This is a genomic window from Aquipuribacter nitratireducens (genome assembly GCF_037860835.1).
GTDB lineage: Bacteria > Actinomycetota > Actinomycetes > Actinomycetales > JBBAYJ01 > Aquipuribacter > Aquipuribacter nitratireducens.
Genome location: NZ_JBBEOG010000002.1, coordinates 228,999 through 286,669, shown reverse-complemented (window position 1 = coordinate 286,669; position 57,671 = coordinate 228,999). Strand labels below are relative to the sequence as shown.

The following is a 57,671-nucleotide window of genomic DNA, read 5'->3' as shown; positions in this document are numbered from 1 at the left end:
AGCCGGGTGCCTCACGGGTGCTCGACCTGTCGGCGACCGTCGGAGGGATCGACGTGTCGTACGAGGGGCAGGACCGCGGGACCGCGCACGAGCGGACCTGGCGGAGGGATCAGTAGGACGGCTTGTCCGGCTCCACCTGGTCGACCCACGCGAGCACCCCCCCGCCGACGTGGACGGCGTCGGCGAAGCCGGCGCCCTTCACGACGGCGAGCGCCTCCGCGGAACGGGTCCCTGCCTTGCAGTGGAGCACCACCTGGCGGTCGCCGGGGAGCTTCTCCAGCGCTGCCCCGGACAGGAACTCGCCCTTGGGGATGAGGACGGAGCCGGGGATCTCGACGATGTCGCGCTCGTCGGGCTCCCGGACGTCGACGAGGAGGAAGTCCCGCTCGCCCCGCTCGCGCTCGGCGAGCATGTCGCGCAGCTCGAGGACGGAGATCGTCGAGCCGGCGACGGCGTCGGACGCCTCCTGGGACACGACCCCGCAGAACGCCTCGTAGTCGATGAGCCCCGTCACCGGGGTGCCGTTCGGGTCCTTGCGCACCCGCACCTCGCGCCAGCTCATCTCGAGGGCGTCGAAGACGAGCAGGCGCCCGAGCAGCGGGTCACCGATCCCCGTGAGGAGCTTGATGGCCTCGTTCACCATGACGGAGCCGATGGACGCGCACAGCACGCCGAGCACCCCGCCCTCCGCGCAGCTCGGCACCATGCCGGGCGGCGGCGGCTCGGGGTAGAGGTCGCGGTACTGCACGCCCTCGACCTGCGCGCCGTCCGGCCCCGCGGGCGGGTCGGCCCAGAAGACGCTGACCTGGCCCTCGAAGCGGTAGATCGACCCCCACACGTACGGCTTGCCGAGGAGCACGCACGCGTCGTTCACGAGGTAGCGGGTGGCGAAGTTGTCCGTGCCGTCGACGACGAGGTCGTAGTCGCGGAACACGTCGAGGACGTTAGAGGAGTCGAGGCGGGTCTCGTGCAGCCGCACGTCGACGTGCGGGTTGATCTCGAGGACGGACTCGCGCGCCGACCGGGCCTTGGGTCGGCCCACGTCGGACTGCCCGTGGATGACCTGCCGCTGGAGGTTCGACTCGTCGACGACGTCGAACTCGACGATCCCGAGGGTGCCGACCCCCGCAGCCGCGAGGTAGAGCAGCGCCGGGCTGCCGAGCCCGCCTGCGCCGACCACGAGCACCTTCGCGTTCTTCAGCCGCTTCTGCCCCGCCATGCCGACGTCGGGGATGATGATGTGCCGGCTGAAGCGCCGGACCTCCTCGACGGACAGCTCCGCGGCGGGTTCGACGAGCGGGGGCAGGGACACGGGGGCGCTCCTCGTGGTGGGTCGCAGGGACGGGTCGGTGGGCGACTCGTGCAACCCGCCCGGGCGGCCCGGTGTTCCGTCGGCGACGCCCCGGTAGCCTCCCCGCCATGACGAGCGCCGCCGCCGCCGACCCGCCGGGCACCCCGGACGCGGTGCGCGGCACGCGGTTGTCGCGACCGGCCCGCCGCCGGCAGCTGCTCGGGGCCGCGCAGGCGGTCTTCGTCGCCAACGGCTACCACGCGACGGCGATGGACGAGATCGCCGACCGCGCGCAGGTGTCGAAGCCCGTCCTCTACCAGCACTTCCCGAGCAAGCTCGAGCTGTACCTCGCGGTGCTCGACGGCCTCGTCGAACACCTCGTCGAGGCGGTGAGCGCCGCCCTGGAGGCCACGCACGACAACAAGCAGCGGGTGGCCGGTGTGACGGCGGCGTTCTTCTCCTTCGTCGACACCGAGGGCGAGGCGTTCCGGCTCGTCTTCGAGTCCGACCTCACGAGCGAGCCGCTCGTGCAGCAGCGGGTGGCGCGGATGACCGCCGCGTGCGCGGCCCCCATCAGCACCGTCATCGCCGAGGACACCGGCCTGCCGCGTGAGGAGGCCCGGATGCTCGGCATCGCGCTCGTGGGGCAGGCGCAGGTGACGGCGCGGTGGTGGCTGAGCAACGGCCGACCGATTCCCCGCGAGGACGCGGCCCGGCTCGTGTCGTCGTTGTCGTGGCGCGGCATCCGCGGCTTCCCCAAGTCCGTCGCCTGACGACGGGCGCCCGGCACGGCCGGTCTACGCTGGCCCCTCGCGGGCGGCCGCCCGCACCCCCCACGCGCAGGAGGTCCTGGTGCAGGTCAAGATCGGCGTCCGCAACGCCCCCCGCGAGATCGTCCTGGAGACCGAGAAGTCGCCGGAGGAGATCTCGAAGGCCGTGGCCGCCGCCCTGTCCGGGCCGGTGCTCGAGCTCGTCGACGACAAGGGCCGTCGCGTCATCGTCCCGACGGAGGCCCTCGCCTACGTCGAGACCGGCGCCACCGAGGTCCGCAGCGTCGGGTTCGGCACCACCGGCGCCTGAGCGAGCGCGTCCCTCAGGGGGCCAGGCCCAGGCGGGCCATGCGCTCGCCGTGCCGCTCCATGATGCGGGCGAACATGCGACCGATCTCCGCGAGGTCGGCCCCGGGTGCGGTCTCGGTGCCGACGAGCAGCCCCGCGAGACCGTCCCGGTCCACCGCGACGCGCTGCGCCTGGCTCAGGGCCTCCCCGACCAGGCGGCGGGCCCACAGCGCGAGGCGGCCGGCGAGACGTGCGTCGCGCTCGACGGCACCGCGCACGGCCGCGGCGACGACGTCGGTGTGCCCCTGGTCGGCGAGCACCGTCTCGACCAGCGCGCGGGTGTCGGTGTCCACGTACGCGGCGACCTCGCGGTAGAAGTCCATCGCGACCCCGTCGCCGACGTACGCCTTGACGAGCCCCTCGAGCCAGTCGTTCGGGGCGGTCCGGTCGTGGAAGGCGTCGACCGGCGCGACGAAGGGCGCCATCGCGTCGTGCGGGTCGCCGCCGAGCTCGCCGATGCGCTCCGCCAGCTGCTCGTAGTGCCGCAGCTCGACCGCCGCGACCTGCGCGAGCGCGACCTTGTCGCGCAGGCTCGGGGCGAGCTCGGCGTCCCCCGCGAGGCGGCTGAACGCGGTGAGCTCGCCGTAGGCCAGCGCCCCCAGCAGGTCGACGACCGCGTCCCGGGACCCGGGCTCCGCTGCCGGCGTGGACTCGTCGTCGGGCGCCATGGGCGAACCCTAGTCCCGCCACCCGGCTACGCTGGGGGGCATAGTGACTGACACGACCTCCCTCCCGACCGGCACCCCTGTCGTCGAGGCGCCTCCCGTCCCCGCCGGCCAGACGTTCGCCGACTTCGGTGTCCAGCCCGAGATCTGCGACGCGCTCGCCGCCGCCGGCATCACCCACCCCTTCCCGATCCAGGCGATGACCCTCCCGGTCGCCCTCGACGGCGCCGACATCATCGGGCAGGCCAAGACCGGCACGGGAAAGACCCTCGGCTTCGGCGTCCCCCTCGTGCAGCGGGTCGTGGGGCCGGGCGAGGCGGGCTTCGACGACCTGCCCACCCCCGGCGCGCCGCAGGCGCTCGTCGTCGCCCCCACGCGCGAGCTCGCGCTGCAGGTCGCGGGCGACCTCACGACCGCCGCGAGCCGCCGCCCCGTGCGGGTCACCGTCATCTTCGGCGGGCGCGCGTACGAGCCGCAGATCGAGGCGCTGCGCCGCGGCGTCGAGATCGTCGTCGGCACACCCGGCCGGCTCATCGACCTCGCGAACCAGGGTCACCTCGACCTCGGCTCCGCGCGCCACGTCGTCCTCGACGAGGCCGACGAGATGCTCGACCTCGGCTTCCTGCCGGACGTCGAGCGCATCCTCTCCCGCACCCCCGCGGGCCGGCAGACCATGCTGTTCAGCGCGACCATGCCGTCCGCGGTCGTCTCGCTCGCGCGGCAGTACATGACGCAGCCGACGCACATCCGCGCCCACGACCCCGACGACGACGGCGCGACCGTCAAGCTCGTGAAGCAGCACGCGTACCGCACGCACCCGATGGACCGCATCGAGTGCCTCGCGCGGCTGCTGCAGGCCGACGGCCGGGGCCTCACCATCGTCTTCACCCGGACCCGTCGCAACGCCTCGAAGGTCGCCGACGAGCTCGTCACGCGCGGCTTCGCCGCGGCCGCGATCCACGGCGACCTCGGCCAGGGCGCCCGCGAGCAGGCGCTGCGCGCGTTCCGCCACGGCAAGGTCGACGTCCTCATCGCGACCGACGTCGCCGCCCGCGGCATCGACGTCGAGGACGTCACCCACGTCGTCAACTACGAGTGCCCCGACGACGCCCGCACGTACGTCCACCGCATCGGCCGGACCGGACGCGCCGGCAACGCCGGCACCGCCGTCACGTTCGTCGAGTGGGCGGACGTGGTCCGCTGGCAGGTCATCGCCCGCGAGGTCGGCATCCCCGCCGACGAGCCCGCCGAGACGTACAGCACCTCCCCCCACCTCTTCACCGACCTCGGCATCCCCGAGGGCACGAAGGGTCGGCTCCCCCGCGCGGCGCGCACCCGGGCCGGGCTCGAGGCGGAGGAGCTGGAGGACGTCGAGGGCCCTCGCTCGGGCGGACGCGGCCGAGGCGGCCGCGACGGCGCGCCCCGCGGTGGTGCGCCCCGCGGCGGTGCGTCCCGGGGCGGGTCGGGAGACGGCAGGCGCGAGTCGTCCCGCGAGGGTGCCGCCGGTGACGGCGCACCGCAGCCGCGTCGTCGCCGACGCCGCAGCTCGGAGACGGTGGTCGTCGAGGTGCCGGAGACCGGCAGCGGCCCCGAGGGGTCCGAGGCGGTCCCTGCCCGACGCAAGCGGCGTCGTCGCCGTGGGGGCGGCGGTTCCGCGGCGGACGGTCGGGCACCGCAGCAGGACGTCACGACACCGGCCTGAGCGCCCGGGTCCGCGTCCAGCCCGTCAGCGGCCGTGCAGCAGCTCGGTCGCGACCTCGCGGTAGGCGAGGGAGGCGCGCGAGCGGGGTGACGTCGTGAGGACGGACCGGCCGCGGACCGGGGCCTCCGCCACGCGCACCGAGCGCGGGACGGGACCGAGCACGGGCAGCCCGTAGCGGCCCGACAGGTCCTCGACGACCTCACGGGCGTGCGAGGTCCGCAGGTCGACCATGGTGGGCAGGAGCCCGACGACGACGAGACCGGGGTTGACGCCCCGCCGCACGTCCTCGGCCGTGTCGAGGAGCTGTCCGACGGCGCGGTGCCCGAGCATCTCGGCGGCCAGCGGGACGAGCACCTCGTCCGCGGCCGCGAGCGCCGCGAGCGTGAGCACGCCCAGGGTGGGCGAGCAGTCGACAACGACGTCGTCGTAGCGGTCGGCGACCGGGGCCAGCGCGTCCCGCAGCGCCGCCTCGCGGTCGGGGCGCGCGACGAGGGCGGCGTCGGTCGCGGCCAGCTCGAGCGTGGCGGGCAGCAGGTCGACGTCCTCGGCCGTGCGGACGACGGCGTCCTCCAGCGGAGCACCGAGGAGGACCTCGGCGCTGCTCGTCACGACCTCGTCGGCGTCGACACCGAGGGCGAAGGTGAGACACGCCTGCGGGTCGAGGTCGACGAGGAGCACCCGGCGACCGGCCTGCGCGAACGCCGTCGACAACGCCGCAGCGGTCGTGGTCTTCGCCACGCCGCCCTTCTGGTTCGCCACCGCCAGCACCCTCGGCACGGCGTCATCCTCGCAGCCCCCTGCGGGTCGACGAGCCGTCCGGGCGTCCGGTAGGACAGACTCCAGCCGTGGTGGACGGTCGCCTCGCCGTCGTCGCCCCGGCACCCGGTGCCCAGGGCGCGGTCCCGGCCGACCCCGGCCTGTTCGGCCCGACGAGCGTGACGTGGCGCGTGCACGCGGACCCGCTCATGGCCGTCGGTGGCCTGCGGGCGCTCCTCCTGCAGTCGCTGCACCCGGAGGCGGCCGAGGGCTTCGCTGCGCACTCCCGCTACCGCGACGAGCCGTGGTCGCGGCTGGTACGCACCGCCGACTTCGTCGCCCTCACGACGTTCGGCAGCACCGAGCAGGTGCTGCGCGCCGCGGCGCACGTCCGTCGCGCGCACGACCGGGCGGCCTCGCGCGACGGCGGACGGCGCCTCGACGACCCCCGGCTGCTGCTGTGGGTGCACTGCTGCCTCGTCGACTCGATGCTCCACGTGGTGCGCCGCGGCGGGCTCCGGCTCGACGCGGCGGAGGCCGACCGCTACGTCGCCGAGCAGGTGCGGGTCGCGGCGCTGCTCGGGGTCGACCCCGCCCACGTGCCCGACGACGTGGCGGGCCTGCGCGGGTACCTGCTCGACAGCCGCGCCTCGCTCCGTCTCTGCCCGGCGGCCCGTGAGGCGGTCGCCGTCGTGCTCGCACCGCCCCTTCCCGCGCTCCTCGAGTACGCCACCCCCGCACGGGCGGGCTGGTCGTCGCTCGTCGGCACGGCCTTCGCCAGCCTCCCGGGCTGGGCCCGGGCGCTGTTCCCGGCGCCGTGGCGGGCGGCGGCCGCCGTCGCCCCACCGGCCGCCGTGACGTCGTCCCTGCGGGCGCTGCGCCTCGCCGGCCACGGCGTCCAGGCCCTCGTCCCGGCGCTGCGCGGCAGCCCGCACGAGCGCGAGGCCAGGCGCCGGCTCGGCCTTGCGGGCTAGGCGGCAGCGCCGCGCCCTCGGGGCGCACCACACCCTCCGGAATCCGGACGCCCGGGCCAGCAGGAGACCCGGCCACCCACCACGCCCTCCGGAATCCGGACGCCCGGGCCAGCAGGAGACCCGGCCACCCACCACACCCTCCGGAATCCGGACGCCCGGGCCAGCAGGAGACCCGTCACGCAGCGAGCTCGGCGGGGGCGGCTGCCGCTAGTCGGTCGCCCGCACCCGTGCGAGCAGCGCGTGGACGACGTCGTCCGGTGTCGTGTGCTCCGCGATCCGGTTCTGCTTGCCCTCGCCGTGGTAGTCGCTGGCCCCGGTGACGAGCAGCCCGAGGGCGCCGGCCAGCGAGCGCAGCCGCGCGCGGGTCGCCGGGTCGTGGTCGCGGTGGTCGACCTCGAGACCGGCGAGCCCGACGGCCGTCAGCCGCTCCAGCGTCGCCTCGTCGACGACGTCGGCCGCCGACCGGGAGCCGGGGTGCGCGAGGACCGCGACACCGCCGGCGGCCACGACGTCCGCGACGGTCCGCTCGAGGTCCGGCGCGCGGTACGGCACGTAGTACGGCCCGTCCTCCGCGAGCAGCTCGCGGAACGCCTCGTCCCGCGTGGGCACCGCGCCGAGCGCGACGAGCGCGTCGGCGACGTGCGGGCGACCGGGCGTCACACCGGCGGGGACGCGGTCGAGCACGGCCTCGACCGTGAGCGCCGGCACCGCGCGGCGCACCCCGTCGACGATCCGCCGCAGCCGGTGCCGCCGGCTGTCGACCGTCCCGGCCAGGACGCCGGCGAGGTGCGGGTCCCCGGCGACGTCCCCGTAGGCGAGCAGGTGGACCGAGCGGCCGCGGTGGCTCGTCGACACCTCGATGCCCGGGACGAGGTCGACACCGTGCACCTTCGCGGCCGCGGCGGCCTCCGCGAGCCCGGCGCCGGTGTCGTGGTCGGTGAGCGCGAGACCCGTGACCCCTGCGGCCGCGGCGGCCGCCACGACCTCCGCCGGCGACGTGGTCCCGTCGCTCACCGCGGAGTGCGTGTGCAGGTCGTAGGGCACGAGCACCGATCGTAGGGCGGCGGTAGCGTCGGGGCCCGTGCCACCAGCGACGGTGCCCGCCCCCGACCTGCCCGCCCCCGACCTCGTGACGCTCGCCGGCCTGCTGCCGGGCCCCGCGGCGGTGAGGGTCGGTCACGCGCACGCGGTCGGTGGCGGGTGGCGGACCGGCACGACGGTCGTCGTGCCCCCACCGGGGACCGCCGGGTCCGTCGTGGTCGGCGGCGGCGCCCCGGGCACCCGGGAGACGGACGCCCTCGCACCGGGCACGCTCGTCGACGCCGTGGACGCCCTCGTCCTCAGCGGCGGCAGTGCCTTCGGCCTCGCCGCCGCCGACGGGGTCGTGCGGTGGTGCGAGGACGACGAGCGGGGCTTCGCCGTGCCCACCCCGGCAGGTCCGGCTCGGGTGCCGGTGGTGCCTGCTGCGATCCTCTTCGACCTCGGGCGCGGCGGCGACGTCCGCGCCCGACCGACCGCGGACTTCGGGTTCGCCGCGGCCGCCGCCGCGGGTGCCGTCCCGGACGACGGACCGCCCGCACCGGAGGGTCACGTCGGTGCAGGGACCGGGGCGCGGGTGGACGCCGGTTCCCGCCCCGGCGGGCTCGGGGTCGCGGGTGGCGAGGTCGAGGGGACCGGCTGGCGCGTCGGGGCCCTCGTCGCGGCCAACGCGGCGGGGGTCCCCGCCGGCTGGGCCCCCGGGGACGCACCCGCGCCGGACACCGGCCGGGCCCGCGCCAGCACGACGCTCGTCGTCGTCGTCACCGACGCACCCCTCGACACCGCCGGGTGCCACCGGCTCGCCGGCGCGTCGCACGCGGGGCTCGCGCGAGCGGTGGAGCCGAGCCACACCCTCGTCGACGGCGACGTCGTGTTCGCCCTCGCGACCGGACGCGCACCGGCGGACGAGGACCCGCGTCGCCGTGTGGCGCTGGAGACCGCCGCGGCGCGCGCCGTCACCGGGGCGTTCGCCCGGGCCGTCGACACGGAGGTCGGCGCCCGCCTGGAGCGGTGACACGATGGGCGCCATGACGGGCGACGCCACGAGCACGACGGACCTGGACGGCACGGACGGGACGGACGGCACGGACGGCACGAGCGGCACCGAGCAGTCGGGTGCCCGCAGCCAGCGACCGACCTCGGAGGCGTTCCGTCGCTTCGTCGCCTCCGGCTGGGGGCCGCGCCCGGAGGTCGACGCGACGCCCGGCGACGGGCCGCGGCGTGCCGTCCGGCGTCGGGAACGGCTGTCGGCGCAGTTCCCCGGCGACCGGCTCGTCGTGCCCGCGGGCGGCCTCCAGGTCCGCAGCAACGACACCGACCACCGGTTCCGCCCCCACACCGCCTTCGCCTACCTCACGGGCCTCGGCGGGGACACCGAGCCCGACTGCGTCCTCGTGCTCGAGCCGCGCGACGACGGCGCCGGCAGCGGCGAGGGAGGCGGGCACGACGCCGTCCTCTACTTCCGGCCGCGCGCCGGCCGCGACACCGAGGAGTTCTACGCCGACGCCCGCTACGGCGAGCTGTGGGTGGGCGTCCGCCCGTCGCTGGCGGAGGTGGCGCAGGTGACGGGGATCGAGGCGCGGCACCTCGACGAGCTCCACGACGCCGTCGCGAAGGACCTCGGGCACCTCGTCGTGCGCGTCGTGCGGGACGCCGACCCGTCGGTCACCGACGCCCTCGACACGGCGCGCCACACCGCCGACGTCGACGACGAGGAGGCGCGCCGTCTCGACGACGCGCTCGCCGACGCGGTCTCCGCGCAGCGCTGCGTGAAGGACGACTGGGAGGTCGAGCAGCTCCGCGAGGCGGTCGCCGCGACGGTCCGCGGGTTCGAGGACGTCGCCCGGGCGCTGCCGCGCGCCGTAGGGCACGCCCGCGGCGAGCGCGTCGTCGAGGGCGTGTTCACCGCCCGCGCCCGCGAGGAGGGCAACGGCGTCGGCTACGACGTCATCGCGGCGGCCGGGGCGCACGCCTGCACGCTGCACTGGATCCGCAACGACGGCGCCGTCGCCGCCGACGACCTCGTCCTCGTCGACGCCGGGGTGGAGGCCGACAGCCTCTACACCGCCGACGTCACCCGCACCCTGCCCGTCTCCGGCCGCTTCAGCGAGCCCCAGCGCCGCGTCTACCAGGCGGTCCTCGACGCGGCCGACGCCGCGTTCGCGGTCGTCCGCCCCGGCGCGACGATCCGCGACGTCCACGCGGCGGCCATGGGCGTCCTCGCGGACCGTCTCGCCGACTGGGGCCTGCTGCCCGTCACGGCGGAGGAGTCGCTCGACCCCGAACGGGGCGGGCAGCACCGCCGGTGGATGGTGCACGGCACGAGCCACCACCTGGGTCTCGACGTCCACGACTGCGCGCGGCTGCGCCGCGAGACCTACCAGGGCCAGGCGCTCGAGCCGGGCATGGTCTTCACGATCGAGCCGGGCCTGTACTTCCGGCCCGACGACCTGCTCGTGCCGGAGGAGCTGCGCGGCATCGGCGTGCGGATCGAGGACGACGTCCTCGTGACGGCCGACGGGTACGAGAACCTGTCCGCGGCGCTGCCCCGGGACCCGGACGCCGTCGAGGCGTGGCTCGAGGCCGTGCGGTCCTGAACGGGCTCCGGGCTCAGTCGCGGGGGCCCGGCGGCCGGTAGGGGTCCTCGGGCACGCCCGGGGCCCCGGGGGTGCTGGGACCCGGGTCGACGCCGGAGTTCGGCAGGCCGCGCAGGACGTTGCGGGCCTGGTTCGCCACCTCGGCGACGGCGACGACCTGGTACTGCTGCGCGACGATCTGGCTCGCCGACGTGAAGTCGCGACGGCCGCCGGTGAAGCTGAACGAGATGACGCCGAACAGCATGCCGAAGCCCGCGCCGATGAGGGCGGCGGCGAGCCACACGTCGATGCCACCGGTGCCGAACAGCGTGAGCAGCAGGCCGACGAACAGCCCGAAGTACGCCCCGCTCGCGGCCCCTGCGCCGGCGACGCGCGGGTAGTTGAGTCGGCCCGTCACCCGCTCGACCATCCGCAGGTCCGTGCCGATGATCGCGACCTTCTGCACGGGGAACTTCTCGTCCGACAGGTAGTCGACGGCGCGCTGCGCCTGCTCGTACGTGTCGTACGTCGCGATCGGCTCCCCGTGGAACGGGGTGGGCAGGCGGGGCACGCCCCGTGGGGTGCCGCTACCGGAGAACGCCATGGCGCCATCCTGGCAGGCCCCGGTGTCCGGGGCCTGCCAGCGGCGGGACGGGCGGGCGCGCCGATGCCGCCCGCGTGTCAGTCCTCGTCGTGCTCGAGGGTCCCGGCGGCGCTCGCGGCGCCCTTCTCGGTCGTCTCCCCGCCGGTGACGAGCTCGCCGGCGGAGTTCTCCAGGTGGGCGCGGACGAACCAGTGGAAGAGCTCGAGCTTGCCGGCCTGCGCGATGAGCATGTCCTCGCTCACCGGGTCGAGGTCACCCGCGGACTCGATGGCCTTCCGGTGGTCGCCGATGACGCCCTGGTACACGACGTCGAGTGCGCCGAGGTGCTCCGCGGTGCCGGCGCGACGCAGCGAGTAGTCGTCCCACGAGCGGGCCTTCACCATCGCCCCCATCGTCCCGACCGGGCTGCCGCCGAGCGTCGCGATGCGCTCGGCGATCTCGTCGGTCATCGCACGGACGTCGTCGACCTGCGGGTCGATCATCTCGTGGACCGCGATGAAGTGCGGGCCCACCACGTTCCAGTGCACGTGCTTGAGCACGAGGTGGAGGTCGGTGAGCGCGGTGAGCCGGTCCTGCAGCAGGTCGACGAGCGTCGAGGCCTGCGACTCGTCGAGGCCGGGGATCGTGTAGCCGCCGCGCTGGGCCGAGGAGGTCGCCACTGGAAGTCCTTCCGATCGGGGTGGTGTGTCCGGTACGTCCGCGTCCGGTGTACCCGGACGGCGCAGCGGGGAAACGACGTCGAGGGTTTCCGCAAGGTCCCGCTGCCACGGTCCCGCCACCCGGGCGACCGTCCGGGTGTGCGACGACGACGTCGCGCTCGCTCGCTCCAGGACAGGCGATCGGGAGAGATCATGGGGACATCCAGGGCCAGGAAGGGCCTCGCGGCGGTCACCGCCGCGGTGACGATCGGGGCAGGCCTCGTCGTCACCGCGCCGACGGCCACCGCGGACCACGTCGCGGGGCACGAGCCCCCGGCGCTCAACATCGTGAAGTCGGACCTCGAGTTCGTGCTCCGGCAGATCAAGATCGCCGAGGCGCACGCCGCCGGCGGCGACCTCCTCGGACCCGGCGAGAACCAGGTGGGCAGCCCGCTGCTCCCCTTCGGTCTCCGCACGGTGACCGGCGACTTCAACAACCTCATGTCCGGCGCCCTCGACGGCAAGGACCGCAGGTACTTCGGGGCCGCCGACCAGCCGTTCCCCCGGCTGCTCGCGCCGCAGTTCCGCACCGCGGACGTCATCCCTCCGTCGCCGGCCGGGAGGCCAGGCCCGGGTCAGGGCTTCGGCGACACGACCTCGTACGCGCAGGTGGAGGCCGACCAGGTCGTCTACGACGCGGAGCCCCGCCGCATCAGCAACCTCATCGTCGACCAGACCACCGACAACCCTGCGGCGGTCGCGTCGGCCGAGCGACTCGGCACGCTCCCGCTCGTGGACGACGACGGCGACCCCGGCACCCCCGAGGTCGTGCCGCCCCACACCCCGCTCGAGATCCCGGCGACCGCACCGGACGAGGGTCTCTCGGCGCCCTTCAACTCGATGATGACGTTCTTCGGCCAGTTCTTCGACCACGGCCTCGACCTCGTGAGCAAGGGCGGGAACGGCACGGTCATCATCCCGCTCGACGCCGACGACCCGCTGCGCGTCGGGGGCATCGACGGCGACCCGAGCACCCCCGACACCGTGCCGCCGAACCTCGCCTTCATGACCCTCACCCGCGCGACGAACGACCCCGGCCCCGACGGGCTGCAGGGCACCGCGGACGACGTGCAGGAGCACACGAACACGACGACGCCGTACGTCGACCAGAACCAGACCTACACGTCGCACCCGAGCCACCAGGTGTTCCTCCGCGAGCACGAGCGGGTGGGCGACGACACCCGGGCCACCGGCTTCCTCCTCGACGGCACGCTCGAGGACGGCACCCGGGGTGGCCTCGCCACGTGGGCCGACGTCAGGACGCAGGCGCGTGACCTGCTCGGCATCGACCTCACCGACGCCGACGTCCACGAGGTCCCGCTCCTCCTCACGGACCCGTACGGCCGGATGATCCCGGACGCGAACGGCTACGCCCAGGTCGTCTTCGCCGGCGGCGAGCTCCGCAGCGGCACCGCGGCGGCACCGCTCGACATCACGGACGCGCTCGGCACCGGCCACGCGTTCCTCGACGACATCGCCCACTCGGCGGTCCCGACGGGCGACAACGACCCGGCGCCCGGCCCGCAGGTGGGGCCGCTGGCCCCCGACGCCGACGACGTCGTCACCCCGGGCCGACCCGCCTTCGGCACCTACGACGACGAGATGCTCGAGGAGCACTTCGTCACCGGCGACGGCCGCGGGAACGAGAACATCGCCCTCAGCGCGGTGCACCACGTCTTCCACGCGGAGCACAACCGCGTCACCCACCAGGTGCAGGACCTCGTCCTCGAGCAGACCGACGACCCCGAGTTCCAGGCGGAGTGGCGCCTGGGCGACGGGGCGTGGAACGGCGAGCGCCTCTTCCAGGCCGGCCGGCTGTTCACCGAGATGCAGTACCAGCACCTCGTCTTCGAGGAGTTCGGGCGCACCATCTCCCCGAACATCGACGTGGTCCCGGCGAACGAGAGCGGGTACCACCCCGAGCTCGACGCGGCCATCAAGGCGGAGTTCGCACACGTCGTCTACCGCTTCGGGCACTCCATGCTGACCGAGCGGGTGATGCGCGAGGCCTCCGACGGCACGACCGAGCAGATGACGCTGCTCGAGGCCTTCCTCGACCCGACCGCCTACGACGCCGGGGGCCTCAGCCCCGAGGAGGCGGCGGGGTCGCTCATCAAGGGCGCGACCCTCGAGCAGGGCAACGAGATCGACGAGTTCGTGACGCCGGTCCTGCGCAACAACCTGCTGGGCCTGCCTCTCGACCTGCCGACCATCAACATGACCCGCGCCCGTGACGCGGGCGTCCCGGGCCTGCAGGAGGCCCGGCGCACCTTCTACGCGGAGAGCCTCGACGCCACCGTCGCCCCGTACGCGAGCTGGAACGACTTCGGCTCCGCCCTGCGCAACCCCGAGTCGCTCGTCAACTTCGTGGCGGCCTACGGCACCCACCCCTCGGTAAAGTCGGCGACGACCCTGGCGGACAAGCGGGCGGCGGCACAGGCCCTCGTCGACTCCTCCGACCCGTTCCTCGCGACCGCGGGCGGCCTCGACGACGTCGACATGTGGGTGGGCGGCCTCGCCGAGCGCCCGCGCGTCTTCGGGTCGTTCCTCGGGTCGACCTTCAACTACGTCTTCGAGAAGCAGATGGAGGACCTGCAGAACGGCGACCGCTTCTACTACCTCTCGCGCCTCATCGGGACGAACTTCCTCGGGGAGCTGGAGAACAACTCGCTCAAGGCGATGATCGAGCGGAACACCACCGCGACCGACCTGCCGGCGAACATCTTCCAGACCCCGGACTGCGTGATCCGCGCGGCGGACTACGCGGGGCCGGGACCGTTCGCCGACGTCGAGGCGACCCCGTGCGACGAGTCGGCGATCCACACCGACCAGGCCGGGTACCTCCGCTTCGTGGGCGCCGAGCACATCACGTTCGTCGGCACCGACGGCAACGACAGGCTGCGGTCCGGACTCGGGGACGACACCGTCCTCGGCAAGGACGGCGACGACACCCTCGAGGGCGGCGACGGCAACGACAACCTCCTCGGCGGCAACGGCGCCGACGTCATCACCGACCTCAACGGTGACGACACGATCAAGGGCGGGAACGGCCCGGACGCCATCAACGCGGGCCCGGGTCTCGACCTCATCCTCTCCGGCGCGGGCAAGGACTTCGTCCTCCACGGCTCCGACGAGACCGAGTCGTTCGCCCAGACCGGCGACGACTTCATCCGGGGCGGCAACGCCCACGACATCATCGCCGGGAACGACGGCGACGACTGGATCGAGGGCGGCGGCGGCACCGACCTGCTGCAGGGCGACAACCGCAACGGGTTCCAGAACGACCCGAACGGCGGCGCGGACGTCCTCATCGCCAACGCCGGCAACGACGACTACGACGCCGAGGGTGGCGACGACATCATGGTCGCCGGCTCCGGCACCAACCGGAACGAGGGCATGAAGGGCTTCGACTGGGTGACCCACACCCGGCACCCCTTCCGGGCCGACGACGACATGCGCCTCACCGGCCTGCTCCCGCCGGACGTGCAGAACATGCGCGACCGGTTCGACCTCGTCGAGGGCCTGTCCGGCTGGCAGTTCGACGACATCCTGCGTGGCGACGACCGGGCACCGGAGGAGGTCGAGGAGGGCGAGCCCGTCGAGCCCCCGGGCGAGCTCAGCTTCATCGACCACGAGCTGCGGGACCCGTCGCGCATCGCCGGCCTCCAGCAGCTGCTGCCGGCCGACGCGGCGGACGCGGACGGGATCTGGTTCACCGGCGGCAACGTCCTGCTCGGCGGTGGCGGCTCCGACACCATCGAGGGGCGCGGCGGTGACGACCTCATCGACGGCGACAGCTGGCTCAACGTCACCCTCGAGGCAGGCGGCGTCCGCTACTCCTCGATGACGCAGCTGGCCGCCCGGGTGTTCGCCCGCGACATCAGCCCCGCCGACATCACCATCGTGCGGGAGATCGTGCGGGACGAGTCCGGCATCGACGTCGCGGAGTTCTCCGGTCCGGTGTCGGAGTACGACATCACCCGGACCACGAGCCGCGACGGCCGCCCGATGGCGATCGTCTCCCACACCGGCGGCCTCGCCACCGACGGGACCGACCACCTCATCGGCGTCGAGCGGTTCCGCTTCGCGGACGGCGTCCTCGACTTCGTCGACCTCCCGACGAACGTGGCGGCCACTGGCACGGTGCTCATCAGCGACACCACGCCGACGGAGGACGTCGCCCTCACCGCCACCGTGGAGGACCTCGTCGACCCCGACGGGCTCGGTGACCTGTTCTTCACGTGGGAGGCGCTCATCGACGGCCTGTGGGTCGGTGTCGGCAACGGGGACACCTTCACCCCGGGCGACGTCACCGTGGGCAACCCCCTGCGGGTCGTCGTCACCTTCACCGACGGCGAGGGCAACCCGGAGCGGCTGGAGTCGGCACCGACCGAGCCCGTCGCGAACGTCAACGACGTGCCCACCGGCGCACCGGTGGTCTCGCCCGCGACCCCGGAGATCGGCGGGACCCTGACCGTCGACACCTCGACGATCGCCGACGCCGACGGCATCCCGCTCGTCGACGGCAGCCCAGCGTTCGCCTTCCAGTGGCTCGTCAGCGACCGCGGCGACCCCGCCGACCTCGTGCCGGTGGCCGGGGCGACCGACCCCACGTTCGTCCCCACGGCGGACCAGGTCGGGGAGGTGTTCGCGGTGACGGTCTCCTGGACCGACACCCACGGCACGGCAGAGGCACTGACGTCGGACGTCACGCAGCCCCTCCCGGCGCCTCCGTCGGGCGAGGCGACGCTCAGCGTGGCCGCCCTGGCCTTCCCCGCCGTGACCACGACGTCCGGCACCACGCTCGACGTCGGCGTCAGCAACACGGGCACGGCACCGCTCACGGTGACGGGCCTCACCATCGGCGGGCGCGACGCGGCCTCGTTCTCTGCGGCCGGGTGCACGACGCCCGTCGCGGTCGGGGACAGCTGCACCGTCACGGTGACGTTCGCACCGGTCGCCGCCGGGGAGCAGCGCGGTGAGCTGTCGCTCGCCCACGACGGCGTGAACTCGCCGGCCGTGGTGACGCTCGTCGGCACCGGTCTCGTCCCCTCCACCCTGCAGGCCCCCGCTGCCGTCGACTTCGGGCAGCGGCGGATCGGGCAGGACCGGGTGCAGACCGTCCGCCTCCGGAACACGGGCGGGTCGACCATCACCCTCGGGGCGAGGGCCACGACCGGACCGTTCTCGGTCGCGGCGGGCACGTGCGGCGCGACCCTCGCGCCGCGGGCGTCGTGCAACCTGTCGGTCACCTTCCGCCCGGTGGCCACCGGGCCGGCGACCGGGGTCCTCACCGTGGTGAGCGACGCCGTCAACGGCACGGTGACCGTCACCCTCAGCGGCAGCGGCCGCTGAGCAGGCACCACCGAGGAGCGGCACCGTGACCGTCTCCACCGGGCTGGGCGCCGGGTCGACGACCCGGCGCCCCGTCCGGCGCCCCTCCCCCGCCGTCCACGGCTGTGCCGCCGCCCTGCTGGCGGTCGCGGCCGCGGTGCCGTCGCCCCCCGCTCGCCTGGGAGCGGGGGGCGCCGGGGCGCTCTCCACCGCGACCACCGCGACGGGCGACGGCCCGGTCCCCGTCCGGCTCGGTGCGGTCGCGTTCCCCCTCGGCGCCGACGGGTCGCACCACGCCGGAGCGGCGCCCACCGGGCTCCACGGCCTGCTCACCGAGGCGGCGGCGTCCGCGACCCCGGACGCCACGACGGTGCCGGCGGAGGTGTGGGACATCCTGCTGGCCGCCGGCCCCGACCCCCGGCCCCGGCTCGACGCCGCCACGCTCGACGCGCTCATGCCCGGGGGCGGCAGCGGCGCCCTCGCCTACGTCCCCACGACAGGTGGTCAGGACGCCGACGGCTCGGCCGCGATCCGCTCCGGCGGCGCGGGCAGCACGGCGGCGAACGGCATCCCCGCCCGCGCCCACGCCGCGTACGTCGCAGCTGCCGAGCGGACGGCGCGCACGACCCCCGGCTGCGGTCTCACGTGGCCGGTGCTGGCCGGCATCGGACGGGTGGAGTCGAACCACGGTCGCTACGGCGGTGCGGTCGTCGGTGCCGACGGTCGAAGCAGCCCGGCCATCATCGGCATCCCGCTCGACGGTCGACCCGGCGTCGCCCTCATCCGCGACACCGACGGCGGTCGTCTCGACCGGGACACGACCTACGACCGCGCGGTCGGTCCCATGCAGTTCATCCCCTCGACGTGGTCGGGCATGGGTGTCGACGGCGACGGGGACGGCACCGCCGACCCCCACGACCTCGACGACGCCGCCGCGGCCGCGGCCCGGTACCTCTGCGCCGGAGGCACCGACATGCGCGAGCGGGACGGTGCGAGGCGCGCGGTGCACCGGTACAACCACAGCTGGGACTACGTCGACCAGGTCCTCGCGCTCGCGGCCCGCTACGCCGCCGACCCCGGGGCCGTGGTCCCGGACCACCCGACCACCTCTGCCGTGCACCCCACCGGACCGAGGCCCGGAAGCACGGCCCGCGGCAGCTCGGCGCCGCCGGTGGCGAGCCCCGGCCCGCTCCCGCCGCGGCCCGGGGCCGCACCCGCCGCGACGGCTCCGTCGGGGCCCGTCCGGGTACCTGCGCGACCGGTCAGCACACGGGCACCAGGCGTCTCACCCACGCAGGCAGCGCCCACCACCACGCCGACCACGCCCACCACCACGCCCACCACCCCGCCCACCACCCCGCCCACCAACGCGCCGACCACCGCGCCGACCACCGCGCCGACCACCGCGCCGACCACCGCGCCGACAGGACCGGAGCCTCCGCCCGCTGCTCCCGACCCACCGGCCGTCAGCCCGGCGGCACCTGCGGAGGAATCTCCCGCACCCGAGGCGGGGCCGACTGTGCTCGGCACGGTCGCACTCCACCCGGGCGGGACGGTGACGCTCGACCGGCTCGACCTCGACCCCGCCGGAGGGCAGCAGCTGCTCGACGTGACGGCCCTCGGCGGTCCTTCGGGACTGGCGCTGACCGTCGAGCTGCTCACCGACGGCACCACGAGACTGGGGGTCGGCAGCGCCACCGTCGTGGTCGGCGTCCTCGAGGGTGATCTCGACGCCGGCGACCTCGTCGGCTGAGCGAGCGGCTCAGGCGGGCGGCAGCAGGAGGGTCACCGTGGTGCCGCGGCCCGGCCGACTGCGCACGTCCAGTGAGCCACCGATCTCCGTCACGAGGTCCCGGACGATCGTGAGACCGAAGTGCCCCTCCTCACGCGCACCGGTCACGTCGAAGCCCCGGCCGTCGTCCTCCACCCGCAGCACCGTCCCCGACCCGCCGTCGCGCAGGCTCACGGTCACCGTCCTCGCGTGCGCGTGCTTGTGCGCGTTGGCGAGACACTCCCGGGCCACGCGGTGCACCAGCCTCGTCCGCGTGCGGTCGAGGTGGTCGACCGCTCCGACGCGCACCACGACGTCGACACCCTCGTCGCGCAGCGGCGCCGCCAGGGCCTCGAGGCGCTCGGTCAGGCGGCCGCCGTCGAGGTCGGACGGGTAGAGGTCGGTGAGGATGCCCCGGAGCTTCGCGACGTCGTCGGTCACCAGCGCACGGGCCGCCTCCAGCTCGGCCCGGTGCTCCTGCGGTCCGTGCCGCTGCAACGACTCGAGGCCGTACCCGAGGCCGGCGAGGTCCTGGATGACGTCGTCGTGGAGCTGGCGCGCGAGACGGCGGCGCTCGAGGTCCGCCGAGGCCACCGCCTGGGCGAGGAGCACGCGCCGGGACCGTTCGGCGACGGAGACCCGCCGGGCGAGGGACACCGCCAGCGGGAGCTGGGCGAACCCGAGGACGACGAGGGCGAGCAGGGCGGCCGCCACCATCGGCAGACGCAGCGAGTCGGCGACGTCGAGCAGCTCCGGCGCCGGCGCGACCACCTCCACGAGGAGCGGGTCCCTCTCCCCCTCCTCCCCCGCGAGCACGACGACGTGCGCGTGGTCGCCGGGGGCCAGCCGCGCGAGCCCTCGACCCGGCAGCGACGAGAGGCCGTCGACGTCGACCGAGGCGTCGTCGGCGTCCTGCAGGCGCAGCACCGGCCCGCCCGGCAGCGCGTCCGTGTCGTCGGAGACGACGTCGTCGCGGCTGCCGCGGCCCCGGGCGTACACGAGCGTGCCGTCGGCCGACCAGACCGTGACGGAGCGGAGCGAGCCGTCGGCGACACGCGAGTCGACGACGGCGTCCAGGGCCGGCGACGGGACCGGCGAGCGGGCAGCGGCGGGGCCGGCCGCCACGGCCGAGCCGTCGGCGACGTCTGGCAGCAGCGGCAGGACGACGGTCTCGGCGAAGCGGTCGGTCCGGCCGACGGCTGCGTCGAGGGCGCGTTGCCTCGCGAGGGAGGACATGACCGCGTCGGTGAGCACCCCGACGACGAGGAGCACGACGAGGCTCACGACGACGTAGCGGGTGACCGGCACCCGCCAGCCGTCCCGGGCCCGGCTCCGGCGGAGCCGCGGTCGCGACCGCGGTCCCGGGCCGCGGGCGCCGGGCGGGCGGCGCGCTCCTGGCGCGGCGGCGGTGCCGGCCTGGTCCGCGGCCACGTCGAGGGCGACGAGTCCGACGGGGACGTCAGGCAGGTCCGAGAGGTCGGGCTGGTCGGGCAGCTCGGGTCCGTCCAGCCCCCCTGTGACCGGCCCGGCCCGCCGCGGCGGCACCGAGGGCACGCGACCCACGACGTCAGCCACCGTCGAGGCTCAGCAGGCCGCGCCGTACGGCCTTGACGACGGCCTCGAGCTGGGTGTGGGCGTCGAGCTTCACGAGGATCGCCTTCACGTGCCCGCGGCACGTGTTCTCGGACATGCCGAGGCGGCGGGCGATCCGCGTGACGTCGTGTCCCTGGCCCATCAGCTCGAGGACCTCGGCCTCCCGCTGGGTGAGGTCGGTGTAGACCCCGCCGTCGTGGGCCGCCGACCGGGCCCGCGCCACGAGGGACGGGTGGACGAGGAGCCGGCCCGGGCGCGCCTCCCGCACGGTGTCGAGGAGGACCGCGAGCGAGCCGCCCTTCGGCAGGAACGCCGTCGCGCCCGCCCCGGCGGCCTGCGCGACGAAGTCCGGGGACGCGTGCGCCGTGAGGACCACCACGGTGGTCCCCGGCGCCAGCTCGAGGATGCGCCGTGTGGCGGCGAACCCTGTGCCGTCCGGCAGCCGGACGTCCATGACGACCACGTCCGGGCGGGTCCGGTCGACGAGGTCGATACCGGCCTCGACGGTCGCGGCGTGGCCGACGCACTCGAGGTCGGGCTCGCGCTCGAGCGCGAGCACGAGGAGCTCGGCGAACGTGGTGTGGTCGTCGACCACCAGGACACGACGCGGCCGCACGCTCTCCCCCACCACGACGTCACCTCCCTCCGAGCCACCGTCGTGCCGCCGGGGGCACCCCCGGGACCGCCGTGTCCTGCACGAAGCATGCCCTTCGGCGGGCACCGTCCGCGCGCCTGTCGACGTCCGTCGTCCGTCCGGGTCAGCCCGGGACCGCGAGGGCAGCGAGCGCCTGCCGCGCCGCGAGCAGCACGCGGCGACGCTGCTCCGGCGGGGTGACGGCCGTCCGCCGCCGCAGGACCAGGACGGCGTGCAGCAGCTCGGCGAGGTCGTCGTCGGTCGGCTCGGTCGCCGCCAGGACGTCGTCCAGGACCGACTGGAGGCCGGCCCCGGGCGCACAGCCGAGCTGCGAACGCAGGACGTCACGACAGCGGTCGAAGGCCCGGAGGGCCTCGACGGGGTGGCCGAGCGCGAGGTGCGCCCGGACGACGACCTCCCACGCCGCCTCGTCGATGGGGTCGCGGCGCACGCTGTCGCCGGCCCACCGCAGCGCCTTCTCCCACTGCCCGGCCAGGCCGGCCGCGCGGGCGAGGCGCGTGCGGAGCGCGGACACCCGGGCGTCGTGCTCGGCGCGCGCGTCGTCGAGCCACGCGCTCGCGCGCTCCTCGGGCAGCAGGGTGCCGTCGAGGAGCTGCAGCGCCTCCTGGAGGAGCGCGAGCTCCTCCTCCGCGGGTAGGCCGGCGCTGCGGCGCAGCAGCTCGTGGGCGTCGTCCAGGTCCGAGCGGACCGCGCCCCTCGGCAGGACGTACCCGTGCGGCACGGTCACGACGAGCCGTCGACCCTCACGTCCCCCGAGCCGGGACCGGAGGACGCTCACGTGGCTCTCGAGCGCGGCGACCGCGCCCGCCGGGGGCGTGGCGCCCCACAGGACGTCGACGAGCGTCGCCTTGCTGAGGGGCGCGCCGTGCGCGAGGAGCAGCACGAGCAGCACCTGCCGCTGCTTGGTGCCGCCGAGGTCGCGAGGACCGAGGACACGCCCGTCGACGACGACGCGGAAGCCGCGGACGACCTCGACGCGCACCTGTGGAGCCGCGGGCGCGGGTCGGGGCGACGCGACGACCGTCGTGTCGCCCCCTCCACCGGGCAGCGGCAGGTGGCCCTCGACCCGCCGTCCGTCGAACCGCATGCTGCCCTCCTCGCGCCTGCCGCCCGGGTTGTCCCGCCACCACGATGCTCCGCCTCGTCGCGCAGGGGACCGGGCACATCCGACGATCGACGCCCCCCCAAAGATGGGTCGGCGAGTCGGTCACGCAGAGTGACGCCTTCACCCGTGCTCCTGGGCGAATGCGGACAATGCTCACAGTCAGTAGTCAACCGAGGCGATCACGCGGGTGACTCGGTGGGTTGACGCCTCGAGCGCACGACGACGGCGAGCCCCGCGAGCACGAGGACCGCGCCGGGCACCACGAGCAGGGGCGGCACCTCCCCGAGCCACAGCCATGCGATGAGGGACGCCGTCGGTGTCTCCAGCAGGATCGCGAGCGTCACAGTGGTCGCGCCGGCCCGCAGGATCGCGCGGTTGAGCAGGGCGTGGCCGACGATCTGCGAGGCCACCGCGACGACGGCGACCTCGGCCCACGTGACGGTGTCGAAGCCGAGGAGCGGCACCCCGAGCGACAGGCAGACGGCGAGCGTGAGCGCGGCGCACACCCCGTTCGCCACCGTCGAGTACGACGACGTCGACATCTCCCGTCGCGCGGCCTCCGCCGTCAGCGAGTAGCCGGCGGCGGCGGCGCCGCCGGCGAGCGCCATCGCGTCCCCCAGCAGGGCCGTCGTGGAGACCGTCGCGTCGACGCCGGTGATGGTGAGCACGCCCGCGAAGGCGACGAGGACGCCGACGACCACGCGCGTCGGCACCGGCCGACCGCGCAGCCGCTGGACGAGCACGACCCACAGCGGGGTGGTGGTGACGAGCGCGGTCGACGCCGTGACGCTCGTCAGGCGCAGGGAGGGGATCCACAGCATGAAGTGCAGGGACAGCAGCACCCCCGACCAGCAGACGGCCGTCACGGCGCTGCGGGACAGGGGTCCGTGCTCGCGCAGCCGGCGACGCAGGTGCGCCAGGCCCGCCGGCAGGTAGAACAGCGCTCCCGCGAACGTCCGCCAGAACGCGACCGCCAGCGCGGGCGCCGCGGTCGCGCCGGCGACGGGCGCGGCGACCGACACCCCCAGCACGCCGACGGCGATGACGACGAGGTCGAGCGCCCCGAGCCGTCGCGTCACGGCGGCAGCCTGCCGCACGCCGTCGTCCGCCGTGTCACCGGGCCGTGGCGCACCGGTGCGGGATACTCGCTCCCCGTGAGCACCTCGCCGGCACGCGTCTTCGCGGCCCGGCTCGCCGCGCTCCCGGTGTTCGACCCGGCGGGCGACCAGGTCGGGCGGGTCCGGGACGTCGTCGTCGTCATGGGGACCGGCCGGGCCCGGGCGGTCGGGCTCGTCGTCGAGGTCCCGGGCCGGCGTCGGGTCTTCCTGCCGATGACGCGGGTCATCGCGATGGAGCCTGCGCAGGTCGTGTCCACCGGGCTCGTCAACATGCGCCGCTTCGAGCAGCGGGCGAGCGAGACCCTCGCCCTCGCCGAGCTGCTCGACCGGCAGGTCGACATGCTCGACGGCAGCGGCGCCGTCGTCGTGGAGGACGTCGGCCTCGAGCAGACCCGCTCCCACGACTGGGTCGTCGCCCGGCTCTTCGTGCGGCGGGTGCCGCCCGGCGGGCACCGCCGTCGCCTGCGCCGCCGGGGGGAGACGTTCCTCGTCGCCGTCGACGAGGTGTCGAGCCTGCGCCAGCACGCGGGCCCGCAGGGCGCGGCGAGCCTGCTCGCCGCCTTCGAGGGGCTCAAGGCCGCCGACCTCGCCGAGGCGCTCCACACCATGCGCCCGGCCCGGCGGCTGGAGATCGCCGCGGCCCTCGACGACGAGAAGCTCGCCGACGTCCTCGAGGAGCTGCCCGAGGACGACCAGGTGCAGATCGTCACGCGGCTGCAGTCCGAGCGCGCCGCCGACGTCCTCGAGGCGATGGAGCCCGACGACGCCGCCGACCTGCTCTCCGACCTCGAGCCCGGCCTCGCCGCGCGCCTCCTGGAGATCATGGAGCCGGAGGAGGCGCAGCAGGTCCGCCGCCTCCTCGCCTACGACGAGGACACCGCGGGCGGGCTCATGACGAGCGAGCCCGTCGTCCTGTCCCCGGAGGCGACGGTCGCGGAGGCGCTCGCCCTCGTGCGCCGGGCCGAGCTCGCCCCGGCGATGGCCGCCGCCGTGTTCGTGTGCCGCCCGCCGCTGGAGGCGCCGACCGGCCGCTTCCTCGGTGTCGTCCACACGCAGCGGCTCCTCCGCGAGCCGCCGCACTCGGCGGTCGGCAACGCCCTCGACCGCACGCTGGAGCCGCTGACGACCGACGCCAAGCTCCTCAGCGTCAGCCGCTACCTCGCGACGTACAACCTCGTCTCGGCCCCGGTCGTCGACTCCGACCGCCGGCTCGTCGGGGTCGTGACGGTCGACGACGTCCTCGACCACCTCCTGCCGGACGACTGGCGCGAGCAGGAGGACCCTGCGGCGGTCGTCCGCGGCTTCGCCCGCCGCCGCGCCGCCGCCCTCGCGAGCACCACCGCCGAGGGGATCGTGACGGGGCGCCGGCCACGCGGGGGCGGTGGCGCGTGAGCACGCCGGACGAGGGACGGGCGGCCAGGGGGTCCCGCGACGCGGTGCGCGAGGCACCGTCGCTGCGCGCCGAGCGCCTCGAGCTCGACGAGCTCCTCGAGCGCGTCGACCGGCGCGGCCGGGCCGGCCTCGACACCCCCGCCGGCCGCGGCTCGCTGCGGCGGCGGCTGCGCCCGCAGACCGACCCGGAGGCCTTCGGCCGGCTCGCCGAGCGCTTCGCGCGATTCATGGGGACGGCCCGCTTCCTCGTCTACATGACGGCGTTCGTCACGGTGTGGCTCGCGTGGAACACCCTCGCGCCGGCCTCGGCGCAGTTCGACCCGCGGGCCCTCAACTACACCCTGCTCACGCTCATCCTGTCCCTGCAGGCCAGCTACGCCGCCCCGCTCATCCTGCTGGCGCAGAACCGGCAGGACGACCGCGACCGCGTGCAGAACGCGCAGGACCGGGCCCAGGCCGAACGCACCCTCGCCGACACCGAGTACCTCACCCGGGAGGTCGCCGCCCTCACGATCGCGCTGCGCGAGGTCGCGACCCGCGACTTCGTCCGCTCCGAGCTGCGGGACCTGCTGGAGGAGCTCGAGGCGCGGCGGGACGACGCCGTCCCGCCGCCGGCAACCGCGACCCTCCCGGAGGGTGACCGCTAGGCCGGACGGCGGCACCGGTCCGCCCGAACGGGTCAAGCGCCGCACCCTGTCTGCCGATCACGTGCGGGTGAGCCTCACCGACGCGCCGACCGGGACCTCCCCCGTCCCGACCGGCACCGACCCCGACGCCGCGACGGACGCCCCGGACGTGCCGGCCGACCGCCGGCGCCGGCTCGGCGACCTCCTCGTCGACGCCCAGGTCATCACGGCCGACCAGCTCCAGGAGGCCCTCGAGGAGCAGCGGCAGCCCGGGCCGCGGCGCCGGCTCGGCCAGGTGCTCGTCCAGCTCGGCTTCCTCGACGAGCGCGACATCGCCGTCACCCTCGCCGAGCAGCTCGGCATGGAGACCCTCGACCTGTCGACCCTGTCGCTGGACCCGGACGTCGTCCGCAGGCTGCCGCAGCAGCAGAGCGAGCGCAGCGGGGTCCTCGTCCTCGACCGGCTCTCCGACGGCCGCTACGTCGTCGCGACGTCCGACCCGACGAACGTCCTCGCCCTCGACGACGCGCGGCTCACCCTCGGCAGCGACCTGCTCCCCATCATCGCGATCGACTCCCAGATCCGGGACCAGCTGCGGCGCGCGTGGGGCCTGTCGGCCTCCGGCGACGGCCTGCAGGACATCGTGTCCGGCATCGGCGTCGAGGAGGAGACCGACGACCTGTCGAGCGCGGGCGTCGACGACGCCCCGACCGTCCAGCTCGTCAACAAGATCTTCTCCGAGGCCGTGCAGCTCAACGCCTCCGACATCCACGTCGAGACGCAGCGCGACAGCCTCCGGGTCCGCTTCCGCATCGACGGCATCCTGCGTGACGTCATGACGGCGCCGCGCCGGGCCGCCGGGGCGGTCCTGTCCCGCATCAAGATCGTCTCGGGCCTCGACATCGCCGAGCGTCGGGTGCCGCAGGACGGCCGCACGCAGATCGTCGTCGGCGGGCACCGCATCGACACGCGCGTCTCCACGCTGCCGAGCCTCCACGGCGAGAAGGCCGTCATCCGCATCCTCACCCGCGGCGACGACGTGCCGCCGCTGGAGGCGCTCGGCTTCGAGCCCGAGCAGCTCGTCCAGCTCCGGCGGGCGCTCGCCGTGCCGCAGGGCCTCGTCCTCATCACCGGCCCCACGGGGTCGGGCAAGACGAACACGCTGTACGCCGGCATCAACGAGATCCTCGACCCCGAGAAGAACATCATCACCCTCGAGGACCCCGTCGAGGTCCAGCTGCCCGGCATCACCCAGGTCCAGGTGAACGTCAAGGCCGGCATGACGTTCCAGGCCGGGCTGCGCTCGGTGCTGCGCCAGGACCCCGACATCGTCCTCGTCGGCGAGGTGCGGGACCAGGAGACCGCCGAGCTCGCGCTCAAGGCGGCCCTCACGGGCCACCTCGTCCTCACGACGCTCCACACGAACTCCGCCGCGGCGGCCCTCACCCGGCTCATCGACATGGGCTCGGACCCGTACCTCGTCGCGAGCTCGCTCACCCTCGCGATCGCCCAGCGCCTCGTCCGCCGCCCGTGCCAGCACTGCGCCGAGACCTACCGGCCGGACGACGACGTGCTCGCGCTCCTCGACCTGCACGCGAGCGACCTCGACGGGGCCACGCCACGGCGTGGCCGCGGCTGCCCCGACTGCGCCGGCACCGGCTACCGCGGCCGGACGGCGGTCTACGAGGTGCTGACCGTCGACGCCGACATGCGCCGGATCCTCGTCCGCGACCCGTCGGAGGAGGCCGTCCTCGCGCAGGCCCGCGCCGCGGGCATGAGCACCCTGCGCGCGTCGGCGATCCGCAAGGCCCTCGACGGTCGCACGACCTTCGAGGAGGTGCTGCGCGTGACGACGGCCGACGCGGGGTCGGCGGGGCACGACGTCGCGTGCGCGGCGTGCGCGCGCCCCGTCGACAAGGACATGCTCGCGTGCCCGTGGTGCGCAGCGGACCTCACAGCCTCCCGCTGCGGCGGCTGCAGCAAGGAGCTCGACGACCACTGGGTCGTGTGCCCGTGGTGCCGCACCGCCCGCGGCGGGACCTGACCCGGACGGCTCCTACCCTGGTGGGGTGAGTCCCTCCCCCCCGAGCGTCGAGCAGGTCCGCGAGGCCCTGTCCGGCGTCGTCGACCCCGAGATCCGCCGTCCCGTCACCGAGCTCGGCATGGTCGAGCACGTCGAGGTGGACGCGGCCGGTCGCGTGCGGGTGCGGCTGCTGCTGACGGTCGCCGGCTGCCCGATGAAGGACACGCTCACCCGTGACACCCGCGGCGCGGTGGCGGCCCTGCCGGGCGTCTCCGACGTCGAGGTGGAGCTCGGCGTCATGTCGCCCGAGCAGCGGGAGGCCCTGCGCACGCAGCTGCGGGGCGGGCAGGCGGAGAAGGAGGTGCCGTTCGCGCGCGCGGGCTCGCGCACCAGGGTCTTCGCCGTCGCCTCCGGCAAGGGCGGCGTGGGCAAGAGCAGCGTGACGGTCAACCTCGCCGTCGCCCTCGCGGAGGAGGGCATGTCCGTCGGGGTCGTGGACGCCGACGTCCACGGCTTCTCGGTGCCGCGCATGCTCGGGGTCGACCGGTCCCCCACCCGCGTCGACGACATGATCCTGCCGCCCGTCGCGCACGGCGTCCGGGTCATCAGCATCGGGATGTTCGTCCCGGGCAACCAGCCCGTCGTGTGGCGCGGGCCCATGCTCCACCGGGCGCTCCAGCAGTTCCTCACCGACGTCTTCTGGGGCGACCTCGACGTCCTGCTCCTCGACCTCCCGCCCGGCACGGGGGACATCGCCATCAGCGTCGCGCAGCTGCTGCCCGGCTCCGAGCTCCTCGTCGTGACGACGCCGCAGCAGGCGGCGGCCGAGGTGGCGGAGCGGGCCGGTTCCATCGCGTCGCAGACGCGTCAGCACGTCGCGGGCGTCGTGGAGAACATGTCGTGGCTCGAGCTGCCCGACGGCTCCCGCCTCGAGGTGTTCGGCAGCGGCGGCGGCGCGCGCGTGGCGGAGTCGCTCGGGCGCACGCTCGGCACCACCGTGCCCGTGCTCGGTCAGGTGCCTCTCGACACCGCGGTCCGCGAGGGCGGCGACGAGGGCGTCCCGGTCGTCGTCCGCGATCCCGGGTCACCGGCGGCCGTCGCGCTCCGGGGCGTCGCGCGCGGGCTGGCGCGGCGGCGGCAGAGCCTCGTGGGCGCGAGCCTCGGGCTCACCCCGAGCAGCCGCTGACGCGCGACCGACCCGGTTCAGGTCGCGTCGTCGTCGACCCCGGCCCGGCGTGCGGCCTCGGCCCACGTCGTGGGCGGAGGGCTCGGTCGGGGCGCGGACCGGCCGGCTCCGCGGGCGGCCGGGCCGGGTCCCGCGGCCGACCGGGAGGCAGCGGCGGAGGTGCCGACCTGACCGGCCGGGGCGACCTGACCGGCGGGCCGCCGTACGGCCTCCGCCCGCTTCGCCGCGGCGCTCGACGCCTTGCCGACGCCCCCGGGCGTGGCGGCGGTCGCTCCGGGCCGCGCCGCGGCGGTGTCGTCGTCGTCCCACACGTCGCTCAGCGCGTTCCGCACGATCCGGCGGGGGTGGTACTGGCGGGGGTCGTAGCGCCGCCAGTCGACGCGGTCGAGGTCGACGCCGATCTCGTCCTTCATCTGGGCCGAGGCCCCGGTCGCGAAGTCGCGGGCGCGCCGGACGAGGCGGGCCGCCTGCCGCGCGAGCTCGGGCAGCCGGTCCGGACCGAGCAGGAGCATGGCGACGAGCGCGATGACGAGGAACTCCCCGCCGTTGATGTCAGGCACGCGCCACCTCCGGGAGCAGGGTAGCCCGGCGCTCAGCCCTGCTCGCCGGCATCCAGCACGACGGTGACGTCGAAGACGTCCTCGCCGCGCCGCACCGTGAGCGTCACCTCGTCGCCCGGCTGCTGCGCCCGGATGGCGACGACGAGCTCGTCGGACTCCGTGACCGGACGGCCCTCGAACGCGAGGATGACGTCCCCCGCGCGGAGCCCGGCCTGGTCGGCGGGGCCCCCGGGGGTGACGGGCGGCTGGTCGCCGGTGGCGTCCTCCTCCTGGACGATCCGCACGCCCTCGCCCTCGTAGAGCCGGTCGAGCAGCACGCCGACGACGGGGTAGGTGGCGACACCGTCCTCGATGAGCTGCTCGGCGGTGCGTGCCGCCTGGTTGCTCGGGATGGAGAAGCCGAGGCCGATGCTGCCCCCGACCTGACCGCCGGGGGCCTGGGCGATGGCGCTGTTGACGCCCACCACCTCGCCGCGGAGGTTGACCAGCGGTCCGCCGGAGTTGCCGGGGTTGATGGCGGCGTCGGTCTGGATGGCGTTGATGAACGCGGTCTCCTGGGCGCCGCCGCCGGCGGACACGGGCCGGTTGAGCGCGCTGACGATGCCGGTCGTCACGGTCGAGTCGAGGCCGAGCGGGGCACCGACCGCGACGACCTGCTCGCCGACGACGACGTCGTCGGAGTCGCCGAACGGCAGGGCGACGAGCGGCCGGTCGACCTCGGCCGGGTCGATGCGGAGGACCGCGACGTCGTAGGAGGGCTCGGTGCCGACCACCTCGGCCGCCACCTGGGAGCCGTCGGACAGCTCGACCATGATGTCGTCGGCGGGCTCGCTCCCTCCGGCCACGACGACGTGGTTGTTGGTGAGGACGAGGCCCTCGGCGTCGATCACGAAGCCGGAACCGGTCCCCTGCCCGGTGTCGCCCTCGACGAGGATCGACACGACGCTCGGCAGGACGGCCGCCGCGATCTGCGACACCGAGCCGGTGCCGTCGAGCGGCGCGGCCGCGCCCTCCCCGAAGGCGTCGGTTCCGCCGTCCCCGGTGTCCGCCGCGCTGCCGCGCTCGGGCAGCGCCCCGGCGCCACCGGGCAGCGCCTCGGCGAGCCCGGTGCGGTCGGCGAGGACGGCACCGCCGACGCCGCCGACCAGACCCGCGACGAGCGCGAGCACAACCGCGACCACGACGACGCCACCGCCACCACGCCGCTGCCGGGACGGCCGCCCGACGGTGTCGACGCGGGGGCCGGCGGAGGGGGGCGGGCCCCACGCCTGCTGCTGACGCCGGTAGGGATCCGGACCGGGGAACGGCGGCCGCGGCCCGTACGCCGGCTGCAGGTGCGGGGTCTGCTGCGGGTACGGCTGCTGGTGCGGGCGCGGCTCCGGTCGGGCGGCCGGCGCCCCCCACATCCCCGTCGGCCCCGTCGAGCCCGTCGGCCCCGTCGGCCCCGTCGGCGCACCGCCCGGCCGCCCCGTGTCGGCGACCCAGCCGTGCGCGGGCGCCGGCCGGGGGAGGTCGACGCGCGTCTCGGCCTCGCGGGACTGCTCGACGCGGTCGTCGCGGGGACCCTCAGGACGCGGCTCGTACGGTGGCTGGCTCATGCGGACCTCTCGTGCGGGGGACGTCCCATTGTCGGGCGGGGCCCTCCCGGCCGCGATCGAGCGGGCGGGAGGGTGGGACTCAGGCCAGCGTCCCCGCCAGCGCCGGACGCACCCCGCCGCGCGTGGGACGCCGGTGCCCGAGGGCCCGGCGCAGCTGCGCCCGGCCGCGGTGGATGCGGGAGCGGACGGTGCCGAGCTTGACGCCGAGAGTGGCGGCGATCTCCTCGTACGTGAGCCCCTCGATGTCGCTCAGCACGACGGCGGCGCGGAACTCCGGCGACAGGGCCGCGAGCGCCTCCTGCACGTCGTCGGTGAGGTTGCGGAACTCGTACGCGCGCTCCGGTCCCGGGTCGGCACCGGGCAGCCGCTCCGCGGCGTCCTCGGCGAGCGCGTCGGTCCGCTGGCGCTGCTTGCGCCGGACGGTGTCGAGGAACAGGTTCGTCGTGATGCGGTGCAGCCAGCCCTCGAACGTGCCGGGGCGGTAGGAGTCGAGCGAGCGGAACACCCGCACGAACACCTCCTGCGTGATGTCCTCCGCGTCGTGCGGGTTGCCCGTCAGCCGGTAGGCGAGGCGGTACACCCGGGCGGAGTGGTCGCGCACGACCTCCTCCCACGTCGGCGGCACCCACGCCTCGGCCGGCCGGGTATCCGTCGCTGTGCTCATGACCCACCTCCTGGCCCCGCATGGTGCTCCGCCAACCTGGGCGGAACCTGGGAGCGGGGTACCCGGTCCGGGCGTGCCGGACACCCGGCGGATCCACGCAGGGTCGACGCCGCGGCTGCGGACGTCACTAGGGTGGGCCGGTGAGCGCGTCGAAGGCGTCCAGCTGGACGTGGACCGAGTCCTGGCTCGAGGAGTCCCCGCCCGTCCGGGGGGCGCGCGAGCGTGCCGGCGAGCTCGGCATCGGCGCGGTGTCGACGGGCGGCGGCGCCCTGCTGACCGTGCTGGCCGCCGCCGTGCAGGCTCGGGCGGTCGTCGACGTCGGCACCGGGGCCGGGGTGTCCGCGCTGCGGCTGCTCGAGGGCATGCCCGCCGACGGCGTCCTCACGAGCATCGACGTCGAGGCCGAGCACACGGGCGCCGCACGCGCCGGGCTGCAGGCCGCCGGCGTGCGCGCCAACCGGTCCCGGGTCATCCACGGCGACGCCGCCGCGGTCCTGCCGCGGCTCGCCGACGGCGGGTACGACCTCGTGCACGTCGACGTCGACGACGCACGGGTCCCGGGCGCGGTCCTCCCGGAGGCGGTGCGGCTGCTGCGTCCCGGCGGGGTCCTCGTCGTGTCCGACGCCCTCGCCCGCGACCGGGTCCCGGATCCCGCGCAGCGGGACGCCCGGACCACGGCGATGCGCGAGCTGCTGCGCGCGGTCCACGACGACGACCGGCTCCTCGCCACCGTGCTGCCCGTCGGGGCCGGCGTCCTCGTCGCGGTGCGGCAGCCGGGCTGACCCCGGACGCGGGACGACCGGCGCACCCGGGGTGCGCCGGTCGTCCCGGTGACGGCGGCCGCGGCCGCCCTCAGGTCGCCCTGCGGGTCAGCTGACGACGCCCTTGAGGGCGTCGCCCAGCTCGCTGGCCTCGGTCGGGGTCATCTCGACCACGAGGCGCCCGCCGCCTTCCAGCGGCACGCGCATCACGATCCCGCGGCCCTCCTTCGTGACCTCCAGGGGACCGTCCCCCGTGCGGGGCTTCATCGCGGCCATTGTCAACTCCTCCACATGTCGGGACCGGTCGGCCACCGTCGCTGCCGACCACGGGCGTGATCGGCGGTGATCCACGTCATTATCCCCTGCCGGACTGCTCGTGTGGGCCGCGCACGGCGCAGACTGCTCCGTTAGCGTCGCGACGGGCGCGGACGGTCCGGGCCGGGACGGAGGCGCGACGTGGCGGGCGACGGGACGACGGACGGGCAGGAGCCCCTGGTACGGGTCATGCGGGACGGGGCGGTCGCGACCGTCGTCCTCGACCGGGCCGAGGGGATGAACGCGCTCACGACCGCCGCCAAGGAGCAGCTCCTCGCCGCGCTCACCGGTGTCGCGGCCGACGACGCGGTGCGCTGCGTCGTCCTCACCGGGACCGGGCGCGCCTTCTGCGTCGGGCAGGACCTGCGCGAGCACGCCGAGGTCCTCGCCGCGGGCGACGTCGACGCCCTGTGGCGCACGGTCCCCGAGCACTACAACCCCCTCGCGCTCACGCTCGCGACGATGCCGAAGCCGGTCGTCGCCGCGGTCAACGGGGTGGCCGCCGGCGCGGGCGCGTCGCTCGCGATGGCGTGCGACCTGCGCCTCGTCGCCCGGGGCGCGGGCTTCAACCTCGCCTTCACGGCCATCGGGCTGTCCGCGGACACCGGCTCGACCTTCTGGCTGCAGCGCCTGGTCGGGGCCGGCCGGGCACTGGACCTGCTGCTGCGGCCGCGCACCGTGCGGGCGCAGGAGGCCCTCGAGATCGGGCTGGCGACGGAGGTCGTCGCCGACGAGGAGCTGCCGGAGCGGGCCGCGGCCGTCGCCGCCGGGCTCGCCGAGGGACCCACGCTCGCGTACGCCGCCGTCCGCCGGGCCGTCCTCTTCTCCGCCACCCACGACCTGCCGGCCTCGCTGGAGCACGAGGCGGGTCTCATGGCGAGCACCGGGTCGACCCGGGACCACGCCGACGCCGTCCGGAGCTTCCTCGCGAAGGAGAAGCCGGTCTTCCACGCCCGCTGAGGCGACCCCTCAACGGGGCGGGACGTGGCAGCCGGCGAGGTGGTCGTCGACGTAGCCGCACGCCTGCATCGCGGCGTAGGCGGTGGTCGGCCCCACGAACGTGAGTCCCGCCCGCTTGAGCGTCCGCGCGAGCGACGTCGACTCCGGGGTGGCGGCCGGCAGGTCGGACAGCCGTTCCGGCCGGCCCCTCGGCGGCGGGCGGTGGGCCTCGAGCACCGCCTCCAGCCCGCCGTCCGCCCGCAGCGCGACGACGGCGCGGGCGTTGCGGACGGTCGCGACGACCTTGGCGCGGTTGCGGATGATGCCCGGGTCGAGGAGCAGGCGCTCGACGTCGTCGTCACCGAAGGCGGCCACCACCTCCGGGTCGAACCCTGCGAACGCCCGCCGGAACCCCTCGCGGCGCCGCAGGATCGTGAGCCACGACAGGCCCGACTGGAACGCCTCGAGGCTGAGCCGCTCGAAGAGGGCGTGCTCGCCGGTGACGGTCCTGCCCCACTCCTCGTCGTGGTAGCGGCGGTAGTCCGCGGGTCGGTCGCCCCACGGGCAGCGCGCGAGCCCGTCGTCGCCGACGACGGGCCCGTCAGGCGCGGGCGCCACCGCGAGCCGAGCCGACTCCCGCCTCGACCTCCGACTCGACCTCCGCGGCCATCGACCGCAGCAGGTACCCGAAGGCGAGCCGGCCGGCGAGCGCGACCGCCGGTGCCGCCAGCCGGGTGAGGGCGACGGGGGCGAGGACGAGGTCCTCCGACCACTCCACCCGCGTGCAGGGGGACCCCGGCGTGGCGGGGAGCGGGACGACGTCCATGCGAGCGGTCCCCCGCACGACGCGCCCGAGCTTGCGGACGTCGCACCGGCCAGGGCTCGTCGAGGTGGGCGGCTCCCACCGGGTGACCTCCATCGGGTCGTCGAACCCGAGGCGGTCGAGCCCGAGGGCCGCCAGCGACGTCCGCCCGACGAACCGGGCCCCCACGCCCGTCGCGAGCGGCGTCGTGACGCGGACCGTCGTGCCCGGCGCCCACCGCGTGTGGGCAGGCCAGTCGACGAGGCGCTCCCACACGCGGTCCGCGGGCGCGGCGACCTCGACGGAGGTCCGGAACGCGGTCACCGCGGCTGCTCCGCGGGCTGCTCGGCCCGTGCCTCAGCCGGTTCCTCGACCGGCTCCTCGACCGGCTCCTCGACCGGCTCCTCGGAGTCCTCGTCCGGCAGCAGCGACCGGAGCCGCGCGATCTCGCGGTCCCGCTCGGCGAGCAGGTCCCGGGCCTGGTCGAGGACGTCGTCGACCTGGTCCATCCGGTACCCGCGAAGCGCGACGGCGAAGCGGGCCCGGTCGAGGTCGCCCGGCTCGCCGACCGGCGCGTCGAGGGGCGGGGCCAGGTCCTCGCGGGTGGGCGTCAGGCCCCCGCCGACGCGACCGAGGGCGACGGCGACGACCGCCCCCAGGGCCAGCACGAGCAGGACGACGAGCACCAGGTCCACGGGTCGATCGTGCCACGCCGGCCCGGACGGGCCCGCTCAGGCGCTTCGCTGCTCCACGCCCGCCGGCCACGCCCCGGCCCGCAGCGCGGCCGTCACGTCGGCCATCGGGGGCCGGTCGTGCACCATGACGTGGGTCGTCTCCTGCACCCAGCGCCCGTCCGGGCCCTGGTCGAACTGGACGAGGTCGACCCCGCCGTCCGCACCCGGCCCGCCCCGGGCCACCGCGCGGGCGAGCTCGAGGCCCGCGGTCCGCCGGGCGATGGTCAGCATGATCTCCTGCGCGGCGACCCCGAGGCTCAGCAGGTCCCGGTGGCGGTGCTTGCGCACGCCGACGTCGACCTGGGCGATGGCGTCGAGCCCGACGAGCGCGAGCGTGTCGAGGAGCAGCCCCACCTCCACGCCGTAGCCGCCGGCGAAGGGCACCTGCTCGAGGAGCTCGCGGGTGCCGGCGTACTCCCCGCCGAGCGGCTGGACGATGCCGCCGAGCTCGGGGGCGAACGTCGCGAGCGCGGGCCGGGCGAGCAGCTCGGTGACCCGGCCGCCCCCGGCCCGCTGCGTCGTCTGCTCCAGGCGCAGCGGCCGCGCGTAGAAGGCCTTGACGAGGTGGACCCCCTCCTCGCGGAGGATCGGTCCCAGGAGCCCGACGACGAGGCTCGCGTGGACGTCGACGAGGTCGGAGTCGGCGTACACGACGACGTCGGCGTCGGTCGCCCGCAGCGCCCGCCACAGGACCTCGCCCTTGCCCGGACGGACCGGGACCTCCGGCAGGGCCTCCTCCCGCGTCACGACGCGGGCGCCCGCGGCGCGGGCGACCTCGACCGTCCGGTCGGTGGACCCGGAGTCCACGACGACCACGTCGTCGACGAGCGGCCCGAGCCCGGGGCCCTGCCGCAGGGTGAGGGGGAGGAACGCGCGGATGACGCCCGCGACGGTCGTCTCCTCGTCCAGCGCCGGCAGGACCACGGCGACGCGCCGGTCCCCCTTGGCCCGCACGAGGTCGGTGGCCGACCACGTGACGTCGTGCCACGTGCGCCGGGCGTACCAGTCGTCCACCTGGGCGCGGCCCGCGCCCGCCCCGCTCACGCGAGCCCCCGGAGGGCGCGCGGGGGCACGAGGTCGCCCCGGACGGCCTCGACGACGTCGAGGGCCCGCCGCGTCGCGCGGGCGTCGTGGGTGCGGAACACGGTCGCGCCGTGCCACGCGGCGATCGAGGTGGCGGCCACGGTCCCCTCCAGTCTCTCCTCGGGTGGCAGGTCGAGCGTCTCGCCGATGAAGTCCTTCCGGCTCAGCGCCATGAGGACCGGGAAGCCGAGACGCACGACGGCGTCGGTGCGCCGGACGAGCGCCAGGCTGTGCCACGTGTTCTTGCCGAAGTCGTGTGTCGGGTCGACGAGGACGGAGCGGGGGTCGACGCCCGCCGCGACCGCCCGCGCGGCGCCCGCCGCGAGCGTGCGGACGACGTCCTCGACGACGCCGTCGTGGCTGTGGCCGTACGTCACGCGGTAGGGCCTCGTGCGGGGCCGGGCACCGCCGGTGTGCGAGACGACATAGCCCGCACCGTGCCGGGCCGCGACGTGGACGAGGTCCTCCTCGTGGCCGGCCCACGTGTCGTTGACGAGCCCCGCACCGGCGGCGCACGCGTGCTCTGCCACGGCGGGCCGCCACGTGTCGACGCTCACGACCACCTCGGGGTGGCGCGCGCGGACGGCGGCGACGAAGCCGACGACCCGGTCGACCTCCTCCTGCTCGGAGACCTCGACGCCGGGTCCCGCCTTCACCCCGCCGACGTCGACGACGTCGGCCCCGCCGGCCACGGCCTCGTCGAGCGCCCGCAGCGCGACGTCGTCGTCCAGCTGCCGGGCCCCGGGGTAGAACGAGTCCGGGGTCCGGTTGAGGACGGCCATGACGACGGTGCGGCCGTGGGGGAAGGCACGGTGGCCGAGCAGCAGAGCAGCATCGGTGGGCGCGCCCGGACGGGCGGCGTCGGTGCGAGCCATGACGGAAGGGTGCCACCGGGACCGGCTCGCAGCCGGGGCGCGACCGACCCCGCCTCGCAGACGTCACACGAGGGCCCGTACGTCACCCCCACGAAACCGTCCGGTGACGCGGCGGAGACGTGCGGCCGCCTCAGTCCCGCGGGCGCGGCGAGGCCTGCCGCGCCCGCACCATGAGGTCGACCGCCTCCTGGGGGTCGTCGGTGAGGGTGAGCAGGTCGAGGTCGCGGGCGCTGATGGTCCCGGCGGCGAGCTGCGTGCCGCGCACCCAGTCGAGGAGGCCGCCCCAGTACGCGCTGCCGAGCAGCACGAGCGGGAACCTCTTGACCTTGCCGGTCTGGACGAGCGTCAGCGCCTCGAAGAGCTCGTCGAGGGTGCCGAAGCCGCCGGGGAGCACGACGAACCCCTGGCTGTACTTGAGGAACATCGTCTTCCGGGCGAAGAAGTAGCGGAAGTTCACGCCGAGGTCGACCCACTCGTTCATGCCCTGCTCGTGCGGCAGCTCGATGCCGAGCCCGACGCTCGTCCCGCCCGCGTCGCACGCCCCGCGGTTCGCCGCGGCCATGAGGCCGGGGCCGCCGCCGGTGATGACGGCGAAACCGGCGTCGACCAGCCGGCGGCCCACCTCGACGCCCGTCGCGTACTCCGGTGAGTCGACGGGCGTGCGCGCCGAGCCGAAGACGCTGACGGCGGGCCCGAGCTCGGCGAGCGCCCCGAAGCCCTCGACGAACTCGCTCTGGATGCGCAGGACCCGCCACGGGTCGGAGTGGACCCAGTCCGCGCGGGACGGCGTCGCGAGCAGCCGCTCGTCGGTCGTCTCCTCCGGCACCTGCGAGCGCCGGAAGCCGATGGGGCCGCGCCGGTACCAGGGGTCGGCGCGCTCCCCCGGCCCGTCCTTCTCGTCTGGCGGGTCGAGGGGCTCGGTGCTCATGCGCAGCAGCGTAGGTGGCGACCGTCGCGCGGGGCCGCGTCAGCCACGCAGCCAGCGCACGAGGGCGTCCGCGCACGAGACGAGCTGGGCGAGGGGCACGCGCTCGTCGTCGGCGTGGGCGAGCTGCGGGTCCCCGGGCCCGAAGTTGACCGCCGGCACGCCGAGCGCCGCGAAGCGGGCGACGTCGGTCCAGCCGAGCTTGGCCCGCGGCGGCTGCCCGGTCACCGGCGCCACGGCCTCGACGAAGGCCCGCGCGGCCGGCCGGTCGAGGCCCGGTCGGGCGCCGGCGGCCTCGTCGGTCAGCTCGAGGTGGACGTCGAGCCCGGCGAGCACCTCCTGCACGTGCGCGTACGCCTCGGCGGGGCTGCGGTCGGGGGCGAAGCGGTGGTTGACCTCGACCGTGCACGCGTCCGGCACGACGTTGCCGGCGATGCCGCCGTGGATGCCGACGGCCTGCAGCCCCTCGTGGTAGCGCAGCCCGTCGACGACGGGCTCGCGCGGTGCGTACGCGGCGAGCCGGGCGAGCACCTCGTGGGCCGCGTGGACGGCGTTGACGCCGCGCCACGCCCGCGCGGAGTGCGCGGCGCGTCCGCGCAGCGTGACGTCGACCCGCAGCGTCCCCTGGCAGCCCCCCTCGACGAGGCCCTCGGTGGGCTCCCCGAGCACGGCGAGGTCGGCGGTGAGCCAGTCCGGCATGGTCCGCGCGAGCCGGCCGAGGCCGTTGCGGGCGGAGTCGACCTCCTCGCAGTCGTAGAAGACGTACGTGACGTCGCGGACCGGCTCCGCCACGGTGCACGCGGCGACGAGTGCCATCGCCACGCCGCCCTTCATGTCCGTGGTGCCGCGCCCCCACAGCACCTCACCCGCGGCGGGGTCGTCGCCCTCCCCCGGCGCCGCCGTCCACGACGGGAGGTTGCCGGCGACCGGCACCGTGTCGAGGTGACCCGCGACGACGACCCGCTCGGCCCGCCCCAGGGAGGTCCGGGCGACCACGGCGTCCCCGTCGCGACGGACCTCGAGGTGGTGCTGGTCCCGCAGCAGCGCCTCGACGGCGTCGGCGAGGGCGCGCTCCTGCCCCGAGACGCTCGGCAGGTCGACGAGGGCGCGGGTGAGGGCGACGGGGTCGTGGACCGGGAGCTGCACCCGCCGACCGTAGCGAGCGCCGGGCCGAGGCCCGCCGCGGGCGCTGTCTAGGCTGTCGGCATGAGCCGCCCTGCCTCCGGAACCGCCCTCGTCACCGTCGTCGACGGCGCCGTCCACGGCGCCGCGCTCGACGGCCAGGTCCTCGACGCCTGGTTCCCCGCCCCCGTCCTCGGCGAGCCCGGTGGGGAGACCGGCGACGTCGCGTGGAGCGACCACCTCACGGCGCTCGCCACGCCGGACGAGGCCCGCGGGGTCCGTCGCGAGGTCCGCGACGTCGTCGTCGACCTCGACGCCGCCCCGGCCGACGCCGTCGACGCCTACCTGCGCCTCCACCTGCTCTCGCACCGGCTGGTCCGCCCCCACGAGGTCGTCCTCGACGGCATCTTCGGGACCCTGTCGACCGTCGTGTGGACCTCGCACGGCCCGTGCCCGGTCGAGGGCTTCGCCCTCACGAAGGTCCGGGTGCAGCGGGCCGACCCCGGCGAGCGGGTCGTCGTCACCGCGGTCGACAAGTTCCCCCGCATGACCGACTACGTCGTCCCCACCGGCGTCCGCATCGGCGACGCGGACCGGGTCCGCCTCGGCGCCCACCTCGCGGAGGGCACCGTCGTCATGCACGAGGGCTTCGTCAACTTCAACGCGGGGACGCTCGGGCAGTCGATGGTCGAGGGCCGGATCAGCGCCGGCGTCGTCGTGGGCGCCGGCTCGGACGTCGGCGGCGGCGCCTCGATCATGGGGACCCTGTCCGGCGGCGGCACGGAGACCATCAGCGTCGGCGAGCGGTGCCTCGTCGGGGCGAACGCGGGCCTCGGCATCAGCCTCGGCGACGACTGCGTCGTCGAGGCGGGGCTCTACCTCACCGCGGCCACGAAGGTCGCCCTGCTGCCGGGCGCCCTGCCCGGTCAGGCGTCCCAGACCGTCCTCAAGGCGTCGCAGCTGAGCGGGGCGAGCGGGCTGCTGTTCCGCCGCAACTCCGTGAGCGGTCAGGTCGAGGGGCTGCCGCGGCACGGCGTCGGGGTGTCGCTCAACCCCGATCTGCACGCCGGCTGACCCCCGGAGTGCCCCCCGCCGCGCGCGGCCTGCTCGTCGCCGTCGTCCTCGTCGTCCTCGTCGTGGGGCTCGTCGTCGGTGCAGGTGCCCTGCTCGCCGGCCTCCTGCGCCCCGGCGAGCTCGCGGCGCAGGAGCGCTGCCGCGCCGAGGTGGCCTCGCCCGACGACCCCGACGTGCTGCTGTCGGCCTCGCTGGCACCGGACCAGACGGCGAACGCCGCCCTCGTCGTGGGGCTGGCCAACCGGCGCGGCCTGCCCGCGCGGGCGGCGACGATCGGCGTCGCGACGGCCATCCAGGAGTCGGGCCTGCGCAACATCGACTACGGCGACCGGGACTCCCTCGGGCTGTTCCAGCAGCGGCCGTCGCAGGGCTGGGGCAGCGAGGCGCAGGTGCAGGACCCGGTGTACTCGACCGGGGCGTTCTACGACGCCCTGGTCGAGGTCGACGGGTGGCAGGACCTCGAGGTCACCGTCGCCGCGCAGGAGGTGCAGCGCAGCGGGTTCCCCGAGGCGTACGCCGACCACGAGCCCGAGGGCCGCGCGCTCGCCTCGAGCCTCTACGGGCTGTCGGAGGCGAGCCTGTGGTGCGAGCTGCGACCGGTCGAGGAGCCGGGCGACCCCGCCGCCGCGCTCGACGGGCTGCTCGCCGCGCTCGACCCGGCGGGCCCACCGGGCTGGCAGGTGGCGGCCACCCCGGGCGACGGGACGGTCGTCCTCGCCGCCACGGGCGCGCAACCGGAACGGGCCGCGTGGGCCCTCGCGCAGTCCGTGGTGGCGCACGCCGCCGCCCACGACGTCGTCGGGGTCCGGACCGGCGGGTCGGCGTGGTCCCGCGACGACGGCACGGCGGGCTGGGTCGACGCCGAGCCGGTCGAGGCCGGGACGGTCGTGGTGGAGGTCGCGGCCGCCGGGGCGTGAGGTGCGGCGCCGCCGTGCGGGTGAGTCGCACGGCGGCGGGCTACAGGTCCGTCGGCTCCGCCCGACGACGTAGCGGACGCCGCAGCCACCGGGACACCCCCGGCGCACCGGCGCGGAGGTGGACGTGGCGACGACGACGACGCCCACCCGCAAGGTGCGCCGCACCCGCTGGCGGGCGCGGCGCCCCGTCCCGCTGAGCCCCGCCCCCGCCCGCGACGTCGAGCACCTGCTGCGGCGCGCGACGTACGGGCCGACCCCGGCCAGCCTCAGCGAGGCCCGTCGGCTCGGCGCCGCCGCGTGGGTCGAGGCGCAGCTGCGGCCCGCGTCGCTGCCCGACCCCGTCGGCGACCTCGTCGACGCCGCGCACCCCGGTCTCTTCCTGCCGGTGGCCGAGGCGAGGGTGCACTACGCGGACAAGTTCTGGGTGATGGGCCGGGAGCTGGTGCGCTGGCGCCTCCACCGCTCGGCGTGGAGCAGCCGCCAGCTCCACGAGGTGATGAGCGACCTCGTGCACAACCTCGTCAACGTCCCCGTCGGGCCGGACAACGCGACGGGTCACACGCTGCACCGCTACCACCACGACGTCGTGCGGCGGCACTGCCTCGGTGCGTTCGCCGACCTCCTCGTGGCGAGCGCGGAGCACCCCGCGATGCTCCACTACCTCAACGCGAACACGTCGACGCGGACGAGGCCGAACGAGAACTACGCCCGTGAGCTGCTCGAGCTCCACAGCGTCGGCGTCGGCGCGCACACCGAGGAGGACGTCAGAGCCGTCGCGCTGCTCCTCACCGGGTGGCGGACCCGGTCCCCGTGGCAGGCGGAGCCGGCGGGCGTCGAGCCGTACGCGGCGTGGTTCGACACGAGTCGGCACCACGTCGGTCCCGTCACGGTCCTCGGGCGCACGTTCACCAACGGCGCGGCCGACGGGCGCGCCGAGATCCGCGGTCTCCTCCGCTGGCTCGCGGCACGCCCCGCGACGGCCCGGCACGTGTGCCGGCGTCTCGCGACGCACTTCGTCGCCGACGAGCCACCGACCGACCTCGTCGACCGCCTCGCCCAGGTGTACCTGTCCTCGGGAACCCGGCTCGACGCCGTCCTGCGCGCGCTCTTCGCCGACCCCGCGTTCGAGGTGGCGACGCGCACGAAGGTCCGTCGTCCGCTCGAGCGCTACCTCGCGACGCTGCGGCTCCTCGTGCCGGTACCGCGCACGGAGCACCTCGCGCACGACGGCGTCCTCTGGCAGTGCCCGCCCGGGCACGTGCCGCTGTCGTGGGGGCCGCCGGACGGCTACCCCGACACCGCGGCGGAGTGGCGCTCGGCCGGGCAGGCGCTCGCGCACGTGACGTCGGCGAACCAGCTGCTGCGCGGCTGGATCCCCGTCACGGGCACCCCGCTGCTCGACGCCGTCCTCGCCACCGACGCCCGCGACGTCGCCACGATCACCGACGAGGTGGCACGGCGGGTGCTCCTGCGCCCCGCGACGTCGAGCGACGTCGAGGCCGTCCGCCGCCTCCTCGCGGCCTCCCCGCTGCCGCCGGCGCCGTGGCGGGACGGCTGGGACCGCCACCGCGCCGTGTGGTGGACCGCGGTCCTCCTGCTCTCCCACCCCCGTGTCGTCGACCGCTGAAGGACCCGTCGTGCCACCCACCACCGCCCCGCACCCGGCCACCGGCACCTGCCCCGACGCCTGCTCCGAGACCACGACCGCCGGGTTGTCCCGCCGGGGCCTGCTCCGCATGGCCGCGGGCGCCGCGCTCGGCGCCGCCCTCACGACGGGCACGACCCTCGGCGGCGCCCGTGTCGCCGTGGCGGCGACCGCCGCCCCCGCGGACGTCCTCGTCGTGCTGTCCCTGCGCGGCGGCATGGACGGGCTGTCGCTCGTCGTGCCCAGCGGCGACCCGGACCTGCAGCGCTGGCGGCCGGGCATCGCCGTCCCCGGCAGCACCCTCAAGCGCGTCGACGGCATGTTCGGCCTCCACCCCGCCCTCGCGCCCCTGTACCCCCTGTGGGACGCGGGGCGCCTCGGTGCCGTCCACGCGTGCGGCATGCCCGCGGCGAACCGGTCGCACTTCGAGGCGATGGAGGAGATGGAGGAGGCGGCCCCGGGCAGCCACCTGCGGACGGGGTGGATCGACCGCATGGTCGGCGTCGCGGGCGGCGGCTCCGCCTTCGCCGCCACCCAGCTCGGCTCGACGGCGGCGCCGGCCGCCCTGCGGGGCCCGGCGCCGGAGGTGGTCGCGCAGTCGCTCGCCACCCTCGGCATCCAGGTCGACGACGCGCTGCCGCTGAGCGCGTGGGAGTCGGCCCTCGGCCACCTCCACCGCAGCGAGCGCCCGGACGTCGCCGCCGCCACGCAGGCCGGCCTCGCCGCCGCGGCCCGGGCGGGTGCGCTGCCCCCTGCGGGGGCGGGCTACCCGGCGGGGCGGCTCGGGACGGCGCTCGCCGACGTCGCCCGCCTCGTCCGCGCCGACGTCGGCCTGCGGGTCGCGACGGTCGACCACGGCAACTGGGACATGCACTCCGGACTCGGCTCCCCCGAGCCCGGACGGTGGATGTACGACCAGGTCGCCACCCTCGCCGCCGCCCTCGCGGCCTTCGCCGCCGACCTCGGTCCGCTGCTCTCGCGGGTCGTCGTCGTCACGTTGTCGGAGTTCGGCCGCCGCGCGCAGCAGAACGACTCCGGCCGCGTCGACCACGGCTACGGCAACGCGGTCCTCGTGCTGGGTGGCGGGGTGGTCGGCGGCCGGGTGCACGGCCGCTGGCCCGGCCTCGCGGCGGACCGGCTCGTCGACGGCGACCTCGCCGTGACGACCGACTACCGGCAGGTGCTGGCGGAGCTGCTGAGCGTCCGCTGCGCGGTGCCGTCGGTGACGACGAGCGTGTTCCCGGGCCTCGTCGCCGCGCCGCTCGGGCTCGCGCGACGCGGCTGAGCCGTCGACCCCTACCGGGCCCCGATCTCCGTGTAGTCGCGCTCCGTCGCCCCGGTGTAGACCTGCCGCGGACGGCCGATCTTCGTCGCCGGGTCGTTGATCATCTCGCGCCACTGGGCGATCCAGCCGGGCAGGCGCCCGATCGCGAAGAGGACCGTGAACATCTTCGTGGGGAAGCCCATGGCCTGGTACAGCAGGCCGGTGTAGAAGTCGACGTTGGGGTAGAGTTTCCGCTCGACGAAGTAGTCGTCGCCGAGCGCGATCTCCTCCAGCCGCTTGGCGATCTCGAGCAGCTCGTTGCCCTCGGTCTTCGCGAGCATCTCGTCGGCAGTCGTCTTGATGATCGCCGCGCGGGGGTCGTAGTTCTTGTAGACCCGGTGCCCGAAGCCCATGAGCCGGACGCCGGGCTCCTTGTCCTTCACCTTCCGCATGAAGGACTCGACGGTCTCGTCGGAGTCGCGGATCGTCTCGAGCATCTCGAGCACGGCCTGGTTCGCCCCGCCGTGGAGGGGACCGAACAGGGCGTTGATGCCGGCGGACACGCTCGCGAAGAGGTTGGCGTGGCTGGAGCCGACGAGACGCACCGTCGACGTCGAGCAGTTCTGCTCGTGGTCGGCGTGGAGGATGAAGAGCTGGTCGAGCGCCTTCACCGTGAGCGGGTCCGCGTCGTACGGCTCGGCGGGCAGGCCGAAGGTCATGCGGAGGAAGTTCTCCACCAGCGACAGGGAGTTGTCGGGGTAGAGGAACGGCTGCCCGATGCTCTTCTTGTACGCGTACGCGGCGATCGTCGGCAGCTTCGCGAGCAGCCGGACGGTGGAGATCTCGACCTGCTCGGGGTCGAACGGGTCGAGGGCGTCCTGGTAGAAGGTCGACAGCGCCGACACCGCGCTCGACAGGACCGGCATGGGGTGCGCGTCCCGGGGGAAGCCGTCGAAGAAGCGCTTGAGGTCCTCGTGGAGCATCGTGTGCCGCTGCACGCGGGTCGTGAACTCGTCGAGCTCGGACTGCGTCGGCAGCTCGCCGTAGATCAGCAGGTAGGAGACCTCGAGGAACGTCGAGCGCTCCGCGAGCTGCTCGATGGGGTACCCGCGGTAGCGGAGGATGCCCTCGCCGCCGTCGATGTAGGTGACGGCGGAGCGGCACGAGGCGGTGTTGACGAACCCGGTGTCGAGGGTCACCTTGCCGGTCGTCGCGAGGAGCTTGGCGATGTCGAGGCCGGAGGCGCCCTCGGACGCCTCGACCACCGGCAGCTCGAGGCGGTCCCCCGGGCCGTCGATCGCGTACGTCTGCTGGGCGTCGGGCATCGCTGCTCCTGTCGCGTTCTCGGCTGGTGCGGGCGTGGTGCGGGCTGGGTGCGGACGAGACGTTACCCGCTGGTCACCACCGGGGCCGCGCCCAGGCGCTCCGCCGCCGCGCGGATGCGCTCGTCGGAGGCGGTGAGCGCCACCCGGACGTGACCGACGCCACGCGGGCCGTAGAAGTCCCCCGGGGCCACGAGCACGCCGGCCTCGGCCAGCCGCGCCACGAGGTCCCAGCACGACGCCCCGGTGCCCTCCGGTGCCCGCGCCCACAGGTAGAGGCCCGCCTCGGAGTCGTCGACGACGAGCCCGGCGGCCAGCAGCGCCGGCAGGAGCACCGCCCGGCGGGCCGCGTACCGGGCCTTCTGCTCGGCGACGTGCGCGTCGTCGGACAGCGACGCGACGAGCGCCGCCTGGACGGGGGCCGGGACGATCATCCCCGCATGGCGGCGGACCTCGACGAGCCCTCGGACGACGGCGGGGTCGCCGGCGACGAACGCCGCGCGGTACCCGGCGAGGTTCGACCGCTTCGACGCCGAGCACACTGCGAGCACCCCGGTGAGGTCGCCGCCGGTGACCCGCGGGTCGAGGACGCTCGGCACCTGACGCCCGCCCTGGTCGGGGTCCCACTGCGCGGTCCAGCCGAGGTCGGCGTAGCACTCGTCGGAGGCGACGACGGCGCCGCGCTCGCGCGCCCACGCGACGACCTTCGCGAGGTGCTCGACGCCGAGGACCCGCCCGGTGGGGTTCGCGGGGCTGTTGAGCCACACGAGCCGCACGGCGCGGTCCGGCCCGAGCGCGGTCGTGGCGTCGGCCGCGACCGGGGTCGCGCCCGCGAGGCGCGCGCCCACGTCGTACGTCGGGTACGCCACCTCGGGGTGGACGACGACGTCGCCCGCGCCGAGCCCCAGCATCGTCGGCAGCCACGCGACGAGCTCCTTGGAGCCGATGCTCGGCATGACGCCGAGCCCGGGCAGCGGCCCGGTCCCCCGTACCCGCTCGAACCACGCACGGACGGCGTCGGCCACCGCGGGCACCCCCGCGACCGTCGGGTAGCCGGGTGCGTCGGCCGCGGCGGCGAGGGCCTCCTGCAGGAACGCCGGGGTGGGGTCGACGGGGGTGCCGACGCTGAGGTCGACCACCCCGTCCGGGTGGGCGCGGGCGCGCTCCGCGTAGGGGCGCAGCCGGTCCCAGGGGAACTCCGGCAGCGTCCTCGGGTCAGTCGCCACGACTCACTCGTCGTGCTCCTGCGGCGGCAGGGCGGCGACGACGGGGTGGTCGAAGTCGAGCGCGCCGGTCTTGGCCGCACCCCCCGGCGAGCCGAGCTCGCTGAAGAACTCGACGTTGGCGTCGTAGAACGGCTTCCACTGCTCGGGGACGTCGTCCTCGTAGTAGATCGCCTCGACGGGGCACACCGGTTCGCAGGCGCCGCAGTCGACGCACTCGTCCGGGTGGATGTACAGCGACCGCTTGCCTTCGTAGATGCAGTCGACAGGGCATTCCTCGATGCAGGCCTTGTCCTTGAGGTCGACGCACGGCTGGGCGATGACGTAGGTCACGGGAGCTCCTCGGCGGTTGCGGTCGGGCGGGCCGCGGGTCCCCCGCGGCGGCGGTCCCTAGGATGCCGGACGTGGACCCCGCTGTCGTGGCCGCCCTGCCGGGCTGGGTCGGGCGGCGTGTCGTGGTCCGCCACCTGCTGCCCGACGGCCGGGCCACGGACGCCCTCGGGACGCTCGTGCAGGTGGACGACGACGCGCTCGTCGTGCACCGGGACCGGGTCGGCACCGACGTGGTCGTGGCCCTCGCCGACGTCCTCCTCGCGAAGCCGGTGCCGCCGCGGGCTACGCGTCCGGGTCCTCCCCGCAGATGATGCGGTCGCCGGTGGAGTAGCGCCACGTGTTCGTCTCGCGCTTGACCTCCTCGCCGGTGTCGAGGTCCTTCCAGATGCGGGTGGTGTCGACCGTGAACCCGGTGTTGGCGGCCTGCGGCTCGCAGTCGGGCGAGTCGTCGTACGTGACGCCACCCTCCTCCACGTCGCGGCGCGGGGACGTGACGGACTCCACGTCCCACGTCTTCGTGCCCCAGAACGTCACCGTGATCTCGCCGCCCCCGACCGAGGCGTCGACGAGGATGCCGGTGTCGGTGTCGTTGCGGAAGCGCATGTCGACGGGCGGGGAGTAGTTGAGCGTCGACTCCCGCCCCACGGGGTAGCGGGAGATGTAGTAGCTGTGGGGCTTGAAGTCGAGGACCTCGAGCCCGGCGAAGAACGCCGCGTTGTACGTGGTCGTCGCGACCTGCGACACGCCGCCGCCGACCCCCTCGGTGAAGCGGCCGTTGCTGATGACGCCGGCGGCCTGGTAGCCCTTCGCACGGGTGCGCTCGCCGAGGATCTCGTTGAGGTCGAACACGTCGCCCGGTTCCAGGAGGGTCCCGCGGATGGTCTCGGCGGCCACGCGGAGGTTGTTCGTGCGGGGCGGGTTGTCCGGGTACGGCGTGGAGAACGTCGAGACGACCTCGGTGATGCCGAGGGCCTCGACCTCCGCCGTCGTGGTCTCCGGCTCGACGACGGCGTCCTCGACGACGGCGCGGCGCTCGGCGTCCGGCGCGAGCGCGGGCAGGGCCGCGGCCGCGAGCTCCTCCGGCGGCAGCGTGAGGCCGTTGCGGGCCGGCACGATCTCGGGCCTGCCACCGGACAGGCGGACCGAGGCGTCCCGGGGCTCGGCCTCGAGCTCCGGGTCGGCGGCGAGCAGCGCCTCCCGCAGCGCCGCCCCGTCGACCGTGAGGGCGAGGTCGCCGCCGGTCGGGCTCATCGCGAGCGCGGGGGCGAGGGCCGCCGGTTCCAGCGCGACCTCGCGCTCGTCGACGACGACCGTGAGCGGCGCGGCGAGCGCGGCCTCGGCGACCTGCACCGCGGCGTCGGTCTCGGCCTGCGTGACGTCGACGGGGACCGTGTCCGCCGGCAGGACGATCGGCTCGTCCGCCGCGAACCAGCGCTCCTCGACGAGGTCGGCGGCGGCGACGACGTCGAGCGCACGGCCCTCGACGGGGTCGCCGGCGACGACGTCGGTGCCGTCGAACGCGACGGTGCCGTCGACCGGTTCGCGGTCGGTCCGCGCCGCGACGTCCTCGAGGGCGGCGGTGAGCGCGGCGTCGTCCGCCGTGGTCTCGACCGGCAGGCGCCCGGCGCCCACGACGTGGCGCCACATCCGCTGCGGCGCGAGGGAGAACCCCGTGACGGAGTCGACGGTCGCCTCGAGGTCGAGCCCGAGTCCGGCCTCGGTGGGGTCGAGGAGGTCGGTGTCGTCGTCGACCTGCACGGGCACGGGCTCGGCGGCGGCCTGCCCGACGGAGGCCTCGAGGCGCGCGACGGCGTCGGCGGCGGAGAGCCCCCCGACGTCCTCCCCCGCGACCGTGGTGCCGAACGGGACCCGGTCGGCGAGGGCGTACGCGGCCCCGACGTAGACCCCTGCGAGGACGACGAGCACGGCGAGGACCGCGAGCACGATCCCGCGACGGCCACGGCGGCCGGCGTCGGCGCCGGGGTCGCCGACGGGCTGTCGGAGGGACTCGGTCCGGGCACTCATGGGATCTCCGCGTGTCGTCGCGCGCGGGGGCGCTGCTGCCCCCCGCAGCTGCCCAGGATAGGTCAGCCGGGCGACAGCCCCCGGTACGCCGACGCGAACCACAGCAGCGGGTCCGCGGCCGGGGCGTCCCCGCCGACGCCACGGACCTCGGCGACGACCACGGTGTGCGTGGCGACGGGGTGGGCTGCGACGACCTCGCACTCGAACGTCGCGAGCGCCCCGTCGACCAGCGGAACGCCGAGGACCGGGCCGCTGTGGTGCGGCACGCGGTCGAGCTGACCGAGGGAGGGCCGGCCGCGGGTCGCGAGCCACGCGGCGACCGGCTGCTGGTCCGCGGCCAGCACGCTCACGCCGAGCCGCCCCTCCTCCAGGGCGGCGTCGTGCACCCTCGCGTCCTGCTCGAGGCACACGAGCAGGGTCGGCGGCTCGAGGCTCACCGACGCGACGGCGTTGGCCGTCATGGCGTGGGGGTGCCGTCCCGGGACGGTCACGACGGTGACACCGGTGGCGAAGCGGGCGACGGCGCTGCGGTACTCCTGCGGGTCCGTCACGTGCCCGGCCCCCGGGCGGCCATCGCCCGTGCCGCCCGCGCCGCCTCGACCGCACCGAGCAGCGGCGCGGCGAACGCGGGCAGCAGGACGGCGACGAGCAGCCACACGGTCGTCACGGGCAGGCCGGTGAGGACGAGGTCGCCCTCGGGCGTCGGGGGCAGGAGGACGAGCAGACCGGCGAGCCGACCGGCGACGAGCGCGAGCAGGTGCGCGGTGGGTCCCGGCCGGGCGCGAGGCGGGACCGCCGCGGCAACGGCCACGTCGGTCGCGACCACGAGGGCGAGCGCGAGGAGCAGCCCCGTCGGCACGAGCACGCCGAGGACCTCCGTGCGGGCGAGGTGCTGCGCGGTGCCGAGCCACACGGTGAGGACGCCGAGCAGGCCGACCGCGGCGAGCCGGCCCACCGCGGCGGGGGTCAGCGGAGGGCGGGGCACCCGCCCAGGCTAGGCGTCGGCGACACCGGCGGGCTCACGGGCGTCGCGGTGGTGACGGAGGTCGACGACGCGCACGGGCTCGGGCTCCCCCGTCCGGGCCGCCGCCTCGAGCACGTCGGTGATCTCGTGCCCGATGAGCTCGTGCCGCTCGAGGAGGGCGTCGCGCAGGGCCGCGACGAGGTGCCGGTTCGCCGCGAGGAGCCCGCGGGTGCGGGCCTTCTGGGCGTGGAGCAGCCGGTCGACCTCCGTGCGCGCCTCCCGGTCGCCTAGCACCCGTGAGGTGAGGGAGCCGCCGAAGGGCCCGCCGCCGGCGCCCGCGAGCGACACGAGGCTGTCGCCCATGCCGGCGGCTCCCACCATCTGCGCGGCGACGTCCGTCGCGTACAGCAGGTCCCCGCCCGGCCCGGTGGAGACGTCGTCGAAGAACAGCTCCTCCGCGACCTGCCCGCCCATGGCGATCTGGACGAGTCCCTCGAGCTCGTGGCGCGAGCGCGTGTAGACGTCGTCCCGGTCGCCGTGGGCGAGCAGGCCGAGGGCGCTCGCCCGCTTGACGATCGTGAGGATCTCCAGTCGCCTGTGGGCCGCGACCAGCCACGCGACCGTCGCGTGGCCGGCCTCGTGCGTCGCGATGAGGCGCTTCTCGTGCTCGGTGTAGCCGACCGGGTGGCCGAGCCCGACCTCGACGAGCAGGCGGGCCTGCTCGACGTCGGCCCACGTCATGGCGCGCGCGCCCCGCTTGACGGCGTTGACGAGGGCCTCGTCGAGCAGGTTCTCGATCATCACGGGGGTGTAGCCCTGGGTGACGCCGCACAGGGCGTCGCGGCGCTCGGGGTCGTCGAGGTCGGGAGTGTGGGCCTTCCGGTCGAGGTAGAAGTCGACGATCTCGCGGCGGCCCGCCTTGTCCGGCGCGTCGAAGGACAGCCTCCGGTCGAAGCGGCCGGGTCGCAGGAGCGCGGGGTCGAGGTTGTCGGCGCGGTTGGTGGCGGCGATGAGGAGGACGTCCGGGGTGGTGGTGCGCGGCCGGCGGATCTGGCGGTGCTCCGGCAGGAGGAGGTTGCACGCGTCGACGAGGCGGGTGAGGAGCTTCTCCCAGCCGGACGGCGTGTCGAAGGACTGCATCTGGACGAGGAGCTCGTTGACGACCCCGCCGACGCCCTCGCTCGTCATGCCGGCGGCGCTGCGGACCAGCCCGGCCGGCTCCGCCGCGGACGCCACCCGCACCTGGTTCCCCGGCGCGCCGGGCAGGCCCTCGAGCCCGCCGCAGCAGGCGGCCGCGGACCCCGGGGCGACCGCCGGGGCGAGGCCCGCAGGGGCGGGGGTCGCGCTCATCCCGCCGCGGACGGTGGCGATGGCGTCGATCTCCTCGATGAAGCCGATGGCGCCGCCCTCGGCGCGCGCCGCCTTGCGGAGCGCGGCGAAGTAGCTGCGGATCTTGCCCGCCGTCGCCCCGTAGTACATCGACTGGAACGACGTGGCCGACACGAACAGGAAGGGGACGCCCGCCTCCTTCGCGAGCGCCTTCGCCGTGTACGTCTTGCCCGTGCCGGGCGGGCCCTCGAAGAGGACCCCGCGCCGGGGGGTGCCGCCGAGCTCGTCGCGGAACGAGCGGCCGGCGAGGAACAGGTCGAGCGTGCGCGAGACCTCGTCGCGGACCGGGCCGAGCCCCTTGACGTCGTCGAGGCGGACGTCGATCTGCTCGGGCCGGTACGTGACGTGCGGGCTGCGCCGGGCGACGAGCTGCATGCCGACGAGGGACACGAGGAGGACGACGAAGAAGAGCCCGACGATGACGTACATCGGGTCGACGTACGGCAGCCGCGGCAGGGCGGGCGCGCCGATGACGGCGCGCCACGTGAGCCACGCGAGGAGCGGGGACAGCCAGAGCGCGACCCGGACGAGGCGACGCTGCCGCAGCCGCTCGCGGGCCACGCCCACGTCGGCGGTCGAGCGGCGCACGGGGGCGGGGGTGGGGCTGCTCACGGTGACCTCCTCGGCGTCCGGGGGCCTGTCGCACCCCCGCCCCTCAGCCTTGCCCGCGGCGCGGGGCGACGACACCCGACCGAACCCGCCCCGGGGCGCTGACCTGCACGGACGTCGTGACGGTTCACCCGGGCGGCGCAGCGTCCGGCACGGTCGGTGACGCACCGTGGACGAGGGCGGTGAGCGCGGCGAGCGGGTCGGCGGCGGTCGTGCGCGGGACCTGTTCCGCGGCGTCCGCGGCGACGGGACGCAGGAGGCGGTAGCGCTCGAGGCCGCTGAGCGGCTGGGGGACGTCGTTCGACAGGACGAAGCGGGCACCGGGTCCTGCCGGCTCCTCCACGGTCACCTGCGTCGGCAGGGCGCGCAGGGCGGCGACCTTCCGCGGCAGCCAGGGCTGCGCGGGCACGGCGGCGTCGAGCCGCTCGGGGGCGACGTAGAGGTGCGGGAGGGGCCCGGTGGGGTCCCACGCCCGCGGGTCGGGGTGCGCCCGCAGCCACGCCCTCAGGTCGTCGAGGTCGCCGGCGGCGGCGAGGACCAGCGGCACGTCCCACGGGGCCTCCGGCGCGTCGGCCGCGAGCTCGACGGCCCGCAGGGCCACCCGGTGGGCCATGACGTGGTCGGGGTGGCCGTACCCGCCGTCCTCGTCGTACGTGAGGACGACGTGGGGACGCTCGCCCGACACCAGGCGCGCGAGCCGGTCCGCCGCCTCGTCGAGGTCGGCGACGGCGAATGCGTCGGGTCGCACGTCCGGGGGGACGCCTGCCCGACCGCCGGGCAGGACGGCCATCCCCGAGTCCCGGTACGTCGGCCACGTCCGCCGCCCGTCGCCCGGCAGGGCGTCGAGCCAGTGGTGGACGACGGCGTCGCCGGGTGCCGCGAGCGCCGCGAGGGCGTCGGCGAGCTCGGTCTCGCGGTGCGTGCCGAGGGTGTCGTCCCGCGCGCTCGTGCGGTGGGCGTGGGCGGCCCCGATGACCTCCCCCTCCTCCCCCCTCGTGCACGTCACGAGCACGACCCGGTGCCCGTGGTCGAGCGCCGCGGCGATCGTGGCGCCCATGGTGAGGGTCTCGTCGTCGGGGTGCGCGTGGACGAGCAGCAGCCGCAGCGCCTCGGGGGTCACGCCGGACAGTCTTCCGGGTGGCGGCACCCCGGGTGGACGTCGTCGCGCCCGCTCGCCAGGGTCGAGGAGGTGGCAGACGACCCGCAGGACCCCGAGGCGGACCCGCGCCGGCAGCGCTGGGAGCGCCGTCTCGCGGTGCCGGTCCTCGTGGCGGCGCTCGTCTCGGTGCCGGCGGTGTGGCTCACGCTGCTGGAGGAGCCGTACGCGACGGTGGGCACCGTCGCGAACTGGCTCGCGGGGGCCGTGCTCGTCGGCGAGACCCTCGTGCTCCTGCTCGTCGGTCGCTCCCGGCTGCGGTGGCTGCGGGAGAACTGGTGGCTCGTGGGGCTCACCCTGCTCACGGTCGCGGCGGTCGTCCTCGCGCTCGGACCGGTCCAGCTGCTCCGGCTCGTGCGCGCCCTCGGCGCGCTGCGGGTGCTGCGGGCGGGCCGGATCGTGTCGGCGGCGCGCAGGGTGCGGCAGCGCGCCGGGCTCAGCAGCCGCTGGTCGGCGGTGCTGACGATCGGCGCGGGCGTCGTCGTCGCCGTCTTCGTCGCCGCGGTCCTGTCGGACCCGACGAGCCGGTCCCGGCTGCTGGTCGAGGACGCCGTGGGCGCCGTCCTCGGTCCGGTCCCGGGGACGGTGCTCGTCGTCGTCGCGGGCCTGCTGCTCGGCGTCGCGACCTTCGTCACGCTGCGCCGGGGCGACGACGACTGAACCGCGCGCGGTCAGTGCGGGACGAGCACCTCCCCCACCCCGAAGACGGTGACGACCCACCCAGCGGCGACGGCCACCCACACGGCGCCCGCGCGGTCGCGGCCGACCAGCAGGGCGAGGAGCCCGCTGAGGAGTGCACCTGCCCCCGCCCCCCACGCGAGCACCACGAGCCACGCGGCCGGTCCGGCCTCCCAGAAGCTCTCTGCCCCCTGCGCTCCTGCGACGTCGAGGGCGACGAGCAGCGCACCGAGGGACGCTGCCACGACCACGACGGCGAGCAGCGTCACCGCGACGAGCCCTGAGCGGCTCGCCGGCCACGCACCGGCCCGGCCGCGACGCCCGAGACCCCGGAGGAGGACGAGGAGCCCCCCGTAGCCCGCGACACCGATGGGCACCACGAACAGGACGAGGTTGAGGAGACGACCCCAGACCGGTACCCCGGAGTCGAGGAGCACCCCGAGGAAGGAGGGGACCGCCGTCAGCAGCGCGCCCAGGAGGACGACGCCACCCGCGACGAACGCGAGGGGGTGCAGCCGGTGGTCGGACCCGTCGCCGGGGCGACGGACGTCGAGCATGTCCATGCCCTCAGCCTCGGGTGGTCCCCCGGCCCGGGCGAGGGACCAAGGTCCCTCGCCCGGGCGGCCCGCTCAGGCCTGCTGCTTGGCGCGTCCCCGTTGCCGGCCGCGCACGACCTGGCTGAGCTCGACCTTGCGGAGCCGGATCGCCTCCGGCGTGATCTCGACGCACTCGTCGTCGCGGCAGAACTCGAGCGCCTGCTCGAGGCTGAGCAGCCGCGGCGGCACGAGCCGCTCGAGCTCGTCGCCGGTCGCCGAGCGCATGTTGGTGAGCTTCTTCTCCTTGGTGATGTTGACGTCCATGTCGTCGGTGCGGGCGTTCTCCCCGACGATCATGCCCTCGTACACCTCGGTCGCGGGCTCGACGAACAGCGTCCCGCGCTCCTGCAGGTTGAACATCGCGAAGCTGGTCGCGACGCCCGACCGGTCGGCGACGAGGGAGCCGTTCTGCCGCGTCACCATCTCCCCGGCCCACGGGCCGTACGAGTCGAAGACGTGGTGGGCGATGCCGGTGCCCCGGGTGTCGGTGAGGAACTGGGTCCGGAAGCCGATGAGGCCGCGGCTGGGGACCTTGAACTCCATCCGCACCCAGCCGGTGCCGTGGTTGCTCATCTGCTCCATGCGGCCCTTGCGGACCGCGAGCAGCTGGGTGACGACGCCGAGGTGCTCCTCGGGCACGTCGATCGTCATGTGCTCGTACGGCTCGTGGACCTTCCCGTCGACCTCGCGGGTGACGACCTGCGGCTTGCCGACGGTGAGCTCGTAGCCCTCCCGGCGCATCTGCTCGACGAGGACGGCGAGGGCGAGCTCGCCGCGGCCCTGCACCTCCCACGCGTCGGGCCGCTCCGTCGGGAGCACCCGCAGCGACACGTTGCCGACGAGCTCCTTGTCGAGACGGTCCTTCACCAGGCGCGCCGTCACCTTCGCCCCGCGTACCCGTCCGGTGAGGGGCGAGGTGTTCGTCCCGATCGTCATGGAGATCGCGGGCTCGTCGACGGTGATGAGCGGCAGCGGCTTCGGGTCCTCGGCGTCGCTGAGGGTCTCCCCGATCATGATGTCGGCGATGCCGGCGACGGCGATGAGGTCGCCGGCGCCCGCGGACTCGACCGGCACGCGCTCGAGCGCCTCCGTCATGAGGAGCTCGGACACCTTGACGCGCTGGACGCTGCCGTCGGTGCGGCACCATGCGAGCTGGTCGTTCTTGCGGATCGTGCCCGAGCGCACGCGGCACAGCGCGAGGCGGCCGAGGAACGGCGAGGCGTCGAGGTTCGTCACGTGCGCCTGCAGCACGCCCTCGCGGGTGTCCGCCGGCGCGGGGATGGTGCGGAGCAGGACGTCGAAGAGCGGCTCGAGGGAGTCGGAGTCGATCGGCTGGAGCTCCTCGGGCCGGGTGAGCGACGCCTTGCCGTCGCGCGCGACGGCGTAGACGACGGGCGTCTCGAGGAGCTGCTCCTCGTCGACCCCGGTCCCGTCTGCGACGTCGAGCATGAGGTCGAACGTCTCGTCGACGACCTCGGCGATGCGGGAGTCGGGCCGGTCGACCTTGTTGACGACGACGACGATCGGCAGGTGGGCCTGCAGGGCCTTGCGGAGGACGAAGCGGGTCTGCGGCAGGGGTCCCTCGGAGGCGTCGACGAGGAGGAGCACGCCGTCGACCATCGACAGGCCGCGCTCGACCTCGCCGCCGAAGTCGGCGTGGCCGGGGGTGTCGACGATGTTGATCGTGACGCCGTCCGGGGCGCCGTGCGCGGCGGCGGCCGGCCCGCGGTACCGGATGGCGGTGTTCTTCGCGAGGATCGTGATGCCCTTCTCGCGCTCGAGGTCGCCGGAGTCCATGACGCGCTCGCGGACGGCGTCGGTCTCCGCCTGGTGGGCGGTGAAGGAGCCGGACTGCCAGAGCATGGCGTCGACGAGGGTGGTCTTGCCGTGGTCGACGTGGGCGACGATCGCGACGTTGCGCAGGTCCGCGCGCAGGGGGCTGGTCACGGGCGACCAGTGTGCCTCAGGTGAGGAGCTGCTCGATCCGGCGGAGGGCGAGGGCGTCCGCAGGCAGCCACGGCACGGTCCACAGGTCGTGGGCCGTGAGCCAGCGCAGCTCGTCGTGGTCGGCGAGAGGGCGGGCGCTCGTGCCGTCGACCGCCTCGGCGAGCCACAGCCGCAGGACGAGCTCCCCGGTGAGCGGCCACACCCTCCCGTGGTCGGGGTCGTCGACGCAGCCTGCGCCGAGGACCTCCTCCCCGGTGCGGACCCGGACGCCGAGCTCCTCGTCGAGCTCGCGGTGCAGGGCCTCCTCGGCCGTCTCGCCGGGGTCGACCTTGCCGCCGGGGAACTCCCAGAACCCGGCGAGGGCGGCCGGGGCGTTGCGCCGCGCCGCGAGGAGCCGGGTCGGCCGGTCGAGGTCGTCGACGACGGCGGCGCCGACGACGAGCCGGGTGCGGGTGGGCGGGACGTGGGGCACGGGCCCAGGCTGTCACGCTCGGGCCCGCGCCCCGTGCCTCGCGCCCGCTATGGGCGTTCGCGTGGTCCGGTGCCGGCGGGGGTCCGGGCGCCGGCGGCGACGCTGCCCGGGTGGTCGTCCGGGCCGAGCCCGTCGACCCGGCCGTCGTTCTCCAGCTCCGCGGCGACGTCGGCGGCGAGCCGCTTCGTCCGCCGTCGGCGACGGCGGTGGTCGACCTCCGCCCACTCCTCCCGGAACGCCCGCAGCGTCGCGACCATCATCATGATCATGACGAAGGAGAACGGCAGCGCGATGACGATCGCCGTGGTCTGCAGCGCGCTGAGCCCGCTGGTCGCGCCGGTGACGGCCCCGACGATGAGGAGCGCGGCGGCGACGACGCCCTCGAGGACGGCCCACATGACGCGGCTCCACGTGGGCGGGTTCGTGTTGCCGCCCGAGGCGAGCATGTCGACGACGAGGGAGCCGGAGTCCGACGAGGTGACGAAGAACGTCACGATGAGGACGAGCGCGACGACGCTGACGACCGCGCCGAACGGCAGGCCGTCGAGCATGAGGAACAACGACGTGTTGGTGTCGACCGCCCCCTCGGCGCCGACGAGACCGCCCTCGCCGAAGAGCTCGCGGTACAGCGCCGTGCCCCCGAGCACGGAGAACCACAGGAACGTCAGGAGCGTCGGGACGGCGAGGACGCCGACGACGAACTCGCGCACCGTGCGACCGCGGGAGATGCGGGCGATGAAGACGCCGACGAACGGCGCCCACGACATCCACCAGCCCCAGTAGAACGTCGTCCACGAGGCCTGCCACGCCTGCCCCGCCTCACCCTGCAGCGGCGAGGTGTCGAACGTGAGGCGCAGGACGTTGGCGGCGTACAGGCCGAGGCTCGCGACGAACTCCCGCAGGAGGAAGAGGGTGGGCCCGGCGAGCAGCACGAAGAGCAGGACGAGCGCCGCGAGCACCATGTTGACGTTCGACAGGATCCGGATGCCCTTGGCGACGCCGGTGACGACCGACAGGACCGCGAGGCCCGTGATGGCGGCGATGAGGACGGTCTGCCACAGGGGGGTGTTCGCGGGCAGCCCGAGGAAGTCGAGGCCGGCGGACAGCTGGAGCACCCCGAAGCCGAGGGACGTCGCGACACCGAAGAGCGTGCCGACGACGGCGATGACGTCGATGACGTCGCCGAAGCGGCCGCGGGCGACCTTCTCGCCGACGAGCGGCTCGATGGCCCACCGGATGGAGATCGGCCGGCCCTTGCGGTGCACGGCGTAGGCGATGGCGAGACCGACGACGACGTAGATCGCCCACGCGTGGACGCCCCAGTGAAGGTAGGTGGTCGTGATGGCCTGAGCGCCCGCCTGGGCCTGGGTGCCGTCGAAGCCGGGACGCGGTGCGGCGAAGTGGTTGAGCGGCTCGGCGACGCCCCAGAACACGAGCCCGATGCCCATGCCGGC

General features: G+C 75.4%; 54 protein-coding genes (2 of these 54 cut by a window edge). 21 read left to right on the top strand and 33 right to left on the bottom strand.

Going from position 1 to position 57,671, the window contains the following annotated elements; translation table 11 throughout:
• Positions 1–116 carry the 3' end of a hypothetical protein gene (locus WAB14_RS04740; protein WP_340267894.1) on the top strand. Its footprint begins 721 nt before the window's first position, so the window shows 116 of its 837 coding nt (coding positions 722–837); the start codon falls outside the window, past its left edge; the stop codon is at positions 114–116.
• Here the strand turns inward: WAB14_RS04740 and moeZ are convergent.
• Entirely contained in the window at positions 110–1,312 is a 1,203-nt protein-coding gene (moeZ, locus tag WAB14_RS04735) for an adenylyltransferase/sulfurtransferase MoeZ (RefSeq protein ID WP_340267892.1), read from the bottom strand. The two genes, WAB14_RS04740 and moeZ, sit on opposite strands and share 7 nt — an antisense overlap.
• Positions 1,313–1,419: 107 nt before the next feature.
• Here moeZ and WAB14_RS04730 point away from each other — a divergent pair, with 107 nt between their 5' ends.
• Together WAB14_RS04730 and WAB14_RS04725 are read left to right on the top strand one after the other, a co-directional pair.
• The gene (locus WAB14_RS04730) at positions 1,420–2,064 is read left to right on the top strand and encodes a TetR/AcrR family transcriptional regulator (RefSeq protein ID WP_340267891.1); all 645 of its coding nucleotides are present in this window, start codon (positions 1,420–1,422) and stop codon (positions 2,062–2,064) included.
• Positions 2,065–2,143: 79 nt separating this feature from the next.
• Complete coding sequence (locus WAB14_RS04725) at positions 2,144–2,371, top strand: DUF3107 domain-containing protein (protein ID WP_340267890.1); 228 nt, start codon at positions 2,144–2,146, stop codon at positions 2,369–2,371.
• A 13-nt stretch (positions 2,372–2,384) separates the two neighbouring features.
• Here the strand turns inward: WAB14_RS04725 and WAB14_RS04720 are convergent, their stop codons facing one another.
• Positions 2,385–3,077 carry a ferritin-like fold-containing protein gene (locus WAB14_RS04720; RefSeq protein ID WP_340267888.1) on the bottom strand — a complete coding sequence of 231 codons (693 nt, stop codon included), beginning with the start codon at positions 3,075–3,077 and terminating at the stop codon, positions 2,385–2,387.
• A 43-nt stretch (positions 3,078–3,120) separates the two neighbouring features.
• On the opposite strand from WAB14_RS04720, the gene WAB14_RS04715 reads away from it, so the two are divergent.
• Positions 3,121–4,776, top strand: coding sequence for a DEAD/DEAH box helicase (locus tag WAB14_RS04715; protein ID WP_377002446.1), 1,656 nt, complete (start codon positions 3,121–3,123; stop codon positions 4,774–4,776).
• A 24-nt stretch (positions 4,777–4,800) separates the two neighbouring features.
• Here WAB14_RS04715 and WAB14_RS04710 read toward each other — a convergent pair whose 3' ends face one another.
• Entirely contained in the window at positions 4,801–5,553 is a 753-nt protein-coding gene (locus WAB14_RS04710) for a ParA family protein (RefSeq protein WP_340267886.1), read from the bottom strand.
• Positions 5,554–5,621: 68 nt separating this feature from the next.
• Here WAB14_RS04710 and WAB14_RS04705 point away from each other — a divergent pair, with 68 nt between their 5' ends.
• On the top strand, positions 5,622–6,506 hold the full coding sequence (locus WAB14_RS04705; protein WP_340267884.1) for an oxygenase MpaB family protein: 885 nt from the start codon (positions 5,622–5,624) through the stop codon (positions 6,504–6,506).
• 207 nt (positions 6,507–6,713) lie between these two features.
• On the opposite strand, the gene WAB14_RS04700 is transcribed toward WAB14_RS04705, so the two are convergent.
• A complete protein-coding gene (locus WAB14_RS04700; protein WP_340267882.1) occupies positions 6,714–7,550 on the bottom strand; it encodes a PHP domain-containing protein in 837 nt (278 codons plus the stop codon).
• A 37-nt stretch (positions 7,551–7,587) separates the two neighbouring features.
• Between WAB14_RS04700 and WAB14_RS04695 the strand changes: the two genes are divergently transcribed.
• Positions 7,588–8,559 (top strand): P1 family peptidase, encoded by a 972-nt coding sequence (locus WAB14_RS04695; protein ID WP_340267880.1) that lies wholly within the window; start codon positions 7,588–7,590, stop codon positions 8,557–8,559.
• 13 nt (positions 8,560–8,572) lie between these two features.
• Positions 8,573–10,141 (top strand): aminopeptidase P family protein, encoded by a 1,569-nt coding sequence (locus WAB14_RS04690; RefSeq protein ID WP_340267879.1) that lies wholly within the window; start codon positions 8,573–8,575, stop codon positions 10,139–10,141.
• Positions 10,142–10,154: 13 nt separating this feature from the next.
• On the opposite strand, the gene WAB14_RS04685 is transcribed toward WAB14_RS04690, so the two are convergent.
• Entirely contained in the window at positions 10,155–10,724 is a 570-nt protein-coding gene (locus WAB14_RS04685; RefSeq protein WP_340267878.1) for a YflT domain-containing protein, read from the bottom strand.
• 77 nt (positions 10,725–10,801) lie between these two features.
• Positions 10,802–11,383: a Dps family protein gene (locus WAB14_RS04680; RefSeq protein ID WP_340267876.1), complete on the bottom strand. Its 582-nt coding sequence runs from the start codon at positions 11,381–11,383 to the stop codon at positions 10,802–10,804.
• Between the two features lie 192 nt (positions 11,384–11,575).
• On the opposite strand from WAB14_RS04680, the gene WAB14_RS04675 reads away from it, so the two are divergent.
• On the top strand, positions 11,576–16,777 hold the full coding sequence (locus WAB14_RS04675) for a peroxidase family protein (protein WP_340267874.1): 5,202 nt from the start codon (positions 11,576–11,578) through the stop codon (positions 16,775–16,777).
• 25 nt (positions 16,778–16,802) lie between these two features.
• Entirely contained in the window at positions 16,803–18,509 is a 1,707-nt protein-coding gene (locus WAB14_RS04670; protein WP_340267872.1) for a lytic murein transglycosylase, read from the top strand.
• A 9-nt stretch (positions 18,510–18,518) separates the two neighbouring features.
• Here WAB14_RS04670 and WAB14_RS04665 read toward each other — a convergent pair whose 3' ends face one another.
• From WAB14_RS04665 to WAB14_RS04650, 4 genes are all read right to left on the bottom strand, one after another.
• Complete coding sequence (locus WAB14_RS04665) at positions 18,519–20,102, bottom strand: sensor histidine kinase (RefSeq protein WP_340267870.1); 1,584 nt, start codon at positions 20,100–20,102, stop codon at positions 18,519–18,521.
• The gene (locus WAB14_RS04660) at positions 20,095–20,751 is read right to left on the bottom strand and encodes a response regulator (RefSeq protein WP_340267868.1); all 657 of its coding nucleotides are present in this window, start codon (positions 20,749–20,751) and stop codon (positions 20,095–20,097) included. The genes WAB14_RS04665 and WAB14_RS04660 overlap by 8 nt, the downstream gene beginning before the upstream one ends.
• Positions 20,752–20,878: 127 nt before the next feature.
• Complete coding sequence (locus WAB14_RS04655; protein ID WP_340267866.1) at positions 20,879–21,862, bottom strand: AfsR/SARP family transcriptional regulator; 984 nt, start codon at positions 21,860–21,862, stop codon at positions 20,879–20,881.
• A gap of 197 nt (positions 21,863–22,059) precedes the next feature.
• Complete coding sequence (locus tag WAB14_RS04650; protein WP_340267864.1) at positions 22,060–22,959, bottom strand: DMT family transporter; 900 nt, start codon at positions 22,957–22,959, stop codon at positions 22,060–22,062.
• A gap of 75 nt (positions 22,960–23,034) precedes the next feature.
• On the opposite strand from WAB14_RS04650, the gene WAB14_RS04645 reads away from it, so the two are divergent.
• The 4 genes from WAB14_RS04645 to WAB14_RS04630 all read left to right on the top strand — a co-directional run bounded on the left by WAB14_RS04645 (position 23,035) and on the right by WAB14_RS04630 (position 28,225).
• Positions 23,035–24,390 carry a magnesium transporter MgtE N-terminal domain-containing protein gene (locus WAB14_RS04645; RefSeq protein ID WP_340267862.1) on the top strand — a complete coding sequence of 452 codons (1,356 nt, stop codon included), beginning with the start codon at positions 23,035–23,037 and terminating at the stop codon, positions 24,388–24,390.
• Positions 24,391–24,452: 62 nt separating this feature from the next.
• Positions 24,453–25,037 (top strand): DUF1003 domain-containing protein, encoded by a 585-nt coding sequence (locus WAB14_RS04640; protein ID WP_377002506.1) that lies wholly within the window; start codon positions 24,453–24,455, stop codon positions 25,035–25,037.
• A 67-nt stretch (positions 25,038–25,104) separates the two neighbouring features.
• Positions 25,105–27,060, top strand: a complete 1,956-nt coding sequence (locus WAB14_RS04635; protein ID WP_340267860.1) for an ATPase, T2SS/T4P/T4SS family — start codon at positions 25,105–25,107, stop codon at positions 27,058–27,060.
• 25 nt (positions 27,061–27,085) lie between these two features.
• Positions 27,086–28,225: an Mrp/NBP35 family ATP-binding protein gene (locus WAB14_RS04630; protein ID WP_340267858.1), complete on the top strand. Its 1,140-nt coding sequence runs from the start codon at positions 27,086–27,088 to the stop codon at positions 28,223–28,225.
• Positions 28,226–28,242: 17 nt separating this feature from the next.
• Here WAB14_RS04630 and WAB14_RS04625 read toward each other — a convergent pair whose 3' ends face one another.
• The 3 genes from WAB14_RS04625 to sigE form a co-directional block, all read right to left on the bottom strand.
• A complete protein-coding gene (locus tag WAB14_RS04625) occupies positions 28,243–28,785 on the bottom strand; it encodes a twin-arginine translocase TatA/TatE family subunit (RefSeq protein WP_340267856.1) in 543 nt (180 codons plus the stop codon).
• A 32-nt stretch (positions 28,786–28,817) separates the two neighbouring features.
• Positions 28,818–30,383 (bottom strand): S1C family serine protease, encoded by a 1,566-nt coding sequence (locus WAB14_RS04620; RefSeq protein WP_340267854.1) that lies wholly within the window; start codon positions 30,381–30,383, stop codon positions 28,818–28,820.
• A gap of 79 nt (positions 30,384–30,462) precedes the next feature.
• On the bottom strand, positions 30,463–31,047 hold the full coding sequence (gene sigE / locus WAB14_RS04615; protein ID WP_340267852.1) for an RNA polymerase sigma factor SigE: 585 nt from the start codon (positions 31,045–31,047) through the stop codon (positions 30,463–30,465).
• Positions 31,048–31,187: 140 nt separating this feature from the next.
• On the opposite strand from sigE, the gene WAB14_RS04610 reads away from it, so the two are divergent.
• Positions 31,188–31,829 carry an O-methyltransferase gene (locus WAB14_RS04610; RefSeq protein WP_340267850.1) on the top strand — a complete coding sequence of 214 codons (642 nt, stop codon included), beginning with the start codon at positions 31,188–31,190 and terminating at the stop codon, positions 31,827–31,829.
• 87 nt (positions 31,830–31,916) lie between these two features.
• Here WAB14_RS04610 and WAB14_RS04605 read toward each other — a convergent pair whose 3' ends face one another.
• Positions 31,917–32,084 carry a DUF3117 domain-containing protein gene (locus WAB14_RS04605; protein WP_340267848.1) on the bottom strand — a complete coding sequence of 56 codons (168 nt, stop codon included), beginning with the start codon at positions 32,082–32,084 and terminating at the stop codon, positions 31,917–31,919.
• A gap of 180 nt (positions 32,085–32,264) precedes the next feature.
• On the opposite strand from WAB14_RS04605, the gene WAB14_RS04600 reads away from it, so the two are divergent.
• Positions 32,265–33,083: an enoyl-CoA hydratase/isomerase family protein gene (locus WAB14_RS04600; RefSeq protein ID WP_465251630.1), complete on the top strand. Its 819-nt coding sequence runs from the start codon at positions 32,265–32,267 to the stop codon at positions 33,081–33,083.
• A gap of 9 nt (positions 33,084–33,092) precedes the next feature.
• On the opposite strand, the gene WAB14_RS04595 is transcribed toward WAB14_RS04600, so the two are convergent.
• The 7 genes from WAB14_RS04595 to dapE form a co-directional block, all read right to left on the bottom strand.
• A complete protein-coding gene (locus WAB14_RS04595) occupies positions 33,093–33,680 on the bottom strand; it encodes a DNA-3-methyladenine glycosylase I (protein WP_340267846.1) in 588 nt (195 codons plus the stop codon).
• Complete coding sequence (locus tag WAB14_RS04590) at positions 33,664–34,188, bottom strand: SRPBCC family protein (protein ID WP_340267844.1); 525 nt, start codon at positions 34,186–34,188, stop codon at positions 33,664–33,666. The genes WAB14_RS04595 and WAB14_RS04590 overlap by 17 nt, the downstream gene beginning before the upstream one ends.
• Positions 34,185–34,559: a DivIVA domain-containing protein gene (locus WAB14_RS04585; protein WP_340267842.1), complete on the bottom strand. Its 375-nt coding sequence runs from the start codon at positions 34,557–34,559 to the stop codon at positions 34,185–34,187. Before WAB14_RS04585 ends, WAB14_RS04590 begins: the two co-directional genes overlap by 4 nt.
• Positions 34,560–34,595: 36 nt before the next feature.
• Positions 34,596–35,642: a glucosyl-3-phosphoglycerate synthase gene (locus tag WAB14_RS04580; protein ID WP_340267841.1), complete on the bottom strand. Its 1,047-nt coding sequence runs from the start codon at positions 35,640–35,642 to the stop codon at positions 34,596–34,598.
• The gene (gene folP, locus WAB14_RS04575; protein ID WP_377002447.1) at positions 35,639–36,556 is read right to left on the bottom strand and encodes a dihydropteroate synthase; all 918 of its coding nucleotides are present in this window, start codon (positions 36,554–36,556) and stop codon (positions 35,639–35,641) included. Before folP ends, WAB14_RS04580 begins: the two co-directional genes overlap by 4 nt.
• A gap of 130 nt (positions 36,557–36,686) precedes the next feature.
• On the bottom strand, positions 36,687–37,484 hold the full coding sequence (locus tag WAB14_RS04570) for an LOG family protein (RefSeq protein WP_340267839.1): 798 nt from the start codon (positions 37,482–37,484) through the stop codon (positions 36,687–36,689).
• A 39-nt stretch (positions 37,485–37,523) separates the two neighbouring features.
• The gene (gene dapE / locus WAB14_RS04565; RefSeq protein WP_340267837.1) at positions 37,524–38,627 is read right to left on the bottom strand and encodes a succinyl-diaminopimelate desuccinylase; all 1,104 of its coding nucleotides are present in this window, start codon (positions 38,625–38,627) and stop codon (positions 37,524–37,526) included.
• Between the two features lie 60 nt (positions 38,628–38,687).
• Here dapE and dapD point away from each other — a divergent pair, with 60 nt between their 5' ends.
• The 4 genes from dapD (at position 38,688) to WAB14_RS04545 (ending at position 43,524) form a co-directional block, all read left to right on the top strand.
• Complete coding sequence (gene dapD / locus WAB14_RS04560) at positions 38,688–39,677, top strand: 2,3,4,5-tetrahydropyridine-2,6-dicarboxylate N-succinyltransferase (protein ID WP_340267836.1); 990 nt, start codon at positions 38,688–38,690, stop codon at positions 39,675–39,677.
• A gap of 8 nt (positions 39,678–39,685) precedes the next feature.
• Positions 39,686–40,594, top strand: coding sequence for a hypothetical protein (locus tag WAB14_RS04555; RefSeq protein WP_340267835.1), 909 nt, complete (start codon positions 39,686–39,688; stop codon positions 40,592–40,594).
• Between the two features lie 124 nt (positions 40,595–40,718).
• Positions 40,719–42,221 carry a DUF1800 domain-containing protein gene (locus WAB14_RS04550; protein ID WP_340267833.1) on the top strand — a complete coding sequence of 501 codons (1,503 nt, stop codon included), beginning with the start codon at positions 40,719–40,721 and terminating at the stop codon, positions 42,219–42,221.
• A gap of 10 nt (positions 42,222–42,231) precedes the next feature.
• Complete coding sequence (locus tag WAB14_RS04545; protein ID WP_340267831.1) at positions 42,232–43,524, top strand: DUF1501 domain-containing protein; 1,293 nt, start codon at positions 42,232–42,234, stop codon at positions 43,522–43,524.
• A gap of 11 nt (positions 43,525–43,535) precedes the next feature.
• Here WAB14_RS04545 and WAB14_RS04540 read toward each other — a convergent pair whose 3' ends face one another.
• The 3 genes from WAB14_RS04540 to fdxA all read right to left on the bottom strand — a co-directional run bounded on the left by WAB14_RS04540 (position 43,536) and on the right by fdxA (position 46,381).
• Positions 43,536–44,828 (bottom strand): citrate synthase, encoded by a 1,293-nt coding sequence (locus WAB14_RS04540; protein ID WP_340267829.1) that lies wholly within the window; start codon positions 44,826–44,828, stop codon positions 43,536–43,538.
• Between the two features lie 62 nt (positions 44,829–44,890).
• Positions 44,891–46,051, bottom strand: coding sequence for a succinyldiaminopimelate transaminase (gene dapC, locus WAB14_RS04535; protein WP_340267827.1), 1,161 nt, complete (start codon positions 46,049–46,051; stop codon positions 44,891–44,893).
• Between the two features lie 3 nt (positions 46,052–46,054).
• The gene (gene fdxA / locus WAB14_RS04530; RefSeq protein WP_336922981.1) at positions 46,055–46,381 is read right to left on the bottom strand and encodes a ferredoxin; all 327 of its coding nucleotides are present in this window, start codon (positions 46,379–46,381) and stop codon (positions 46,055–46,057) included.
• Positions 46,382–46,452: 71 nt separating this feature from the next.
• Here fdxA and WAB14_RS04525 point away from each other — a divergent pair, with 71 nt between their 5' ends.
• Complete coding sequence (locus WAB14_RS04525; RefSeq protein ID WP_340267821.1) at positions 46,453–46,692, top strand: putative acetyltransferase; 240 nt, start codon at positions 46,453–46,455, stop codon at positions 46,690–46,692.
• On the opposite strand, the gene WAB14_RS04520 is transcribed toward WAB14_RS04525, so the two are convergent.
• The 5 genes from WAB14_RS04520 to mshB all read right to left on the bottom strand — a co-directional run bounded on the left by WAB14_RS04520 (position 46,664) and on the right by mshB (position 52,488).
• Positions 46,664–48,406 carry a VanW family protein gene (locus WAB14_RS04520; protein ID WP_340267819.1) on the bottom strand — a complete coding sequence of 581 codons (1,743 nt, stop codon included), beginning with the start codon at positions 48,404–48,406 and terminating at the stop codon, positions 46,664–46,666. The two genes, WAB14_RS04525 and WAB14_RS04520, sit on opposite strands and share 29 nt — an antisense overlap.
• Positions 48,407–48,468: 62 nt before the next feature.
• Positions 48,469–48,957, bottom strand: coding sequence for a flavin reductase family protein (locus WAB14_RS04515; protein ID WP_340267817.1), 489 nt, complete (start codon positions 48,955–48,957; stop codon positions 48,469–48,471).
• Complete coding sequence (locus WAB14_RS04510; protein ID WP_340267815.1) at positions 48,954–49,391, bottom strand: hypothetical protein; 438 nt, start codon at positions 49,389–49,391, stop codon at positions 48,954–48,956. The genes WAB14_RS04515 and WAB14_RS04510 overlap by 4 nt, the downstream gene beginning before the upstream one ends.
• A 9-nt stretch (positions 49,392–49,400) precedes the next feature.
• Entirely contained in the window at positions 49,401–51,371 is a 1,971-nt protein-coding gene (locus tag WAB14_RS04505; RefSeq protein ID WP_340267813.1) for an AAA family ATPase, read from the bottom strand.
• A 124-nt stretch (positions 51,372–51,495) separates the two neighbouring features.
• Positions 51,496–52,488, bottom strand: a complete 993-nt coding sequence (gene mshB / locus WAB14_RS04500; RefSeq protein ID WP_340267811.1) for an N-acetyl-1-D-myo-inositol-2-amino-2-deoxy-alpha-D-glucopyranoside deacetylase — start codon at positions 52,486–52,488, stop codon at positions 51,496–51,498.
• 69 nt (positions 52,489–52,557) lie between these two features.
• Between mshB and WAB14_RS04495 the strand changes: the two genes are divergently transcribed.
• Positions 52,558–53,184 (top strand): hypothetical protein, encoded by a 627-nt coding sequence (locus WAB14_RS04495; protein WP_340267809.1) that lies wholly within the window; start codon positions 52,558–52,560, stop codon positions 53,182–53,184.
• Positions 53,185–53,195: 11 nt separating this feature from the next.
• Here WAB14_RS04495 and WAB14_RS04490 read toward each other — a convergent pair whose 3' ends face one another.
• The 4 genes from WAB14_RS04490 to WAB14_RS04475 all read right to left on the bottom strand — a co-directional run.
• A complete protein-coding gene (locus WAB14_RS04490; RefSeq protein ID WP_340267807.1) occupies positions 53,196–53,765 on the bottom strand; it encodes a hypothetical protein in 570 nt (189 codons plus the stop codon).
• Between the two features lie 66 nt (positions 53,766–53,831).
• Positions 53,832–55,745, bottom strand: coding sequence for a translational GTPase TypA (gene typA / locus WAB14_RS04485; RefSeq protein WP_340267805.1), 1,914 nt, complete (start codon positions 55,743–55,745; stop codon positions 53,832–53,834).
• A gap of 16 nt (positions 55,746–55,761) precedes the next feature.
• Positions 55,762–56,217: a (deoxy)nucleoside triphosphate pyrophosphohydrolase gene (locus tag WAB14_RS04480; protein WP_340267803.1), complete on the bottom strand. Its 456-nt coding sequence runs from the start codon at positions 56,215–56,217 to the stop codon at positions 55,762–55,764.
• Between the two features lie 47 nt (positions 56,218–56,264).
• Positions 56,265–57,671: the 3' portion of a BCCT family transporter gene (locus WAB14_RS04475; RefSeq protein ID WP_340267801.1), read on the bottom strand. It continues 363 nt past the right edge of the window; the window shows 1,407 of its 1,770 coding nt (coding positions 364–1,770); its start codon lies beyond the right edge, outside the window — the gene reads right to left on this strand; it ends in the stop codon at positions 56,265–56,267.

Excerpts from the sequence above, each read along its gene's own strand:
- WAB14_RS04730 (WP_340267891.1), top strand. The coding sequence starts at position 1,420 with ATGACGAGCGCCGCCGCCGCCGACCCGCCGGGCACCCCGGACGCGGTG.
- WAB14_RS04720 (WP_340267888.1), bottom strand. The coding sequence starts at position 3,077 with ATGGCGCCCGACGACGAGTCCACGCCGGCAGCGGAGCCCGGGTCCCGG.
- WAB14_RS04690 (WP_340267879.1), top strand. The coding sequence starts at position 8,573 with ATGACGGGCGACGCCACGAGCACGACGGACCTGGACGGCACGGACGGG.
- WAB14_RS04685 (WP_340267878.1), bottom strand. The coding sequence starts at position 10,724 with ATGGCGTTCTCCGGTAGCGGCACCCCACGGGGCGTGCCCCGCCTGCCC.
- WAB14_RS04675 (WP_340267874.1), top strand. The coding sequence starts at position 11,576 with ATGGGGACATCCAGGGCCAGGAAGGGCCTCGCGGCGGTCACCGCCGCG.
- WAB14_RS04655 (WP_340267866.1), bottom strand. The coding sequence starts at position 21,862 with ATGCGGTTCGACGGACGGCGGGTCGAGGGCCACCTGCCGCTGCCCGGT.
- WAB14_RS04620 (WP_340267854.1), bottom strand. The coding sequence starts at position 30,383 with ATGAGCCAGCCACCGTACGAGCCGCGTCCTGAGGGTCCCCGCGACGAC.
- sigE (WP_340267852.1), bottom strand. The coding sequence starts at position 31,047 with ATGAGCACAGCGACGGATACCCGGCCGGCCGAGGCGTGGGTGCCGCCG.
- WAB14_RS04605 (WP_340267848.1), bottom strand. The coding sequence starts at position 32,084 with ATGGCCGCGATGAAGCCCCGCACGGGGGACGGTCCCCTGGAGGTCACG.
- folP (WP_377002447.1), bottom strand. The coding sequence starts at position 36,556 with ATGGCTCGCACCGACGCCGCCCGTCCGGGCGCGCCCACCGATGCTGCT.
- WAB14_RS04570 (WP_340267839.1), bottom strand. The coding sequence starts at position 37,484 with ATGAGCACCGAGCCCCTCGACCCGCCAGACGAGAAGGACGGGCCGGGG.
- dapD (WP_340267836.1), top strand. The coding sequence starts at position 38,688 with ATGAGCCGCCCTGCCTCCGGAACCGCCCTCGTCACCGTCGTCGACGGC.
- WAB14_RS04540 (WP_340267829.1), bottom strand. The coding sequence starts at position 44,828 with ATGCCCGACGCCCAGCAGACGTACGCGATCGACGGCCCGGGGGACCGC.
- WAB14_RS04520 (WP_340267819.1), bottom strand. The coding sequence starts at position 48,406 with ATGAGTGCCCGGACCGAGTCCCTCCGACAGCCCGTCGGCGACCCCGGC.
- WAB14_RS04490 (WP_340267807.1), bottom strand. The coding sequence starts at position 53,765 with ATGGACATGCTCGACGTCCGTCGCCCCGGCGACGGGTCCGACCACCGG.